Raw genomic sequence first — 40,618 nt, forward strand, 5'->3', positions numbered from 1 at the left:
CCGCGAGGGCGGCGGCCGTGCAGCGGAGCAGGGCCGCCGCGGCCACCGGAAGCTCGCCGTCCGCCTCGGCGGTCAGGGTCAGCCGGCCGCCGCCCCGACGCAGCGTCAGGCACAGGCCGACGGGCTCCAGCAGCTTGCCGCCCGCGTCCTCGCACACCACGCCGAGCCGGCCGAGGGCCGGGCCCACGGGCACGCCGGCGAGCCCCAGACGGCAGGCGACGGCCTCCCGGTCGGGCCAGGCGAGGGGCAGAGCGGATTCGAACTCGGTGTGCAGGGCCGTCAGGAAGGCCGAGGCCGGCGCCTCGCGGTCGAGGGGGGCGCAGAGCGCGAGCTCGCGCGGCACCGCGTCCGCGACGGCCCCGGCGCCCGCTCCGGGCGACCCGGCGGGCACGGGCACCAGGACCACATGCCGCGGTTCACCGTCGAACGCGGCCAGCGCGATCCGGGTGGCCGCGACCGTCAGCAGCAGCAGACCGGCCGGGTCGCCTCCCGTCAGGGCGTCCAGCCGCTCGGTGACCGCGGGTTCCAGGACGCATTCCGGCGTGTCTCCACCCGGGGACACGACATCCAGGAACGGAACTCCGCGGCCGGCCGCCAGGCGGGCGAGCCAGGATTCACTCAGGGCATTGTCACTCAGCATTTTGTACGCTCACCCAATACCTTCGATGGTTCTGAAGAACTTGACGGCACCTTAAGATCCTGCGCAAGGGAAATGAGTCTTGTCAATCGCGAATCCGATGCCTACAGTCGGTCATTGCCCTCACTTCCTTCGGTCGTTATGATTTCCGACCATCGACGTCCGGCACCACGACACCCCCAGCAACCGACGGGATCCCACATGCTCAAATCGCAAAGGCTCGCGACGCTTCCCATCGATTCCTACGACCTTGCCGAAGATCTTTCGGTCATCGACTCAAACGATGCTGGAGGCGAATACGACGCGTTCTCGTTCGGCTTCTGGTCCGCACATGTCCTCGCGAACTCCGGAGGAAGCGGCACGGATACCGCCTTCCGGCCCTACGAGGGTCAGCTCACCCTGACTGACCTGGGCAGGAAGCTCCCCGGGATCATGTCGCTCGTCACCGACAACTTCCCTCTCGAGAGGTTGCAGTGGGTCCGTGTATTCGGCCTCAGTGATGGAATTCTCGCACCGCACGTCGATTTTCTAGAATTCTCCGAGCCGGGTACGAGGCTTCAGATACCGCTGCGCACGGACGAGGACTCCCTGCATTCCGAGAACGACATCGTCTATCACCTCCGGCGCGGCGAGGTATGGAAAATCCACACCACGGTCCCGCACTCGGCCCGCAGCGTTTCTCCGGTCGCCAGGCTTTCTCTCTGCCTTGATTTCGCGGACGCCGAGACCCCCATCGAAATCAAGAACACCATCCCGTCGGAGCTGCCCGTCCGCATCATTTCGCGGCCGCCGGTCTCGGACGCCGACGTGGCGGAGCTCCTGTCCTCGGCGGCCGATATGGACGCCACGAACATGCGGGCCTCCTTCCGGAAATTCGCCGCGCTCCCGTTCGTCCGCCAGGCCGATGCGACGGCGGCGTTCGACTGGTTCGTCGAAGCCGCCGTGCGCACCGGTGACGACGCGCTGGTCCGGAAGGCCGAGGCCTTCCGGACGTACTGCATCGAGAAGCGCGGCTACCGCGAGGACTTCGCCTGGTGAGGCACCAGGGACAGGGGCCGCGCCCCGTCGCCGGGCAGCGCCTTGCGGTCCAGCTTGCCGTTGGGTGAGACGGGCAGGCCGTCCACCAGCCACCAGCGCACCGGCACCATGTAGTCGGGCAGGACCGCGAGCAGCGCCCGGCGCAGTTCCGGGGCCGGCGGCGGATCACCGGTGAGAGCAGCGTGCAGCTCCACCGCCCCGTCGGCCCGCACCACCGGGAACGCCGCGGCGTCCTTGACCCCGGCGAAGTCCGCGAGACGCGCCTCCACCTCCCGGGGTTCCACGGCATTGCCCCGGATCTTGATCAGGTCGTCCATCCGGCCCAGCAGCCCGAGCGTCCGGTCGGCGGCCCGCCACACCCCGCGGTCCCGGGTCCGGTACAGCCGCTCGCCCGGACGGAACGGATCGGGTACGAACGCGGTCCGGCTCAGCTCGGGATCGGTGTATCCCAGGGCCACGCCCACCCCGCCGATGTACACCTCCCCGACCTCGCCGTCGGGCACCGGCACCCCCTGCTCGTCCAGCAGGTAGACGTAGGTGTTCCACACCAGCGACCCGACCGGCGGCCTCGGTTCGAGGTTGCCGGCCGCCGCGCTCATCGAGTGGCTGGCCACCATGTGGTTCTCGGCGGGCCCGTAGTGGTTGTGCAGGGTGATGTCCGGCCGGCGCGTCAGCAGGCCCTCCAGGGCCTCCGTGACCCGGACCGTCTCGCCCGCGCTGATGATGTGGCGCAGGTCGGGGGCGTGCTCGAAGCTCGTCGGCAGCGCCATGACCACGTCGATCAGCGACTGCGGGAAGTCCACGACCTCGATGCGCTCGTCGATGACGAAATCGATCAGGTCCCGCGGATCGCGCCGCACATGGGGCTCCGGCACGTACAGGCACCCGCCCGAGGCGAGCGTGTAGAACACCTCCTGGACCGACACGTCGAAGGTCAGCGGCGCCACCTGGAGCACCCGCCGTCCGCGCCCGAGCCCGGAGCCGTCCACCTGCCAGGAGATGAAGTTGGCCAGGCAGCGGTGGGTCTGGACGATGCCCTTGGGCCGGCCCGTCGACCCGGAGGAGAAGATGACGTACGCGGCATCCTCCGGGGCAGGGGCCGGACCCCGGCCCGCCCCCGCCGCTCCCGCGCCGCCCGCCGGATCCGGCGCCACCAGGGCCGCCAGGCCGGTCGCCCGGGTCCCCGAGGCGCTGGTGTCCAGCGCCTCGGGATCGGCCAGGACCAGCAGCTGCGCGCTGCTCGCCCGCAGGATCTGCTCGATGCGCTCCGGCGGGTACGTCGTGTCCACCGGCAGGTAGGCGGCGCCGGCCCGCAGCGTGCCCAGGACCGCCGCCGTGAAGTCGGCCCCCGCCCGCGCGGCGATGAGCACCGTGTCGCCGCGCCCGATGCCGAAGTCGCTCCCGAGCCGGCCCGCGACGGTGTCCGCGAGCCGGTCGAGTTCCGCGTAGCTGACCTCCCGGCCCGGCTCGCGCACCGCGGGTGCCCCCGGGTGCGCGGCGACCTCGCGGTCGATCAGCTCCAGGACCGAGGACACCCCGGTGTCCACCACCGGACCCGCGTGCCCCGGGGGAGGGGTCGGCGCGGTCATCGCCGTGCCCCCGGCTGCCCCTCCCAGGACCGGGTGACCGGCTCCGGCAGGAACGAGTACGGGTCCTGCGGGTCGTCGGCGGTCGCCTCGACGGCGATGCGGTGGCCGACACCGAGGTCGCGCGCGAGCTCCTCGAACACCTCGACCATGACGAGGTCCTGGAGCGCCAGGCCCGTCGAGTCGTACACGGTGGTGACCGGGGACAGCTTCCGGTGGGCCTCCGGGTCGAGGAGGATCTCGGCGAGCGAGGGCCCGATCTCCTCGGGAGCGAGCTGCTGGCAGTCGCCCTCGGCGCGCGCCTGCGCCAGGTGGTCGGGGACGACGACGGCCTTGCGCAGCAGCTCCAGCGGCAGCTCGGTCTTCCCCGGCATGTCGGAGCCGATGGTGTTGACGTGCACCCACGGCTTGAGGTTGGTCCCGCGGATGACCGGCCCCGCGTACGGCGCGACCGAGGTGGCGGTGCACAGCACGTCGGCCCGCTCCTCCACCTCCGCCAGCGGGGCGATCCGTACGGCCCCGGCAGGCAGCCGGGACCGGGCCGCGAAGGAGTTCTCCGCCCGCACGTCCTCGTCGCACACCAGGATCTCGGAGAAGGAGAACACCCGCGACAGGGCGTGCAGTTGGGTCACGGCCTGCGCGCCGCAGCCCACGAGACCGAGGACCGCGGAGTCCGGACGCGCCAGCACGCGGCTGGCCAGCGCGGACGCCGCACCCGTACGGACGGCGGTGGCGAAGGTCCCGTCGATGACCGTCCGCAGGTGGCCGCTGTCCGCGTCGAAGGCGCACAGCGTGGACAGGATGGTGGGCAGTTGGTTCTTGGCCGGATTGTGCGGGTTGTAGCCGACCATCTTCATGGACACCGTGGCGCCGTGCCGGAGCGCGGGCATCCACTCCAGCAGACCCAGATGGGGTGTCTCGATGAGGAATCCGTCCCGCTGCTTCATCTCCACCGGCGCGTCGCTGCCGGTGGCGAGAACGGTTTCCAGACGGGCGATCGTCAGATCGTAGAGTTGCCCCAGCCCCACCTTCGAAACGATGGTGGCGATGGCTTCGGCGTCGACTATGAGCGTGCGCTCGGCTTGCAAGGGTCTCTCCTGGCGCTCAGTGTGCGGGCTGGTCCGAAGAAGGCGAAGGAACGGAGGATTTCGGCGAGGCCGGGCCGCGCCCGTGCCAGGACTCCCACAGTCCGGCGTACGCGCCGCCCGCCGAGACGAGCTCGTCGTGAGCTCCCTGCTCGGTGATGCGGCCGGCCTCCATCACGACCACACGGTCCGCGTCGTGGGCGGTGTGCAGCCGGTGGGCGATGGCGATGACGGTGCGCCCGCGCAGCACCCCGGCGAGCGAACGCTCGAGGTCGCGCGCGGCCCGCGGGTCCAGCAGCGAGGTGGCCTCGTCGAGTACGAGGGTGTGCGGGTCGGCCAGCACGAGCCGGGCCAGGGCCAGTTGCTGTGCCTGGCCGGGCGACACCGGGTTCTCGTCGGTGCCCAGCTCGGTGTCGAGGCCGTTCGGCAGGGCCCGGACCCAGTCCTCGGCGGCCACGGCCGCCAGCGCCGCCGTCACCTGCTCGTCCGTGGCGTCCGGCGAAGCCAGTGCGACGTTCTCGCGCACGGTCCCGAGGAACACGTGGTGCTCCTGCGTGACCAGGGCGACGTGCCGGCGCAGCTCTTCCAACGGCAGTTCGTGGACCGGCACTCCGCCCAGCGTGACCGATCCCGTACGCGGCTCGTGGATGCCCGCGAGGATGCGCCCGAGGGTCGACTTCCCGGCTCCCGAAGGGCCGACGATGGCGATGCGCTCACCGGCGCCGACGCTGAGGCTGACGTCCTCGATCACGTCGTGCCCGGTCCGGTAGGCGTACGCGACGCCCTCCGCGGCCAGCCGGTCGCCCTCGGGACGCCGCCCGGAGTCGCTCTCGGGGCCGGCTCCGGCCTCGACACCGATCAGTCGGGCCAGCGAGGCATCGCCGACCTGCAACTCGTCGAGCCAGCCGAGCAGTTCGTCCAGCGGGTCGATGACGGCCCGGGTGTAGAGGGTCGCGGCGGTCACCTCGGCGAGGCTCACCCAGCCCTCGATGTAGAAGAGGCCGCCGAACAGCAGCGTGGCCGCGACCGGCAGCACGTAGCCGAAGTCCATCAGCGGGAACCAGACGCTGCGCAGGAACAGCGTGCGCCGCTCCGCGCCGTTCGCCCGCACCACGTCCTCGTCGGTGCGGCGGATGCGCGGGCCGGACCGGTGCAGCGACTCCACGGTGCGGGCGCCGGTCACCGTCTCGGACAGGCCCTGGGAGAGGTCGGAGTAGCTCGCCGCCTCGGCCAGGTAGGCCTCCCGGGCCCGTGCGAGGTACCAGCGGGTCGACCAGACGATGAGCGGGACGGCGACGAGGCACGGCAGGACCATGATCGGGCTGGTGACGATCAGCGCCACCAGCGTCAGGCCCACCGAGAGGCTCGCGACCAGGATCGACGGGGCGCCCATGCGCACGGCGTTGGACAGCGAGTCCACGTCGCGGGTGCTGCGGGTCAGCAGATCGCCGGCCCCGGCCTTCTCCACCGTGTGCAGGGGCAGGGTCAGGACCCGTCGTACGAACCCCTCGCGGATGTCGGCCAGGACCAGCTCGCCGAGCCGGGCCCCCTGGAGGCGCGCGGTCCGGGTGAACACGCCCTGGAGCAGGAGGAGTCCGGCGATCGTCGCCACGGTGATGTCCACCTGGTCGGCGGTGATGCCCTTCTCCACCTCCCCGACCAGACGGCCCAGCAGGGCGGGCACCACCAGACCGCAGACCGTGGCGAGGACGAACCAGAGCACGGTGCGGGTCAGCAGGCCGGTATGGCTGCGCACCAGGCCCCGTACGTGACGGCGGACCGTCTTCGCGTCGGCTACCGGAAGACTCACTGGGCACTCCTCTGAGAGCGGCTGTCGGAAGGACGGGGGAGGGTGACGGTCACGGTCACGACTCCTCCCGCATGACGACGGCGGCGTACGGGGACGCACCGGTGGCGAGCTCACGGTGCGTGCCGGTCACGACGACCTTGCCGTCCTCCACGTAGGCGACCTCGTCGGCCTGGTCGAGCAGGAGCGGGCTGTTGCTCACGACGACCGTCGTGAGCTCCGCCCTGGACTTGTGCAGCCGTTCGGCGATCACCGACTCGGTGTGCGCGTCCACGGCGCTGGTCGGATCCACCAGGACCAGGACCTTGGGCCGCGCGGCCAGCGCGCGCGCCAGCCGCAGCCGCTGCTGCTGGCCGCCCGAGAAGGCGGAGCCGCCCTCGGTGACGACGGTGTCCAGACCGTCCGGCAGGGCCTCGACGATGTCCTCGGCGTTGGCGTCGTGCAGGGCCTGGGCCCGCACCTGGTCCGAACGTCCGCCCAGGTCGTCGGCGAGGACGCCGGAGAAGAGGGTGTCGTCGTTGCGGGCCACCAGGACGAGGTCGCGCACCTGCTCCAGCGGCAGCGAGTCCAGCGGTACGCCGCCCACGGTCACCTGACCCGGCGCGTAGCGGCCGAGCCGTTCGGCGATCTCGGCGCCCTCCTCCGGAGTGGAGGCGGCGATGGCGGTCATCAGGCCGGGCCGGACCCGCAGGCCCGAGTCCGCGTCGTACAGGTCGGGCGCCTCGGAGACGGCGGCCCGTGCGGAGTCGGCGTCGGAGCCGGAGGCGGCGCCGGCGTCGGATCCCGTTTCGGGCTGAAGGGAGAGGACCCGTACGACGCGCTGCGCCGCCACGTCGGCGCCGACGAACGACTGCACCGCGGACGTCGCGGTGCGCATCGGCAGCATGAGGAACGCCGCGTACCCGTAGGCCGCGACGAGTTCACCGGCGGTCAGACCGCCGCCGACGGCGAGGCGGGCACCGATCCAGACGACCGCCACGACGAAGATGCCGGGGAGCAGCACCTCGGCGGCGGGCAGCACGGACTCGACCTTCGCCACGTGGACGCCGGCCTCCCGCAGCCGCTGCGAGTCCTTGCGGTAGCGCTCGCCGAAGGCGGCCTCGCCGCCGATGCCGCGCAGCACGCGCAGACCGGACACGATGTCGCCGGCCCGGTTCGTCAGGTCGCCCTGGAGGTCGCGGTAGCTGCCGATGCGCTTGTGCAGCGGGCTGAGCAGCGGGCCGGTGCCCGCGAGCAGGACCGGGACGCCGATGAGGACGAGCAGGCCCAGGGTGACGGAGGTGGAGAGCAGCACGATGGCGACGAGCACGACGGTGACGGCGCTGCCGATGCCGCGCGCGACGGCCCCGGGCAGGGCGCCGATGCGGGTGATGTCCGCCGTGCCGATGGCCACGACCTCGCCCGCGGAGATCCGCTTGGGCAGGGTCGCGCCCAGGCGCACCGCCTGCGCGGCGACGAGGCGGAACGTCAGGTAGTTGGCCTTGAGCCGGCCGATCGTGTCACAGCGGTGGCGCAGGACGCTGCCCGCGGTGGTGACCAGGGCGAGCCCGACGATGACGCCGGTCCAGACCAGCAGCCCGTCGGTGTCCTTCTCCGAGATGGCGTCGATGGCCCGGCCGATGGCGAAGGGGGTCAGGCCCATGCTGGCCATCCACAGGCAGCCCCACAACACCCCGAGGAACAGTGTGCTCGACTGCCTGCCGATCAGCCATCGAAGATAGCCGCGGGGGGATCGGAGGTCCGGATCTCCCAGCTCGGGCAGCGGATCGTTGCTTGGCAATGCGAATTCCTTCGAGTGGTCCCGTCCCGGACGGCCGGGGCGGGCGGGGGGCTGAGGGGTTCTGAGCGGTTCGGCCGGCGGGGGGACGCCCGGGAGCGCCCCCGGTCAGCCGTGCGGTGGCAGCAGACCGAGGACGAAGGCCCTCAGTTCGGCGGTCACGTCGCGTGGGTCGGCGTGGTGGTAGAAGTGGTCTCCGGGGAAGGTCCGCACGGTGTCGGCGCCGGTGGACCAGGCGCGCCACCTGCGGATGTGCTCGTCCGTCACACCCGCGTCGTCCCGCCCCCGCCATGCGCCGACCGGACAGGGCAGCAGCCTGTCCTCGCCGGGTGGGGCGTACGAGTCGCAGATGGCGCTGTCGCCGCGCAGGGGTCGCGCGACCGCCGAGGCCAGACGGCTGTTGGCGGCCAGGGCGGCGGGCACGGCGCCTTCCGCGACCAGTTCGTCGACGAGCTGCTGGTCGGTCAGCAGGGAGGTGCGGGAGGGCTCGCCCTGGTCGTCCGGGGCCCGGCAGGCCGAGGCGACGAAGCCGCGCGGCCACCGGCCGTGCTCCCGGCCCAGGGCGCGCGCGAGCTCGTAGCCCACCAGTGCTCCCATGCTGTGGCCGAACACGAAGTAGGGCAGGCCGATCCGGGCGGCGAGCGCCGGCGCCAGCTCGTCGAGCACCTCCGCCATGCCGGTCAGGGGCTCCTCGCGCCACCGGCTCTCGCGGCCCGGCAGCTGTACGGCCAGCAGCGCGATGTCAGGTCCGAGCAGTTCCTGCCAGGGGCGGAACTGGAAGGCGCCGGAGCCCGCGTGGGGCAGGCACACCAGGAGCGCCTTCGCGGTGGCCGGCGGGTTCCACTCCACGAGGGCCGCGGACGTCACGGCCGCCTCCGCGCGGCGTCGGCGGGCGCGCGGAGCGCCTCGGGGAGGCCGCTAAGACGGACACGCGAATACGAGGCTTCTGAATGGAGGCACACTGTTTCCCTTGTCAGTCGAAGGTGGCGTTCAGCGGTCGCGCGCGGTCCGTACCCGGCGGCCGGAAATGACTTCAACGGTGGACGCGGTATGAGGAGTCGGGGGGCGATGGTCGTACACTGCCCCTCGAGTGAAAATCGATTCGAGATACACAGCCCCCAGCGTTGTCGCCAACATTCCTATCACGGAATGGACTTGGAATGTCAACAAATGAATAGCGGCCCTCCTTGCAGGCGATTTCAGGCCGTACAAGCGGGCGCGTTCGTCCGGTGGTTACGCAGGGCCGAGTCTCGCGATCGTGCGACGTCGGGTGTCGCAGTCGCACGTCGCAGCCGCTCCGCGGGCGTCTCCACCCAATGATTTGTATGCAAGCCCGGTCGAGTCTGCCTCGAGCTCTGCTTCCGCTCCACTGGAAGCGAATTGGAAGAACCCCCTCCAGGCCTTGAGTTCACGCTGTTGTGCCGTACGTCACACGACCCTGCCTCTTCCGGCCGTGATTCACTGGCGAGGAATTTACGGAATAAGAGGTCAGTAGACCTGGAGCCTTGCCGGCGAGGGTGTTTCGACGTAACGAGGCGTACTTCTGGCCGATCGGCGCGCAAAGGAGATCCCAATGCCGCCGAAGCAGGTGTCCAGAACCCCGCCCCTGACGGGGGCGTGGGGTGAACGCGCGAAGGTTTCGTGGCGATACAGCGCGACGGGGCCGAGGGGGTGTGCATGGCGCAGGAAAAGCGCGGCGTGGCCGTGGTCTCGGGTGCATCATCGGGATTCGGCAGGAGAATCGCACAGGTGCTGTGCGGGCGCGGCTACTCCGTGGTCGCTCTGGCCCGCAGAGAGGACCGCCTGAAGGTCTTGGCGGACGAGGACTCCGCGGGAGCGATCCTGCCGGTGGTCGCCGACGTCCGCGACCGGGAGGGCCTGGCCCGGGCCCTCGACGAGCTGCCCCCGGACTTCCGCGACATCTCGGTGCTCGTCAACAACGCCGGGCTGTCCCGCGGGTTCGGCCCCCTCCAGTCGGGCAGCCACGACTCCTGGCAGGAGATGGTCGACACGAACATCTCGGGCCTGCTGAACCTCAGCGGCCTGGTGCTTCCCCGGCTCGTCGCCCGCGGGTCCGGACACGTGGTGAACATCGGCTCCATCGCGGCGAGTTACCCGTACATGGGCGGCAACGTCTACGCCGCCACCAAGGCGTTCGTCCACCAGCTGTCGCTGAACATGCGCGTCGACCTCCAGGGGACCGGCGTCAGGGTCAGCTGCGTGGCACCGGGCATGGCCAAGACCGAGTTCGCCAAGGTCCGCTACGACGGAGACGAGGCGAGCGCCGAGGCCCTGTACCGGGGAATCGAGCCGCTCACCGACGACGACGTGGCCGAGGCGGTGGCCTGGTGCCTCGCGCAGCCCGCCCGCGTCAACGTCAACATGATCGAACTGATGCCGGTCGACCAGCCCTTCGGGCTCGGCTTCGCCGGCAGCCCGCCCGCCTCGCCGGGCGGTGCCGAGGGTGCGTGAGTCCTTGCAGACCGCCCCGCGCCGTGCGCCGGACCTGCTCGTCGCCCGACGCGCGCGCCCCGAGGACGCGGAGCAGATCGCCCTGCTCTCCGCCCCGTTCGTCGAGCAGGGCCAGCTGGTCGCCCGCTCCCTGGCCGAACTCGCAGCGATGTCACAGGACTTCGTGGTCGCCTGCGAAGGGGACCGGCTGGTCGGCTGCGCCGGTCTGGCGCCGTGCGGGGACAGCCTGGTGATCTACAACCTGTGCATCGCGGCCGACCGGCAGGGCCGTGGGATCGGCCGGGACCTGGTCGGCATCGCCGAGACCATTGCCGGCGAACTGGGCCGCGGCTCCCTGCTGGCCCTGACCCGGCACGGCGGGGAGTGGTTCGGGAAGCTCGGCTTCCACGAGGTCCCGGCGAGCGGCATCCGCGAGGAATGGCGCCCCCTCTTCCGTCCGGGCCGGAGATCGAGCCTCTACCGGCTGACACTCACCTCCGAGTAGTCCGGAGACCGAAGCACACCCACGTGCCGACTCAAGCAGACCAAGGAGCAACACAGTTGATTATCTGCGGGTTGAAACTCACGCATGACGGTGCCGTCGCCCTGCTCGACGACGACCGTCTCGTCTTCAGTGTGGAGATGGAGAAGCTGGGGAACGGTCTGCGCTACAGCACCGTCGCCGACTTCAGCCTGATCCCCGGAGTCCTCGCCGACTTCGGCTACAAGCCGGACGACGTCGACCAGTGGGTCGTCGACGGCTGGGACGGAGACGTATCCGGAACGGTCGCCCTCCTCGACCGGGGGGTGCCCGCGGAGATCGTGGTCGGCCCCTACCGCGAGTCGGCGGCATGCCCGAAGCTCGACGCGCCCAGCGTCTCGGGCACGTTCCCGATGGACGGCGGCGCCTACCCGTACACCAGCTTCCCGCACGCGGCGGGACACGTGGCGAGCGCCTACGTCTCCAGCCCCTTCGCCCAGCGCGGCGAAGGCTCCTTCGTGCTCGTCTGGGACGGCGGCCTCTTCCCCCGCCTCTACTGGGCGGACCCGCGCGACGGCGTGCAGAACCTCGGCGAGCTGTTCCCGCTCATCGGCCACGCGTACGCCATCGCGGGACACCACTTCGGCCCCTTCCGCAAGACCGTCCAGTCGCCCACGGTCGACGACCTCTCGGTCGCCGGCAAGCTCATGGCGTACATCGCGCTGGGCCGCGAGGACGAGAACGTCATCACCGTTCTGCGCGAGGAGTTCCACCGGGTCTTCGAGAGCGACGAGCCGGCCTCCGTGGAGTACCGCGCGACCGTCGGCGGGTACGGCAGCCTCTTCGAGCGCTCCGTGCCCCCCATCCACGAGTTCTTCTCCGCCGTCCGCGCCCGCGTGTCGGAGAACGGCACCAGCGACGAGGACGTCCTGGCGAGCGTGCACGCCTTCTTCGAGCGGCTCCTCGTCGAACGGATCACCGCCAAGGTCCGCGCCGCCAAGGGCGACGGCCCGTGGAACCTGTGCTTCGCCGGCGGCTGCGCGCTCAACATCAAGTGGAACAGCGCGCTGCGCGAGGCGCCGGAGTTCCGTGACGTGTGGGTCCCGCCGTTCCCCAACGACTCGGGCTCCGCCATCGGAGCGGCCGCTCTGGGCCGCGCCCAGCGCGACGGCCTCGCGCCGCTCGCGTGGAACCCCCGGCTGGGCCCGGCGCTCACCCCGTCGCCCGAACTGCCCGCCGGCTGGTCGGCGTCCGCGTGCACCCCGGAGGAACTCGCCGCGATCCTGCACGAGTCCGGGGAGCCCGTGGTGGTCCTGCACGGCCGCGCCGAACTCGGCCCGCGCGCGCTCGGCGGCCGCAGCATCCTGGCGGCCCCCGTCAGCGCGTCGATGAAGGACGAGCTGAACCGGGTGAAGGACCGCGAACCCTACCGGCCCGTCGCCCCCATCTGCCTCGAGGCCGAAGCCCCGGCAATCTTCGCGCCCGGCACGCCGGACCCCCACATGCTCTTCGACCACGAGGTACGGGCGGACTGGGTGGACCGGATCCCCGCGGTCATCCACCTCGACGGCACCGCGCGGCTCCAGACGGTCGGCCCGGCGGACGACGACCTGCTCTACGCCGTGCTCTCCGCCTACCACCGGCTCAGCGGCGTCCCCGTGCTGTGCAACACCAGCGCCAACCTCAACGGGCACGGCTTCTTCCCCGACGTGGCCTCGGCCGCCGAGTGGGGCCGGGTCGCCCGGATCTGGAGCGACGGGACGCTGTACCAGCGGACCGACGGCTGAGCCGAGGCATGACACCGGAGGAACATCCCGGCCCGGCCGCCCGGGACGTGGCCGGCACCCTCGTCGCCGCCCTGCCCCGGATCAGGGAACTGCACGGCCGGACCGTGGTCGTGGTGGCCGGGCACCACGTGCTCGCCGACGAGGGACTGCGGCACGCGTTCTGCGGTGACATCGGGTTCCTGCGGTACAGCGGGGTGAGGGCCGTCCTGGTGCACGACGGCGGCCCCCACCTCCCGGCCTGGCTGGACGGCGACCCGGCCGCGCTGCGCACCCACGTCGCGGGACACGTGCAGCGCGGACTCGTGGGGAGCCTCAACGAGCACACCACGCTGGCGGTCGGCCTCACGGGTGAGGACGGCCGCACGCTGGAGGTGGGCGGGGGAGGGGACGTACGGGTCGACCCGGGGGTGCTGCGCGTGTTCCTCGACAGCGGCCGGATTCCGGTGGTGTCGAGCATCGCGTACGGCCAGGACGGCGGCATCCGCCACCTCGCCGCGGCACCGGCCGCCGCCGCTCTCGCCGAGGCGCTCGACGCCGCCCTGGTGCTCCCGGCCGAAGACGCGCAGGCGGGTCCGCCGTCCGCGGCCTTCGTCGACATGGCCGTACCGCACGCCGTGCTGAGGCATCTGCACCGCCTCCGATGACGACGCCACCGCGACGCGCGGCCGGGCCCGGGGCCGGCGGGGCCTACGGCCGGTTCGCGCGGCGCAGGAGCAGGGTGACGAAGCCGAGCGTGCCCCGGTAGCCGTGGAGCCATGCCGCGCGGTGTCCGGCAGCGGCTTCGAGGGCTTGGCCGCGGTCCGGGTGCTCGGGATGGTCCAGGGCCCAGCGGGTCAGCGAACCGGTCCAGGACCACTCGTAGTCGTCCCACTCCCGGAGGGTGCTGACGTGCGCGTGGAGCGGCGCCCAGCCGGCGGCCGTGACGCGGTCGACCGTCGTGGCGAGGCTGTCGTAGTCGTCGGCGGCGAAACCGGCGTCGAGGGTCTTGCGGTCGGGTTCGCGTTCCCAGAAGCACTCGCCGACGAGAACGCTCCCGCCCGGGGCGAGGTGGCTGTCGGCGGCCTTCAGCGTGGGGAGCAGGCCGCCGAAGGCGTGCGCGGCGCCGATGCTGAGGATCAGGCCGTACCGGTGCGGGGAGCCGAACTCGGCGGCGTCCTGGGCGTGAAAGGCGATCCGGTCACCGAGCCCCGCCTCGTCGGCGGCGCGGCCGGCGGCGGCGATGGCCCGGGCGTCGCTGTCCACCCCGTCGGCCCGGAGGTCCGGGCGCGCCCCCAGTGCGCGCAGCAGCCACGTACCCGACCCGCACCCGAGGTCGAGCAGCCGGGCCCCGGCCTCCGGCAGGGCCCCGGCCTCCGGCAGGGCGCGGTCGAGGAGATCACGTACGGAGTCGTCGCCCAGCGGCGCGGCGACGGGGTGGTCGGTGTGGGCGATGTAGCTGATCTGTCGGCGGTCCATGGCACCACCCTGCCGCCCCGCCCATCCCGCCGCAGGCGAAACGCCCCGATGCGTCCGACCGGACGAACCGATCGCGCGGCCCGCGCTCCACGCCCGGCCCGGGCCAGTCCGCCCGCCAGGAAAACCGCGGGCTCCCCGCCCCACCGGCCGTTACGATCGCCCCTCACCTCGAATTCTCGATCACGGCGGTCCCACGGAGGCACCGATGGCACAGGCCCCCGAGCGGACCCCCGCCCACCCCGAACGGCTCGAGCGGGGACATCCGTTCCGCCAGTGGAAGACCTGGCGCATACCCGGCACCGAGCTGACCCTCACCGGGTACTCGCGCGCCGATGACAAGACGTTCTTCCACATACCCGAACTGCGCTGCGCGCTCGACGCAGGCCTCGCGGAGGGCCGCCGTCCGGAGACCGTCTTCCTCACCCACACCCACCACGACCACGCCAAGGACCTCGACTACCTCGCGGCCCGGCCCGACGGCGTCGACATCCACCTGCCCGCCCCCGCCGTCCCCGACGTGGAGCGACACCTGCGCGCCTCCGCCGAACTCAACCACGGCACGGCCTACGACCCCGTCCTCGCCGCGAACTGCCGGCTGCACGGGGTGCGCGGCGGCGACGAGTTCACCTTCGGCCGCCGCGGACACCACGTACGGGTGGTGGAGTGCGCGCACAAGGTGCCGTGCGTGGGCTACGCCTTCTCCGAGCGCCGCAGGGAACTGCTCCCCGAGTACGAGGAGCTGCGGAGCTCCCTCACCGCGGAGGGCCGGGGCGGCGCCGAGTTCGGGCGGATCCTCGCGCAGCGCCGCAAGGAGGGCGCCGCGGTGGAACACGAGGTGCTGAAGCCGCTGTTCGCCTTCCTCGGCGACACCCACGTGAGCGTCTTCGAGGACAACCCGTGGCTCTTCGCCTACCCGGTGGTCATCACCGAGTGCACCTACCTCGACGACGCCGAGCTCGACCGGGCCGACCGGGTCGGACACACCGTGTGGAGTCGGCTGCGGCCCTTCGTCGAGGCCCACCCGGAGACCCTCTTCGTCCTCACCCACTTCAGCCTGCGCCACTCGGACCAGGACGTCCTCGACTTCTTCGGGGACGCGCGCCCCGGCAACGTGCTGCTGTGGGCGCACCCCGACAGCCGGCTGCCCGAACAGCACCAGCACGGCGGAGGCCGGCATGACGGCTGACAGTGACTGGTCGCCGTACCCCAAGATCCCCTCCCGCACCCGGCTGGGCGAGGGGCGGGCGGCCCGCGAGTGGGTCGCGCTGGAGAAGGTCCACGGTGCGAACTTCGCCGTCGTGTGCGACCGGGCCGGAGTCCGCCCGGCCAAGCGCCGCGAACTGCTCGGCGAGAGCGGACTCGACGAGTTCTTCGGCGTCGGACGGATCTGGCCGGCCCTGGCCGTCGCCGCGGACCGCTGCGCCGCCGCCCTGCGCCGCACGTACGGCACCGGACCCGAGGCGCCGGTCACCGTCTACGGAGAACTGGCCGGCGGGCGCTATCCGCACCCGGACGTGCCGCCCGCGCCGGGCACGGAGCCGGTGCAGACCGGCGTCTGGTACGCGCCGGGGCTGCTCTGGATGCCGTTCGACGCCACGGTCGGAACGGCCGGCGGCGGCACCCGCTGGGCCGGCGACCGGGCGCTGCGGGAGGCCGCCGACGCGGCGGGCCTGCACTGCGTCCCGCTGATCGCGCGCGGGACGCTCGCCCAGGTGCAGGAGCCGGCGCCGGTGTTCCACACTCGCGTGCCGGCTCTGCTGGGCCTGCCCGAACTGCCCGGCAACCTCGCGGAGGGGCTCGTCGTCAAACCCGCCGGGGAGTGGCCGGGCGAGGGCGGCACAGACACAGGCGCAGGCGCGGGCGCAGGCACCGGCACCGGCGGCGCAGGCGCGGGCGCAGGCACCGGCACCGGCGGCACAGGCACCGGCCCGGCCGCCCGCCCGGTGGCCAAGTTCAAGCACCCCGCCTTCGCCGAGGACGGGCGCTTCGACGGCTCGCGCCCCTACCGGGCGCCCGCCGAAGGCGCGGCGGGCGTGCCCGGCTGGCTCCTCTCCCAGGCCGCGGCGCTGCTCACCCCGGCCCGGGCGGCCGCGGCCGTCGGCAAGCTGGGCCCGCGCACCCCGCCCGAGGAGGTCGCCGCCGAGATCGCCCGGGACGCGGTCGAGGAGGCCGCAGAGGCCCTCGGAGGCCTCGACGAAGGCCTCGCCCCGGCCCTGGAGCGGGCGTTGCGGACCGGCGCGCTCGCACTGGCCCGCTTCGACGCGGCCGACCGCCGGGCCCCGTGATTCAGCGCCCCGCCAGCGCGTCGCGCAGCCGGCGGGCCTCCTTCAGCAGACGGGACGACCCCGGCCGCCCGGCCAGGGCGGTCACCTCGGGCAGCCCGCCGCGCGCGCCCGACCGTTCCGCGGAGTCCGCCGCGACGGCCAGCAGCGCCCCGTGCGCCTGCGGCCGGGTGCAGGCCAGGAGCCCCGGGAGCCCGGCGGCCAGGACCGCCCACACCGGGCCGGCGCCCTGCGGGGCGTCCGCCGCGGCCCGCAGCGACGCGGTCACCAGGGCGACCTTCAGCGTGCCCAGCCCGACGAGTTCGGCGAGCTCCCGCCCCAGCAGCTCCCCGTCCAGCCTGCCCCGCGCGGCCAGCAGGAGCAGCGCCCGTACGGCGGCTTCCCGGTCCTCCCGGGGAGCCGAGGCGAGCCCGTAGGCGACGGCGAGGTGCACGGCCGGTCCGGCAGGGCCGTCGGCCGCGGCCAGCGCCTCCAGGAAGCCGGGCGCGCCGCGGCCGCCGTCCTTGTCGGCCGCCGACGCGACCCCGGTCAGCAGCCGGGCCGCGGCGATCTCCGGATGCCAGGGCAGGGTCGCGACCGTGTGCGCGTCCCGGACGTCCGGCAGGGACCAGTGCGCGCAGGCGATGTCCGGCTCGAACTTCCTGAACAGCGACCAGAACCGCCGCGGGAACGCCCCGCGGCCCTCGATCGCCTCGTGCCCCACCAGGATCCGGCGGCCGACGCGCGCTCCCCGGCGCCTGCTGGGACGCTCGGGCGCACCGGACTCGCGCTCCCGCCACCCCGCCGGCTGCGGAAGGCCGCCCTGCCGAAGCCAGTCGGCCACCCGGGGCCCCTCCGCCAGCTCCAACCCCTCGGCGGCGCGCACGGCTTCGGAATCGACCGGGCCCCCGCAGCGCAGCAGCGCCTGCCCCAGGTCCGCCGGGCCCGGCCGGACACCGAGGCGCCCGTACTCCGCGAGCCGCTCGACCAGATGCCGCGGCTCCACCGCACCCGTCGGCCCGCTCGGCACGGACAGCGGGAACGGCACGGGATCGCCGGCCCGCAGCCGTGCGTGGAGCTCGCCCGTGCGCGCCCCCGCGATGTAATCCAAGGCCACGTGCTGGCACAGTTCGAGCCAGCCCGTCCCGGCCTTCTCCCAGGGCTCCCCGGCCCGTACGGGCTCCACCGCGGCCCCGACCATCCCCGCGAGGCACACCACCTTCGGGTCCGGCCGCACCGCGAACCGGCGCGGGACGGCCCCCAGCGCCGCGGCCAGCGCCTCCCGGTCCCGGTAGGCGTGCACCACCACGGCGCCGAGCAGCCGTTCGAACGTCTCCACGCCAGGGTCGCGGCGGTCGGCCAGCACGGCCGCCACCTCGTCGGCGAGCGCACCGAGTGCCGGTGCGGCGTATTCCCCCTCGATCATGGAACGCAGACTAGACGGCCCCACCGACAGCGCCGCCGTACGCCGGGTTCACCGGGCGCTGCTCCACCCGGCCGTGCCGGAGTACGAGTCGACCAGGTCCACCACGAACACCAGGGTCGAGCCCGCCGGGATCAACGGCGAGGGCGACTGGTTGCCGTAGCCGAGGCGCGGGGGAACGACGATCTCGCGCCGGCCGCCGACCCGCATCCCCCTCACCCCCCGGTCCCAGCCCTTGATGACCTTGCCGCTGCCCAGGGCGAACTTGAACGGCAGCCCCCGGTCCCAGGAGGCGTCGAACTCCTTCCCGGACGCGAAGGTCACCCCCACGTAGTGGACCTTGACCACCATGCCCGCCTTCACCTCGGGCCCGTCCCCGACGACCAGGTCCCGGATCGTCAGCTCGGCCGGAGCCTCACCCTCCGGGACCTCGACCTCGGGCTTCGTCAGTTCGCTCATTGCAGCCTCCTCGGCCGGTCACGCTACCTAGAAGAAGCCCAGCTTCTTCGGGGAGTAGCTGACCAGCATGTTCTTCGTCTCCTGGTGGTACAGCAACGGCACCCATGCTGACCAGCGGAAACGATAGCCGGTGCGGCTCCCTGGCGGGGGATGGTCCGGAACTGGTCCGGATCTTGGTGAGAACCTCCCGGAAGGGCAGGAACCGCATGAGACCGCCGGCCGAGCACAGGCCGGAGAGCACCGTGGAAGGACGCCTCCGCGAGCAGGTACTGCGGGGAACCGGCCGCCATGCAGGTGACACAGCCGTGCGGCAGCCCGCGCGGGGTGGACGCCTGCGGTAGACCGGGCCTACCGCCCCGAGAGCCCGGCCACCCGCGACGGAGCCTGCCATGACAGCCGACCTGCTGCGACGCAAATGCGAGCACCGGAACGGGCCGCAGCCGTGATCTCCGATCCCGACCTTTCCAGGGATGCCGCCGAACGGTTCGCCCGTCACGGCTACCTGGCCCTGCCCGGTCTCATCTCCCGCCCCGGACTGGACCGGCTCCTCGCGGAGCTGGAGCTCCTCGAAGGCGAAGCCGTACGTCGTGACTTCGCCATGGAATGCATGGGCGGCTCACCCCGCCACATGACCACCATCGGAGGGAAGGCCCTCGCCGCACGCTCGCCGCTCATCGCAGACCTGTACGAGCGACCCGAACTGCTCGGGCTGCTGTCCGCGCTGACCGGCGAACGCGTGCAGGGAGTCGGCGAGCTCACGGAGCGGCATGTGCTGAACATCCTCCACCAGCCCGGCGACACCCACGGCGAGCACACCGACGACTACCCCTACGCCCTCGTCTTCTTCCTCCAGGCCCCCGAGGATGCCGGCGACGGCGGTCTCCTCGAATACGCCCCGCACACCACGGAGCTGCCCCTGCCGGACGGCACCCCCGTCGAACGCCGCCACCACCGGGCCGGCGACGCCTACCTGCTGCGTGCCGACACCACCGCCCACCGGGTCAGCCCCCTGACCCGGCCCGGCGTCCGACGCACCGTCTTGAACTTCGCCTACACCACCCCAGGACGGGAGGAAGCCCGCACTCCCTCCGCCCGGCTCCTGTACGGAGACGACCACGGGTAGGCGCTGCCGCGTGGTCCCTGGGGACCCTGGGTGTGCCCGGGCACTCACCGAGGAGGCCTGCACGCCGCCCGCGTGTGCAGCCGGCGCAGGTAGTCGTCGGCCCGACCGTAGCCCTGGTCCTGGGCACCGTGGCGGTGGAGTTGGAGTTTTCCGTCGGGGGTCACTCGGACGGTGGTGGTTGCCCGTCGCGCTTGCCGGCCGTTCTGCGGGCGCCGGTGTTCGGGATCGGTCAGGTGCAGGACGGGCACGGTGGGCGGGAACATCGCGAGGGCCTCGCCGGTGTCGGCGGCGGGTGGGTGGCCGGTGAGGTTGGCGCTGCTGACGTACAGCACTGGATGGTCGTCCAGCAGGGGGTGCAGGGGTTGCCAGCGAGCGCCGAAGAGCAGCATCCATCCGTCCTTGACCGCCGGCCCCAGCCAGGAGGGGAGCGTGGCGTGGGCGCGCACCGGTAGCAGGGCGGTGAGGAGTTCCTCGGCGAGCAGGCGCCGCGTCATCTCGCAGGCCTGGGGGGAGAGGTCCCACAGGCCGGTGAGGGTTTCGAGGGTGTCGGGATGGTGGGCCCACAGGGCGACGGGCTGGTCGGTGGGACGGCGTTTGGCCTGGTTGACGGCGGTCGCGGTGGTCGCGGCGACGACGTGGGTGAGGGGTGCGGGGTTGGGGAGGACGACCGCGCTGCCTTGTCGCAGGGCGTGGCGGCCCTGCGCCAGGGTGGCAGGCGCGTGGGTCGGGGTGCGGTCGGCGGCGTTCACGGGGCGCTCGTGGTGCGGGTGAGGCCTTCGAGGTAGGCGGCGAACGTGGTGTCGTCGGTGACGGATTGACCGGTCCGGTAGGCGCGGGTCTTGGCCCAGTCCATGGCGGCGCGGGCCTGCTCCGGGTCGAGGGTGTGGCCGAGGCGGGCGGCGACGGCGGTGACGACGCGTGCGCTGGCGAGCTGGGTGAGGACCACGTGCGGTTCGACGCCCAGCACCTCGTGGGGATCGTAGGGCTGGAACAGCTCGGGGTGGACGAAGGGGGTGCCGGTGGAGATGGTGCCGACGCCGGTGCCGACGATCGGGGTGGTGACGCCCAGGGGCGCGCCCGTCTCGTGCGCCACCATGCGTGCGATGCCGGGCAGACGGGTCAGATCGGGAGCCGTCCACCAAGGTTCCGCACCCGATCCGAGCAGTTCCTCACCGTGCCGGGCCAGGAGGAAGAGCAGTTGCTCGGTGGCGACCATACCGGCCCGCTCGGCGATGCCGAGCCAGGAGCTGGAGACCACCCGCACCCCGGCCGCCAGTGCTTGCAGGGTGTTGGCCAGGCCGAGCCCGAGGTCGTTGTGGAGGTGGGACGCGAGCACCACCTCCGGGCCGCATGCCGCCCGGGCCTTGGCGAACATGTCGTGGCAGCCGTGTGGGAGTTGGGATCCGACGGTGTCGGCCAGGACGACCAGGCCCGCACCCGTTGCGGTGAGGGCCTGGGCGTGATGGGCCATGAGCGAGGTGTCGGCGCGGGAAGCGTCCGCCAGGCAGATGTCCACCGCGATGCGGTCGTCCTGGTCGCGGGCCCGCTTGACCAGGTCCACGGCCGCTTCGAGGGCCTGGGCGGCAGTGCGGTGGACCATCACCCGCGCCATCGCGTCCGAAGCAGGGACCACCACCATCACCCGCGCGTTGCCGCTGCCGCGCACCGAGGCGACGGCCTGCTCCACATCGCGGTCCACGCCCCGGCACACCGCGGCCACGCTCACCGCACCTTCTGCCTCCACCGCGACCTGCCGTACGGCCTCGAACTCCTCCGCGCACACCGCCGGGAAGCCTGCGGCGAAGACGACGTGCCGGGGGCCGTCGGCACCGAATACGCTGCCCGTCTCCCGGGCCAGCCGTACCCGGAACCCCGCCGCCATGAGGGTCTTGGCCTGTGCCCCGTCCCGGGCGGACTCCTCCCACAGGACGACCCGTCCGGCCAGGGCCGACTCCCGCACCGCGTCCACGCCGCACCACATCCTCTCCGTCAAGGCGAATGTCCGACTGTCCGAATGTCCGACGAGGAAACGATCGCCCTGACCCCGGCCCGCGCCCGCCTCCGCGCTCCGGGATCACCCGATCGAGTGATCGACCCGCTGCCTCCGGGAGGGAACGCCCCGGCACCTCGGCCGCCGGCTTCCCTCCAGAGGGCCCGCCCCGGGCACCCCCGGGACCGGGGACGGTTCACAGGCTCCAGTCCGGAGCGCGCTTCTCGCAGAAGGCGCGGGCGCCTTCCGTGGCCGTGCTCGTCCGGAAGACGGGAGCCGTGAGGGGGTCCTGGACGGCGAATGCCGCGTCGTCGGCGAGGCCGCGGGTGGCTTCGACGACCTGGCGGGTGATCCTCACGGCTCGGGGTGAGTTGGCGCGGATCCGCTCCGCGAGGGCAAGGGCTGCGTCGAGGGCCTTCCCCTCGGCGGTGAGGCGGCTGACGAGCCCGTGTCGGGCGGCGTCCGCTGCCGGTAGGGGGGAACCTGTCAGGAGCATCTCCATGGCCAGGTGGTGGGGGATCCGGGCGGGAAGGCGGATGGCTCCGCCTTCGGAGGCGACGAGACCGCGGGCGGTTTCGGGGAGGGCGAAGAAGGCGGTGTCGGCGGCGGTGACGAGGTCGCAGGCCAGGACGAGTTCGAAGCCGCCGGCGACGGCGGCGCCTTCGACGGCGGCGATGACGGGCTTCGTCCGGTGAGCGCGGGTCAGCCCGGCCAGCCCCCGGTCGGCGACGCGGGGTACGCCTTCGGCGGGGAAGGCCTTGAGGTCCATTCCGGAGCAGAAGTGGCCCTGTGAGCCGGTCATGATCCCGACCTCGAGTTCCGGGTCGTCTTCCAGGAGCAGGAGCGCGGCGTCGAGGGCCCGGGCGAGGGCCTGGTCGATGGCGTTGCGGACGTGGGGCCTGTTCAGGGAGATGACCAGGACGCCGTCCTGCCGCTCGGTCAGAACCACTGGCTGGGCGGTCCGGGCGGTCTCGGTGCTCATGATGTCCATTCCGTAGGGGAGTGCGGCGCAGGCGTCATCGCCGGACGAGGGGGAGGGAGGCGAGACCGCGCATGACGCGGGCCGGCCGCCACGCCAGCTCGTCGGCCGGCTTTGCCAGTTGAACCGGGCCGAGACGTTCGAGCAGAAGGGGGAAGGCGACCTGGCCTTCGAGCCGGGCGAGCGCAGCGCCGATGCAGAAGTGCGGTCCGTACCCGAACGCGAGGTGTTCGTTCGGCGTGCGGCCCAGATCGAGGCGGTCCGGCTCCGGGAAGCGTTCGCCGTCCCGGTTGGCGGACCCGATCAGCAGACTGACGATCTCCCCCTCCCGGATGGTCCGCCCGTGCAGCTCGATCGGCGCGGCCGCGCACCGGAACGTGGCGTCCCGCACGGGAGAGTCGTAGCGCAACAATTCCTCCACGGCGCCGGCCACCGTGCCCGGACCGGGCTGCGGCGAGGTCAGGCGCGCCGCCTGCCCGGGATGTTCCAGCAGGGCGAGCATTCCGTTCCCGACCAGGTTCATCGTGGTGTCGTGGCCGACGAGCAGCAGGAGGTACGCGGTCGAGCGCAGCTCCTCCTCGCTAATGGCTCCGCTCTCGTCGCCCGCCCGGACCAGCGCCGCCAGCAGGTCCACCCCGTCCGGCGCGTGCTCCCCGGCCCGCTTCCCGGCGATCAGGACGTCCAGGAGGTCGCACAGCTCCCGCTCGGCGCGGGCCGCATGCCCGCCGGCGCCGGGCGTGATGGTGGACATGAGGGTCTCCCGGGTCGCCGCGGTGTCGAGGCGGTCGGGGACTCCGAGGATCGCGCAGATCATCCGGAACGTCAGCGGCGCCGCGAAATCCGAGATCACATCGACATGCGCGCTGTGTTCGACCCGGTCCAGCAGGCGCCCCGCGACCTCGGCGATGAAAGGCTCCAGCATCGCGATCCGCCGGGGCACGAAAGCCGAGTTCACCAGTGCCCTCAGGCGGGTGTGGTCCGGCCCGTCGGCGTGGACCAGGTGCCGGTTGAGCCCGGCCGGCCCCGGCACGTATCCGGGCACCCGGTCCGGGTCCTTGCTCAGACGGGTGTCGGTCAGCAGCGCCCGCACGTCCTCGTAGCGGGAGATCTGCCACACGGCGGTCCGCCCCGGCCGCCGCTCCACGTGGGCCGGCGCGTGCCGGCGCAGCCAGGCGAAATACGGGTAGGGATCACGCGATCGGGCCGCCACCAGTGCGGCGGGCGGATCGGCGGGAACATTAGAGGGCAAAGGTTTCTCCGGCTCGGCGGTGATCGGCAAACACCACACCAACGAACGCCCCGGCCCCCGGATGCGGCAGGATCCCGCCCCTCCTGGCGCATTCCTTCCTCAGCAGGGGAACTCGGATGCGCTGGGCGCCTACGTTGCTCTGCGCCGACACCCGCTCCCGGGCGACGCACGGTTGAGGCGTGCCCGGGGATCAGTGCGCGGGCGTTGTCGCTCGGGACAGTTCCGCGGGTGGGGCGGGGAGGGGCTTCGCGGGGCCTGTCGCCGGGAGATCCGCGGTGGCCCACTGGACCTCGCTGGCAACCCTCGCCTGGAAGCGGAGCAGCCGGCCTTCGCCGTCGATCCAGTAGCGGGTGCTGCTGGGCCGCCCTTGTCCCGCGGGCGCGCCGGGGGCCCCGGGCCCTGTGGCGACGAGGACGGGGACGGCGCCGATCCGGTCGTCGCGGAGCCGGCGGGCGTCGCTGCGGGCCAGGAGCTGGGCGTTGTCCGGGCGGTCGGCACCGAGGTGGAGGAGGAGCAGGAGTACGGAGTCCAGCGCGCTCCCGTGCGGAAGGAGCCGGTGGACCTCCCAGCCCGAGGCGGGCGGCCGGTCCGGGAGCCCGCCGGTCCACCTGGGGAGGGCGGCGACGCCGCCGGGGGTCCAGTGCACGAGCTCGCGGGCCGGGGGCCGGGCGTCGTCGCGGATCTCCGCGTACCCCTGGTGACGGCGCCAGTCGATGCGCCCGGTGAGCGTGATGGTCCTCCCGCCGGACGGGACGGTGGCGGTGACCTCGCCCGTGCCGCGGCGGTAGGCCGTGAACCGGGCCAGGGCCATGCGGTCGGCTTCCTCGGCGGTGAGCGGCCGGGGCGCGGACGCCTTGGGATCGTCGCCGGAGGCGGAGCAGGCCGCCACTGCCGGAAGGGACAGCAGGGACAGCAGGACGGTAGGCAGTACGGTGCGGCGGTTCATCGGCGGTCCCGGCTGTGCTCGGCGAGCAGGGTGGGCGCGGGCAGCGGAACGTCTGCCGGATCAATGGGGGTGGGCCCGTTGGTGAAGGGCGTGGCCGGAGCCGTCGCGGCATCGGGCAGCTGGGGCTGGGCGGGAGGCAGGGGCACGTCGAGGAACGGCAGTCCGGGAGGCGTCGGCGGAGTGTCCGGCAGCGTGCCGGGGCCGGGAGCCGGTGTGGTGGTCGCCGGGCAGGCCATGACCGCCGCGAGGTCCGCGGGCAGGGTGTGCCCGAGGGGACCGGTGAAGCAGTTGCCGCTCCCGAGGGCGTGCGCCGGGGCGAGGTAGGCGGCGTCGAGCGCGTTGGCGGCGAAGGTGTTGGCCGTCACGCGGTTGCCGATGGGGGGCAGGTCCTCGCTGGAGGTGAGGACCAGGCCGGCCCGGGGGTGGCCGGTGATGCGGTTGCGCGTGACGGTGTTGTCGCGGCCTCCGGCGATGCCGAGACCGATCCCGTAGCCGCCATCGGCCTGTTCAGGGGTGTCGGCGGCGGCGTTGTCGGCGATGAGATTGCCGGCGACGGTGGCTCCGCCTTGGGGGGTGAGCGCTTCGAGGTAGTCGGAGCCGATGGTCATGCCGACCCGGTTGCCGGTGAAGCGGTTCCCGACGATCCACAGGGGGCCACTGGCGTTGGTGTTCTCGTAGCCCACCGCGTTGCGTTCGGCGGTGTTGCCGCGCACGAGGATCCCGCACGGTTTGCACTGCCCCACGTAGATGCCCGAATCGGCGCTTCCGGAGGCGTAGTTGTCCTCGATGGTGCCGTGGCGGGCGTTGAAGGCGTAGATGCCGTAGAGGCCGTTGTTCGCGGCGGTGACGTAGCGGACGCGGAAGCCGTCGAGCGGGGGGTTGGCGGTCGGATCGAGGCGGTGGTAGCCGTCGCTGCCGCGCCCGATGCCCTCGTCGCCGTTCTTGAGCCCGGTCACCAGGACGCCGTTCTGCAGGTGGCTGCGGACGGTGAGGTTCTCGACCGTCACACCGGGCGCGGTGACCACGATGCCGTTGCCGCGCCGGCCCTCGCCGTCGATGACCACCCGATTGCGGTCGGTGCCGCGCAGGGTGACCTGGCGCGTGCGGAGCCGGACGGTCTCCCGGTATCGGCCCGGTGAGAGCAGTACCAGATCGTGGGGGCGGGCCCGTTCGAGGGCGGCTGCGATGGTCGGAGCCTCGGCCGGCACCCGGATGGTGACCGGACCGCGCGGGGCGTCATCGACGGGGCCGGTGGTTCCGGTGGCGCAGGCGTTCGCCGCCACGCAGGCGAACAGCACGGCGGCGAGGCGGGGTCGGAGTGGCGAGCGGGAAGCGGGCACGGTGAGACGTCCTCGTCCGGGAGCGTGCGGTGCGGGCCGAGCTGGTCGGCCGACGATCGTTGCTGCGTAGAGTACTCACATGACCACGCAGCGTGACAACCCTTCGAGGGTTCGCCGGTCCCTGCTCGCCGTGCTGCCCATGGCGGCGGCTCTGGGGGCCTGTCGGCCCGACGCCCCGACGGTCACCCTTCCGGCGCCGCGTGGCGCGGGGGGCGAACCTCCCGTGCAGGGTGAGGCCGGACCGGGCGGCCTGCGCCAGGCGGGGGTCGACCGTCCTGCGCAGCCGCAGACCCACGCGGTGGTGTCGGTGTACGACCTGCCCTCACATGCCGGCCCTGCGGGGGTGGTCGCCCGGCTGGGCGAGGCCGTCCTGGAGCTGACCGCGAAACCCGGGAAGGCGCTGACCGTGACGGTGGGGCTGGGGCCGCGCCTGGTCGGGCCCGCCGTACTGGGTGTGGCCAGCGGCCTGGAACTGCCTGCCTTCGCCCGTGAGGAGCGGACGGCCCGCACATGGGGCGGTGACCTGCTCGTGCAGGTGTGCGCGAGCGACCCGGTCGCCGTCGGCCTCGCCGACAAGCGTCTCGCGCAGGCCCTCACCGCCGAGGGCGCGTCGGGCCGGTGGTCGCAGACGGGCTTCCGGCCGCCGGGCAACGGCCCGGTCCGCAACCTGCTGGGTTTCCCGGACGGGATCGAGAACCCCCGCACGCGCCCCGAAATGGACCGCGAGGTGTGGCTGGACGGCCCCGGGCCGTTGGCCGACGGGACGATCGCCGTCGTACGGCGGCTGCGCATCGACGCCACCGGCTTCCTCGCCCAGTCCGCCGCTCGCCAGGAGGAGGCGATCGGCCGCCGCAAGTCGGACGGCGCGCCGCTCAGCGGAGGGGAGGCGCTGGACCGGCTCGACCTGTCGGCGAAGACGCCGCGCGGCCGCTACCTGGTCCCGGCCATGGCGCACGCCCGGCGGGCCAACCCGAACGCCACGGGCAGCGGCAGGATGCTCCGCCGGGGGTACAGCTACCACAACGGCCCCACGGACCAGGGGCTGCTGTTCGTCAGCTTCCAGCGGCGGCTGCGGACCTTCACCGCCACCCAGCGGCGTCTGGACGACGGCGACGACCTGATGCGGTTCGTCACCGCCACCGCCTCCGGAGCGTTCTTCGTACCGCGCGCCTTCACCCCCGAACGGCCCCTTGGCGGTGGCGTCCTGGGGGAGCAGGGGTGAATCCGTTCTGCACGACCCACGCCGACGTGGGACGGGTCACTCAATAGTGCGAACCGCCCGCCGTGACCTTCCCGTAAAGATCGACAACCCGGAAGGATGGTCACTCAGCGTGTTCATCGCTACTTTGTGTGACATGGAGGAGTCTTGAGATCCCTGAGGAAGGCCATGGTGGCACTAGCCGCCGGCCTCGCCCTGACCACCGGCGTGCTCCAGCAGCCCGCCCTCGGCGCCGATCCCGCTGACGGGACCGTCCGCATCAAAGTCATCCGCGACTCCAACACCAACGGCCGCTACGACAGCGCGACCGAACCCCCGGCGGCCGGCATCACCGTCGAGCTGACCGACGTCGACGGCAACGTGGTCACCGGAGTCACCGGCCCCGACGGAGTGGCGACCTTCCCGCCCAACACGGTCCTGACCGGCGGCAAGTACTACGTCCGGATGAAGATGCCCAACGGCTCCTTCCTCCAGCCCACCTTCGGTGCCGCAGGGGGTCTCGCGTCGAACGCCAGCATCATCGACGTGATCGACGGGGACGCCGAGATGACCATGGGCGTGCGCAACCCGGCCGACTGGTGCGAGGACGACGCCCGACTGAGCACGGTCTGCCAGGTCGCCGCCACCAAGTCCGGCGGCGTCCGCACCACCGTCACCTTCCCGTTCCGCGAGCGCGGCGACAGCAACAGCGCCAACACCACCACGCTCGCCACCCGCACCGACACCGGCAACACCTACGGCGTGGCCTACCACAAGCAGCAGCGCCGCATCTTCACCGGCGCCCACGCCAAACGGCACACCGTGTACGGCCCCTCTGGGCAGGGCGCCATCTACGTCACGCCCCGCAACGGCGGCGCCACCACCCTCTTCACCACCGTCCCGAACGCCGACACCACCGCCCACCAGGACTCCGTCCGCTTCGACGGCCCCTTCGTCGGCGTGGTCGGCAAGGAGTCCCTCGGCGACATCGACATCTCCGAGAACAACCGCCAGCTGTTCGCCGTCAACCTCAACGACCGCAGGCTGTACACCTACAACGCCACCCAGCCCACCGCCACCGCACCGGTGACGTCCGTCGCCATCCCCAACCCGGGCTGCCGGGCAGCCGGCGACTGGCGCCCCTTCGGCCTGGGCGTGCGGGACGGGGTCGTCTACGTCGGTGGGGTCTGCTCCGCGGAGTCCTCGCAGGCCGCCGCCGACCTCAAGGCGGTCGTCTGGACGTACAACCCCGTCACCGCGGCCTTCGGACAGGCGCCGATCCTCCAGCAGCCGCTGACCTTCCCACGCGGCGAGGTCAACGTCAACGTCCCAGGCTTCAACCGCTGGTTCCCCTGGACGGCCGGAGCCTCCACCTTCCCCCAGCAGCTCGTCGCCCACCCCGAGCCCCTGCTCAGTGACATCGCGATCGAGAGCAACGGCGACATGGTCCTCGGCTTCCGCGACCGGTTCGCGGACATGACCGGCCACGAGATGCCCAACCCCAACCCCTCCTACAGCAACAGCAGCGTCACCGACTCCGGCGGCGACCTCAACCGTGCCTGTCGCAAGGCCGACGGCACCTTCGAGTGGGAGGGCACGGGCGCCTGCCCGAACAACGCCCCCACCCGCCCCAACGGCGGCCAGCCCGCCAACGTCGTCGAGTTCTACCCCGGCGACTTCGTGCCCAACGCCCACCTGGAAACCGCCCAGGGCGCCATCGGCCTCCACCTGCGCGAGCAGCGGATCGCCTCCACCGCCATGGACCCGGCCAGCCAGTTCTTCACCGGCGGCACCGCCTACTTCGACCGCCAGAACGGCGGCCGCGGCGCCAACCCCGGCGAGAACGGCTTCACCCTCCAGAAGCTCAACGACCCCCTCGACGGCGGCTTCGGCAAGGCCAACGGTCTCGGCGACCTCGAAGTCCTCTGCGACGAACCGGCCGTCCAGATCGGCAGCCGCGTCTGGTACGACCGCAACAAGGGCGGCGCCCAGAGCGTCGACGACTCAGAACCCGGCATCCCCGGCGTCACCGTCCAGCTCCTCGCCGAAGACGGCACCGTGATGGCCACCATCCGCACCGGCGCCGACGGCGCCTACTACTTCGGCCCCGAACACGGCGTCCGCCCCAACACCAAGTACAAGGTCCGCTTCGACAAGTCCACCGCCGACACCAGCGTGATCAACTCCCGTCGGCCTCCCGCCGCCGGCGGGCTGATTTGGTCGCCCGTACGCGCTAACGGCGCACCCGCGGACCTCGACTCCGACGCCACCCCCGACGGCGCGGACAACAAGAGCCAGTACGCCACGGCCGAGGTGACCACGGGCGCACCCGGCACCGTCGACCACACCATCGACGCCGGCCTCTTCCTCGACCGCCTCTGACCCCGTCCTGAGACGCCCATCCGCCCTGTCGCAGCGCGCTTGCTACCCGCGCTGCGACACCGGCACGCCCGGAAATGGTCGGGATCTCGGCGCGCGTGGCACCCGGCACCGGCAGGCTTCGGGCGCGGTGGGGCGGTGTGGGCGCGATCGGGAGTCGGGGCGGAGACGGCGGTCTGGCCCTACGGATTACGGGTGTTGCAGCAGGCGTCGGCTTGTGACGCCGCCCGTCCAGTCTGGCCCGAATGAGGACGACTGTGGTTTCAGCGCTTGGCCTTGGCTGTCCTGGGGGAGACGGCGCGGATGCCGGACCAGTCATCGGCGACGCTGATGGCGGAGGTCTGCGACAGGCCGACGGTGGAAACGGCTTCGGCGATGTCGGAGGGCTCGACGTACCCGTCGCGGCCGGTCTTGGGGGTGAACACCCAGATCACCCCGTTCTGCGAGAGCGGGCCGAGCGCACCGGTGAGCGCGTCCGTCAGGTCACCGTCGTCCTCCCGCCACCACAGCAGGACCACGTCGACGGCTGTGTCGGTCTCCTCGTCGAGGAGCTCCGAGCCGGCGCGCTCCTCCACCGCTTCCCGGACCGCATCGTCGCAGTCCTCGCCCCACCCCAGCTCCTGCACCACCGCGCCCGGTGCGATACCGAGCCTGTCCGCGATGAAGTTCACCGTGCTTGTCATCTGGCATTCCCTTGCTTGTCGTGGGCGGCCGTGCGGCCGCCAGGTCATAGCCGATCCGGCCCGCTGCGTGCTGTCATCAACTCGCCGGCGACAGCACGAATCCGAGCCAGTCGGATGCCGATGGCTTGCCCCAGGGTGCGTGCGGCCACCGCGACCGGTCCTGCACCTGCCCCACGGGCGCCATCCCGGTCATGTTCGCGCCCCGATCAGCCCCGGCACAGCAGAACGATGACGGCAAGGACAAGATCACCCAGATGCGGTAGGGGTACGTCGGCGGTGGACGCTCCGGTCGGACCATCCGCCGCCGACGCCCGTTCGAGTGCATGGTCCGTGCGCCCGAGCTTCCGGAGCAATGCAGCAGCCTTTCGGCGGGCAGCCGAGAAGGCCGAGCCGCCCGCTGCCCCCTGGTACAGAACAGCGCTTGGGCAATGCGGCCTGACTCGGCTCTCGATCCGGGCGGAATCTGGTCCGTGACTGGTCCGGGAGGCGCGACTGAGCGGCCCCGTTCCGTACTTAACGTAACGGTTCGGTGTCGTTGGGTGATGTGTCGGAACTGGCTTCGGGAGGGTGATTTCCCTTCCAGGGGCTCGACTTGGGACTCTAGAAGAACCCAACTGCCTTCGGGGAATAGCTGCAATAAACGTTCTTGGTCTGCTGGTGGTACAGCAGATGAACCCATGCTGACCTGGGAAAACGGTGCTTCGTAAGGCTCTCGGGCGGGGGCTGGTCCGGAAATGGTCCGGATCTTGGTACCCGCTGGCCTGGGCGGTAGGGGTCGGTCAGGAGCGGGAAGTCGTGGGAGCGATCGGGAGCAGGGAGGGCCCTCTGCGGGTGTCCCGTCCTGTCGGCTACGGCCGGTGGTCGTCGCAGAGCCATCCTGCGGGATAGAACCGCGCGGGCGCCCCGCATGGCTGTACCCCAGCCCCGCACTTGCCCCGGTAGGCGATCGGCCGTGACCCTGTCACCGCAGGCCTTGTGCTAGGGACGGACTCCGGCGAGCGGGGTGCCGGGATGTAGGGGAGCGGCGCGGTCTCGTGGTCCGGCGCTGCCGGCGGCCGAACGCGGCACGTCGGGTCGCCGTCCTCCATAGGACGCCGTACCTGACGTTGCCTCGGCATGACGGCAGGCGGTTCGCCCGATGTCGCGTCGAGGTACGCAGTGTGATCGGCAGCGGGGGTCCAGAACTCGAACGCCGTCCGCTTCACCTTGACGATCGCTCGTACGTAAAGCCCGGAGGCGGCATCTCGGATGAATTCGTCGAAGGGGCGTTCCGCAGGTCGCGTGGTCGGATGCCAGCCTCCGCATTTCCCTGTCCGCTTCTTCGGACACGGCCCTGGGAACCGCTCGTCGCACTTGGCGAGTTCGATGCGTCGGATACCGCCGCGGAACGGGATGGGGGAGTCCCGCTTCATGATCAGTTCCAAGGGGACGCGGTCGGTACGCAACCATGGAACCGTCGTGTCCCGCGCCATGTCCTGGCTGTTCGTCTGCCATGCGTCCAGCACGCCCGCCCGTCGGGCCGCCACGTCCCGTGCTTGAATCTCACGCGGGTTGCGCGGGGACAGTTGTGACTCGAACCCGAGGAGTACACCGTCCGTACCGCGGATCAGGACGTCGCTGCGGACTGCGCGGTCCTTGCTCGATCGTTCCTGGACGGCAGCGTGCCCGCCTTCCTCTGCGGCACGAACCGCCCGGTCTTTGTACGCCTTGTGTTCGTCAGACTCTCCACCGCCGTGGTGCCGGTCCTCGGCGTCGCTTCGCATGTGGGCAGCGACGACCTTGCCCAGTCGCCGGTACACCGACATTGGCTCGATGAAGCCCCGCTTCTCACATACCTCCGCGCACGTGAGGCCGCGGCGTTGTACGGGCAACCGGCGGTCATTGAGCAGCTGTTCGAGCAGCGCAGCGCCGCCGGCCACTCCGAGGTCCGGTTTCGTCAGATCCAGTCGCTGGTCGAATCCTGCCAGTCGCACGTACCTGTTGGGCATGCTGGCCTCCGCTCGCCACACGACCGCGATGGGCCGCCGCATCGATCGTGACAGGGGCCACTGACAACCGCACGCGCTCACTGGCCGCTGCGTCTGCCGCCAGCGGACATCGCGCATTGGCGAGGGCCGAACGCGGTCCGAGCCGCGCGGATTTCCCTATACGCTATCGAGTTCGTATGGGTCAAAAACCGACTCGCTGCTGCTTCCTTTTTCGGTCGCGGGCGTACCGGATGAAGCTGATGTACAGGAGTTTGATGCCGAAAGAGGGGATCACGATTCCAGCAATGATCCATGTAGTTCCCCACCAGCCTTGATCGCCATCGGGGTCCATGATCGGAAGCCATAGAAAATTGCTGGCAATGAGGATCAGCCAGTTGCCGGTCTCTTTGGGTTTCCGTCCCGCCCTCAACTCAAAGAAGATCGTGAGGGACATAAGGAACATGAAAGAATAGAGGCCCAGAACCCACGGGACGGGGTTCATGTCCGTGGACCCCTCAACGAAGCGGATCTGCCGGGGCCACTCCCATGCCATGATCAAGACCAGGGCTTGGATTGGGATGGACCGCCGTAGGTCTCGCGCGATCACCTGAAGTCGTTCCTCATGGCGAAGGGCGAAGTCGGCCATTCCTTCGAAGAGAGGGTTGGGTGCGGTTTCGGGGTCCAGCCCTTGTCGCGCGCGAACAGCCTCGGTAAAAGCCTCTTCCTCGTTCGCTGCGCGAATGCGCATCCGCGTATCGCCCGCGTACGATGAGATTTCTGAATGGAATCCATCCACGGTGTCCCCGTTGAGTTGGGCCGCGTTAGCTACTTGCACCCAGCCCGGGCTTTCTTTGGTGGATCGTAACCGTTCGGTGAGATTAACCCAGAACAGCTCTTTCTTCTTCATGTCGTACACGACGCCAACGATAGGGATCCGGCTCTGCCGCCAGTCGTCGAAGTGGTCTTCTACGGGGATTGCATACCCATTGGCTCGCTTGTACTTTTTTCCACTCTTTACTTGGATGGCGATCCAGCAGCCCGTTCGCTTCCCGCCCCGAGTGAAGTTCACGATCATGTCCTCGCCGTGATCGTTTCCACCGTCGATTTCCTGAACGATGTGATCGTGCTCTTCGAGGAGTGCACGCAGGGCGTTAACGCCGGCCCGCTCAATTCTCCGGCTAGAACGTACGGTTGACACCGTTCCCCCCTTGAAAGCAGTCGGCGTCAGGATACCGGCATGCGCTGACAGCACGCCCTCACCGAAGCGAGCGCCGCGACCGCTGCAGTGATCCCTCTTGCCTGCAGTGAGGTGACACGGGTCCGTGAGGCCCCGGTAGTGAGCCCCGCTGCGGCTTGGGGATCGGCTCGCGAGGAGAGCAGCGCCAAGGGCCTGGGGTTCAGGCCTTCACGAGACTCGGTGGATAGGTGAAGGGGCGTCAAGTGACTCCGCTCTAAGACGGGACGCGCGATGATCGGGGGGAGCGTTGCGGGCGACGCGTAGCCATCGGCAGGCTGCCGTGGGCGCCATCAGCCCTCATCCCGGACGGGGAGAGCCGCCGCCTCGAACACGGACAGGTGCTGCGTGAGGCAGGGGAGCAGGTCCGGATCTTGATAGCAGCCAGCAGCGGATGCCGCCTGGTAGATGTCGGCCAGGTAGAACTCGCCGAGCGACACGACGCCCCGGAGGCCTTTGAAGAACCTGGCGGTTTCCTCCACCGTCGGCTCGACCATGGTTGACGCTGTGTAGGCGACGCGCCAGAGTTCGGCAGCCTTCGACTGCCAACTACTGACCCCTGTCACCTCGAGCTCGGAGTCGGACAGTCCGTGGTATATCCGAGCCGACTTGTGCGACCCCGCGTGACTGGCCGCGCGCACGAGGCGGTGCACGTTGACCTCGGCGTCGAGGAGCTTCTCGATCTGCTCCCTGACCCACTTGCGCTGTATGTCCGTGGGGCCACCGACGATCTTGCCGCCCCACTCTTCATTACCCGGGACCCACGTAGTTGGCCATGCTGAGTTCCATGCGCGGGCGACCGCGTCGTGGTCCATGTCCCGGCGTGCTTCGGCAAAATTGCTCATCCCGAAGTAGGTGGCGTACTGAGCGGCCTGGACGATCACCTCGGGATCCGCCAGATCGGCCTCGGTGAGGCCTGCGAGGCTTTCGCGGAACTCGTCGACCTGTTTGGGGGTCGGGGCGTCCTCGCCGTCACTCAAACCGCAGTGCCACACCGCAAAGGCTGCCTCGAGCACCGCTTGCCGCATGTCGAGATGAGCGGGCGGCCGCGTGGCACCGACGATCCGCCGAGCCCCTTCCTGCAGGACGCCGACTTTGTTCCATGCAATGCCGCAGCAGTACTTGAACTTGTTGGGGTCGAGGACCTTGTCGTAGCCCATGGCGGTGTCGATGATCTCGCCCCAGACCCAGGCGGGCAGTCCCGCGACTCGAAAGCGTTCGACGCTGGGCTTCCAGTCGCCAGGCAGCTCGATGGCTTTGCGGTCGTCGCCTTCGCCGTAGCCCCAGCGGTTCCACTCCTTCAGGAATGCGGCGCGGTATTCGAGCTTGGGCCTCTCCTGTTCGAGAAGGTTGTCGGCGGCCTGCTGCATAGCGGCGGCCCAACGGAGGGCGTCGTCGGCGACGTTCTCGACCAGGGCGCTGTCGACGGTGCCGGAACTCTTCCCGCTGTTGCACGGCTCGCAGCTCGTGACGAGGTTGTTGGGGGTGTCCGTGCCGCCAAGCGCAACGGGGGTGACATGGTCGACGCGCAGTGGGACGTCGGGCGCGGAGGCGCCGCAGTATCGGCAGGTGTGGTTGTCCCGGCGGAGGACTTCGTATCGGAGGCGCTTGGAGACGGCCATGGAGCATTCTCTCTGGATGTTGAGGGTGTGGTCTAGACGGAGGTTCGGCATGCTGCGAGAGCACGAGACAGGAAGTTTTGCTCGCGGTCGCTGACGCGCGGGGGAGTTTTGCCGGGCCGGCTGCTCGTCGTGGCAGTCTGGGCACCTCGGTCTCCGTCAGTTCGGCCCTGCTCGTCCGCTGCCGTCTGCTTCCTGTGCCGACCACGACCCTTGAGCGGTTCAGGTCGACCCCACTGGGCAGCAGCCTCGGACTTGCTCGATGCGTAGAGCTGACCGGCTGGGCAAGGGCAAATGGCTGCAGCTCTTGATGTCCGGCGGCGGCGGGGCCGGACCGGCCCCGCTGGCCTAGCGGGCCGGTGGCTACCGGCTGCGGCGGGTGGTGACGAGTTGCCCGTTGTGGAGGCGGTGGTCGAGGTCGAGGCCACTCTCGAGCATCGCGAGGACGTCGAGGTGCCGTTCGGCTGGCACGGTTGCCACCCGGTGCCGGTCGCGGCCGATGCGGATGGTCGGGTGGCGTTCGCTGGGTCGTGCGACGTCGACCGGCCCGTCGGGCGTTCCCGGTACCAGCCGGGTCAGCGGAGTGGTGGTGGCGCGGTCGTCGAGAAGCCGGTTGATCGGGTCGGAAGGAGTGCGGACGTAGTCGAGGAGGTCCTGGACTTCGTAGTCGCTCGCCCCGTACTGCTGCGCCCAGCCGTCGATGTGGTGTTGGGCGGTCCACCGTCGGAGGTCGGCCGACCGGTGCCCGAGACGGGCGGCGTCGCGGCCGAGGAGGTGCGCGATGCGCCGGGAGGTGACGCCGGAGGTAAGTAGGGTCAGAGCCTGTTCGGTGTCGACGCCGTGCCGGATGTGCCAGGCCGTGTGCTGGTTCAGCCTGGGCGCGTCGGGGGAGAGCTCGGGGCTGGTGTTGACCAGGTTGATCAAGGCGCCGACGGTCCAGCTCAGGGCATGCCCGAAGGCGGTGCTGATATTGCGTACCGCCTGCTCGAGCGCCCACGCAGCCGGAATATCAGGCTGCCAGGAGCGGGCGAGGTCGGGGATCGCGGCGCCGGAGATCCACTCGCGGAGCGCAGGGGCGACCGGGACGCTCATCTGCGTGCCCCGGGTTTCCCTGTCCTTGAAGCTCCAGGTCTTGGTGACCTCCGGGAGATGCTCGAGCAAGCGGTCGAAGACCTGGAGCTCGGTGAGGAAGTCGAGGGTGCGCTGCAGCGGCCACTCCGCCGGTTCAGCGTGCCAGTCGCCGCCGGTGGTTCGGGTGGCGTTGTCCACAGCGTCCCGGTTGAGCAGCACGGCAAGGTGCTTTGCGAGCCAGTCGAGGTAGCGGGCCGACCCCAGGCTGGTGCCGGTTCCAGCCCACCTGCCGGCCGGGGCGGGGTCGGTGGTCTCGAACACTGCCGCGACCTGGTCCGCGAGGGAGAGCCACCGGCTGGTGGTCCGCCCGTTACCGGTTTGGGACAGGGCGAACAGCGAGTCCAGGGTGTCGAGGGGACCGCCCTGCGGCGCCGGCGAGGCAGCGTGGAGATGCAGGACGAGCCAGACGAAGGAGGCGAAGTCCGCGGCGACGCCGTCGGCCAGCGCGAAGACGCCGTCGGCGTCCTGCCGCAGGGCGTCCTCGGCGGCGGCGAGATCGGCCAGGGCATCGCTGGTTAGCAGTGTGGAGACGACGCGCAGCTGCTCCGGGTCGGGGTTGAGGATGTCAAATTCGGTGGGGTGGGGCGGGTAGGGCCGGGTCAGGAAGATCCAGCCCTCGCTTTCCCGGCCAGCCCGCCCGGCGCGGCCGATGGCGTTGAGGAGTTCGGCAGGGGATAGGGCGCGCTGGCCGTCGTAGGTGAGCGGGTCGCCGTCGACCTTGTGGTGGACGATGACGGTGCGCACGGGCAGGTTGACGCCGTCGGTGAGGGTGCTGGTGCTGGCGATCGCCAGGAGATCATCGCGGCGCAGCGCGCCCTCGATGGCGTGCAGGACGTCCTCGGGCAGGGCGCCGTGGTGGTAGGCGACGCCGTGCCGGGTGCAGCGCACCAACGGGTGCTCCTCGCCGAGGGTGTCGGCGAGATAGTCGGTCAGGGCCGTGGCCTCGGATCGCTCGGGCAGGCGGTCGGCGATGGCGAGCGCCGCGTCACGGGCCTCGCGCCTGGTGCCGACGACCATTAGGACGCTGCCGGAGGCGGTGAGCTCCGCGGCCCCGGCGGCGAAGGCCTTATAGTCGGCGATCCCGCCCGGAAGACGAGTCCGGGCAGTCCACCGCCCTGCGGCACCGGCGAAGCGCCGCGTGCCCACCTCGCCGGTGGTCAGCCGGGCGATGGTGGAGGAGGCGGTCGGCCGGACGGCGAGAAGGGTCTCGACCGGTACGGTGGCGAGCACCGGCGAGGCATGCTTCGCCGTCGGCAGCCGCTCCGCCAGCTCGGCCTGCTCAGCCATCAGGTTCGGGTACATGAGGCCGTGCATCCGGCGCGGGCCTCGCCAAGTATCGGTGAAGTAGACCTCCCGCTCCGGGCGCTGCGGGTCAAGCCACGAGGCGATGTCGCCCTTGTTGCCGACGGCCGCGGACAGCAGCACCAGCCGGACGTCGATGCGGGCCTGCAGCAGCGCGAGCAGGCTCTCCAGCACGAAGCCGCGCCTGCCCTGGCCCAGGTGGTGGGCCTCGTCGACGACGACTAGCCCGACATCGGCCAGCGCCTCGCCGGGGTTGTTGCGGATCATGTGCATGAGCCGCTCGGGGGTGACGATCTCCACGTCCGCACCGTCCGACTCGGCTGACGAGGCCCACGCGCCCAGTGGGAACTTCGGCTGCTCCGCGGCCAGGCGCCGCCCGAGCACCCGCAGTCGGCCTCGCAGCGCCGAGCGCATCTCCCGCCCAAGACTGCGCATCGGCGACACGTACACCACGCGCCCGGGGCGCTGCGCCAGGTGCGAGCAGATCACCAGCTGAGCCATCAGTGTCTTGCCCGCACTGGTCGGCACGCTGATCAGGCTGCGTGACGTCGCCGGATCGAGCGGGTTGCCGCGCTCCAGCTTCAGGAGCTCGCGCTGCGGCGGCCAGAGCGTCATCACCGGCGGCCTCGACAACGCGAAGCTCCGCGCCACTGCCGGGGGAGTCCCCGGGGGAAGCAGCTGGTACAGGCTGCTGGCCGACATCTCCCCGCTCAGCTGGAACAGGTGCGCGGCAACCCACCGCGCCAGCCGGTCACCACGGCCAGCCGTCTCCGTCATCACGTCCATGAGCAGCCGCTGCGCGGTCAGAAGATTTTGCTCCTCGCCGAACCCCAGGAACTGGTACAGATGGAAGACTGCCTCAACGACGGCCTCCGCGGGTCCATACATGGTCCCCGTAAGGGACTCGCGACGCATCACTGCCCGCACCCCGCGCAGTTGCCGCCGCCACGCCCGTAGCGCCCGACCCAGCTCCGGCCGATCGAAGCTGAGAAAGACCACGCCAGCCTCCACCGCGAGGGTGCCGATGTGCAGGCGGAGTTCACCGGTGAAGTCGATCAGAGGGCTGATCTGTCGGTAGACGGCGGTGGCGTTCGGGTCCTGCTCGCTGCGCCGGTATCCGGCCTGCGCGGCGAAGGCGATCTGGAGCCGTTCGACCGCCGGACGCCGGTCGTCACCGAGGGCGAGGTCCATCAGGTGCGCGCTGGTGGCGAAGGCCTGTCGCACACGTACCGCGTCGTAGCCGGGAGTATCCGGGTCCAGTGCGGCGAGGCCGTGCAGAAACCACGCGGTGGCGAGCGTCTCGTCCTCAATCTCCCGCTCACCGCGGAACGCCGCGACCTCCAACTCGGTCATCGCCGCCAGCAGGTCCGCAGCGCTGGGCAGCACCCCGCCCACCCGGTACTCGCCGAGCGCAGATGCGAGCACCTCCGGGTCTAGAGTGCGCTCCACACGTACCTCCTTACGGTCTTGGCGAAGTCCTCAAGATCCTCGATTGCCACCACCAAGCCTTGCAGTGCGCCCGCGTGGGTATGGGTGGTGAAGTGCGAGTGGGAACGTTCGAAGGCTGTATCCGGGGTGTCCGCGGCATTCATGGCCACGCTGACCCCGCCGCTGCCCGACTCCTTCGCATCCACCCACTGCCGCGCCATCGAAGCGACAAACCCGCGGGTGTCGGGGGCGAGCTCCCGTCCTCCCCACGAGATCTGACCCAGGTACCGTGCGCCCCAGGTGTTCAGCTGCTGCCATGCCTTGCGGATCGTGTCGCTCGGCTTCGTCTTCTCCGCGGTGAACTTCTTCATCTCCCACAACCGAAAGACGAACCCCAGCTCGCTGCCGGGCACGCGGTGAATCAGCAGCCCGTCGGGCCCGCTGTCGGTCACCGTTGACGACGGCGGGTCCAGGATTTCCACGCTGCGTCCGGGTTCAGGGGGGAGGTCACGGGTGGTGAGGTACCAGAGCCACTCGCCTACGTAGCCGGTAACACCAGTGTCGTCGTTGGCCTCGAACACAGGACCCGCGTACAGAAGGACGTGCGCGTGGTCGGGGCCAGCCAGAGTGGTGCCGGCCAGGACGTGGTCGCGCCAGAGTTGGTAGGCATGATCGTCTAGGTCGGTGCGGGCCTGCATCACCTCGTCCGCGATGATCCAGGCGGCCGCGGCGCGGTCCTTGGGCTCCTGGCCGATGGTCACCACCAGCTCCCATGGGCACACCTGCCCATGGCCGCGGCTTTCCCTCCGGGTGAGATCGACCAGGCGACCGCCGACGTCCAGGGCGTGCTCCATCGCCTGCTGCGCAGGTATCAACACCCGCCCCACCTCCCGCTTTTACCCTGCGCCGGGACCTGGGGTGCCGACACGGGCCACCCTATCGAGCCCGAAGATCGCCGCGCAGCCTCCTGCGGCGAAATCGTGGAGTGGCTCACCGAATGCACGGCCTGCCCGATTTACTCGCGGTCTCTGGTGCTCGTGCCCGCGCTGGCTCGTCGACGACGGTCACGCTGTGCCAGCCCAGCCCAGCCCAGCCCAGCCCAGCCCAGCCCAGCCCCCGCGCACTCAGCGGACGAGGGGGCCGCGGTTGGGAGGGCCTCATCGCGTGGGTCGCACCAGGTGGTGCACTGCTGGGCCGGCCCGTGCGGCCGGTCGCCGGAGCGCTGGGGGTCTGGCCGGTCGCGGGAACAGCGTCGGGGTTCCAGACTGGCCCCCACCCTGGGGTGGGGGCCAGTCGGTCAGGCGTTGACCTGCGCCATGCCGATGTCGGTGCTGCTGTCGCTCAGGGCGGCGAGGTAGCGCTCGGCGTCGAGGGCCGCTGCGCAGCCGGAGCCGGCTGCGGTGATGGCCTGGCGGTAGGTGTGGTCGACGACGTCGCCGGCTGCGAAGACGCCAGGGATGTTCGTGCGGGTCGAGGGTGAGGCGACCTTGATGTAGCCCTCGTCGTCGAGGTCGACCTGTCCGGTGAACAGCTCGGTGCGGGGGTCGTGTCCGATGGCGATGAACAGGCCGGTGACGTCGAGGTCGCGGAGCTTTCCGGTGAAGGTGTCGCGCAGGACGACGCCGGAGAGCATGCCGTTGGTGTCCTTGATCTCGGCGATTTCGCTGTCGAAGGCGAAGGAGATCTTGTCGTCGGTGAAGGCCCGGTTCTGCATGACCTTGGAGGCGCGCAGGGTGGAGCGGCGGTGGACGATGGTGACCGAGCGGGCGAAGCGGGTGAGGAAGGTGGCCTCTTCCATGGCGG

General features: G+C 71.3%; 32 protein-coding genes (1 of these 32 running past the window's edge). 10 read left to right on the plus strand and 22 right to left on the minus strand.

All coding sequences use genetic code 11. The features are described from left to right. On the minus strand, nt 1-640 hold the start of the coding sequence (locus tag ACFWP3_RS12480; protein ID WP_384219391.1) for an amino acid adenylation domain-containing protein. 6,449 nt of this gene lie to the left of the window's left edge; the window shows 640 of its 7,089 coding nt (coding positions 1-640); its start codon is at nt 638-640; its stop codon lies off the left edge, out of view. A gap of 198 nt (nt 641-838) precedes the next feature. Between ACFWP3_RS12480 and ACFWP3_RS12485 the strand changes: the two genes are divergently transcribed. Beyond that, a complete protein-coding gene (locus tag ACFWP3_RS12485) occupies nt 839-1,675 on the plus strand; it encodes a putative nonproteinogenic amino acid hydroxylase (RefSeq protein WP_384219394.1) in 837 nt (278 codons plus the stop codon). On the opposite strand, the gene ACFWP3_RS12490 is transcribed toward ACFWP3_RS12485, so the two are convergent. The 5 genes from ACFWP3_RS12490 to ACFWP3_RS12510 all read right to left on the minus strand — a co-directional run bounded on the left by ACFWP3_RS12490 (nt 1,651) and on the right by ACFWP3_RS12510 (nt 8,797). Continuing rightward, the gene (locus tag ACFWP3_RS12490; protein ID WP_384219396.1) at nt 1,651-3,264 is read right to left on the minus strand and encodes an amino acid adenylation domain-containing protein; all 1,614 of its coding nucleotides are present in this window, start codon (nt 3,262-3,264) and stop codon (nt 1,651-1,653) included. The genes ACFWP3_RS12485 and ACFWP3_RS12490 overlap by 25 nt on opposite strands. Next, the gene (locus tag ACFWP3_RS12495; protein WP_384219399.1) at nt 3,261-4,349 is read right to left on the minus strand and encodes an ornithine cyclodeaminase family protein; all 1,089 of its coding nucleotides are present in this window, start codon (nt 4,347-4,349) and stop codon (nt 3,261-3,263) included. The genes ACFWP3_RS12490 and ACFWP3_RS12495 overlap by 4 nt, the downstream gene beginning before the upstream one ends. 16 nt (nt 4,350-4,365) lie before the next feature. Further along, nucleotides 4,366-6,156: an ABC transporter ATP-binding protein gene (locus tag ACFWP3_RS12500; protein ID WP_384219402.1), complete on the minus strand. Its 1,791-nt coding sequence runs from the start codon at nt 6,154-6,156 to the stop codon at nt 4,366-4,368. Between the two features lie 55 nt (nt 6,157-6,211). Further along, the gene (locus tag ACFWP3_RS12505; RefSeq protein ID WP_384219405.1) at nt 6,212-7,933 is read right to left on the minus strand and encodes an ABC transporter transmembrane domain-containing protein; all 1,722 of its coding nucleotides are present in this window, start codon (nt 7,931-7,933) and stop codon (nt 6,212-6,214) included. A 105-nt stretch (nt 7,934-8,038) separates the two neighbouring features. Next, nucleotides 8,039-8,797, minus strand: a complete 759-nt coding sequence (locus ACFWP3_RS12510; RefSeq protein ID WP_384219407.1) for a thioesterase II family protein — start codon at nt 8,795-8,797, stop codon at nt 8,039-8,041. An 810-nt stretch (nt 8,798-9,607) separates the two neighbouring features. Here ACFWP3_RS12510 and ACFWP3_RS12515 point away from each other — a divergent pair. From ACFWP3_RS12515 to ACFWP3_RS12530, 4 genes are all read left to right on the plus strand, one after another. Next, the gene (locus ACFWP3_RS12515) at nt 9,608-10,402 is read left to right on the plus strand and encodes an SDR family NAD(P)-dependent oxidoreductase (protein WP_384219409.1); all 795 of its coding nucleotides are present in this window, start codon (nt 9,608-9,610) and stop codon (nt 10,400-10,402) included. Then, the gene (locus ACFWP3_RS12520; RefSeq protein WP_384219411.1) at nt 10,395-10,886 is read left to right on the plus strand and encodes a GNAT family N-acetyltransferase; all 492 of its coding nucleotides are present in this window, start codon (nt 10,395-10,397) and stop codon (nt 10,884-10,886) included. Before ACFWP3_RS12515 ends, ACFWP3_RS12520 begins: the two co-directional genes overlap by 8 nt. Nucleotides 10,887-10,957: 71 nt before the next feature. Continuing rightward, a complete protein-coding gene (locus ACFWP3_RS12525; protein ID WP_384219413.1) occupies nt 10,958-12,649 on the plus strand; it encodes a carbamoyltransferase N-terminal domain-containing protein in 1,692 nt (563 codons plus the stop codon). Nucleotides 12,650-12,657: 8 nt separating this feature from the next. Further along, complete coding sequence (locus ACFWP3_RS12530; protein WP_384219416.1) at nt 12,658-13,293, plus strand: hypothetical protein; 636 nt, start codon at nt 12,658-12,660, stop codon at nt 13,291-13,293. 43 nt (nt 13,294-13,336) lie between these two features. Here ACFWP3_RS12530 and ACFWP3_RS12535 read toward each other — a convergent pair whose 3' ends face one another. Then, nucleotides 13,337-14,104, minus strand: a complete 768-nt coding sequence (locus ACFWP3_RS12535) for an SAM-dependent methyltransferase (RefSeq protein ID WP_384219418.1) — start codon at nt 14,102-14,104, stop codon at nt 13,337-13,339. A gap of 205 nt (nt 14,105-14,309) precedes the next feature. Here ACFWP3_RS12535 and ACFWP3_RS12540 point away from each other — a divergent pair, with 205 nt between their 5' ends. Together ACFWP3_RS12540 and ACFWP3_RS12545 are read left to right on the plus strand one after the other, a co-directional pair. Next, nucleotides 14,310-15,290, plus strand: a complete 981-nt coding sequence (locus ACFWP3_RS12540; RefSeq protein ID WP_384219420.1) for an MBL fold metallo-hydrolase — start codon at nt 14,310-14,312, stop codon at nt 15,288-15,290. Continuing rightward, nucleotides 15,280-16,389, plus strand: coding sequence for an RNA ligase family protein (locus ACFWP3_RS12545; protein ID WP_384219422.1), 1,110 nt, complete (start codon nt 15,280-15,282; stop codon nt 16,387-16,389). Before ACFWP3_RS12540 ends, ACFWP3_RS12545 begins: the two co-directional genes overlap by 11 nt. A gap of 1 nt (nt 16,390) precedes the next feature. On the opposite strand, the gene ACFWP3_RS12550 is transcribed toward ACFWP3_RS12545, so the two are convergent. Together ACFWP3_RS12550 and ACFWP3_RS12555 are read right to left on the minus strand one after the other, a co-directional pair. Further along, nucleotides 16,391-17,791, minus strand: a complete 1,401-nt coding sequence (locus ACFWP3_RS12550; protein ID WP_384219424.1) for a hypothetical protein — start codon at nt 17,789-17,791, stop codon at nt 16,391-16,393. Between the two features lie 48 nt (nt 17,792-17,839). Then, entirely contained in the window at nt 17,840-18,247 is a 408-nt protein-coding gene (locus ACFWP3_RS12555) for an FKBP-type peptidyl-prolyl cis-trans isomerase (RefSeq protein ID WP_384219427.1), read from the minus strand. Between the two features lie 442 nt (nt 18,248-18,689). Here ACFWP3_RS12555 and ACFWP3_RS12560 point away from each other — a divergent pair, with 442 nt between their 5' ends. Further along, nucleotides 18,690-19,370 carry a hypothetical protein gene (locus tag ACFWP3_RS12560; protein ID WP_384219429.1) on the plus strand — a complete coding sequence of 227 codons (681 nt, stop codon included), beginning with the start codon at nt 18,690-18,692 and terminating at the stop codon, nt 19,368-19,370. 44 nt (nt 19,371-19,414) lie between these two features. On the opposite strand, the gene ACFWP3_RS12565 is transcribed toward ACFWP3_RS12560, so the two are convergent. The 6 genes from ACFWP3_RS12565 to ACFWP3_RS12590 all read right to left on the minus strand — a co-directional run bounded on the left by ACFWP3_RS12565 (nt 19,415) and on the right by ACFWP3_RS12590 (nt 25,874). Further along, nucleotides 19,415-20,119 (minus strand): Sua5/YciO/YrdC/YwlC family protein, encoded by a 705-nt coding sequence (locus ACFWP3_RS12565; RefSeq protein WP_384219431.1) that lies wholly within the window; start codon nt 20,117-20,119, stop codon nt 19,415-19,417. Then, nucleotides 20,116-21,363, minus strand: a complete 1,248-nt coding sequence (locus ACFWP3_RS12570) for a 2-isopropylmalate synthase (protein WP_384219434.1) — start codon at nt 21,361-21,363, stop codon at nt 20,116-20,118. The genes ACFWP3_RS12565 and ACFWP3_RS12570 overlap by 4 nt, the downstream gene beginning before the upstream one ends. A gap of 193 nt (nt 21,364-21,556) precedes the next feature. Continuing rightward, complete coding sequence (locus ACFWP3_RS12575) at nt 21,557-22,342, minus strand: crotonase/enoyl-CoA hydratase family protein (protein ID WP_384219436.1); 786 nt, start codon at nt 22,340-22,342, stop codon at nt 21,557-21,559. 34 nt (nt 22,343-22,376) lie between these two features. Beyond that, entirely contained in the window at nt 22,377-23,618 is a 1,242-nt protein-coding gene (locus tag ACFWP3_RS12580) for a cytochrome P450 (RefSeq protein WP_384219439.1), read from the minus strand. 160 nt (nt 23,619-23,778) lie between these two features. After that, nucleotides 23,779-24,534 carry a hypothetical protein gene (locus ACFWP3_RS12585; RefSeq protein WP_384219441.1) on the minus strand — a complete coding sequence of 252 codons (756 nt, stop codon included), beginning with the start codon at nt 24,532-24,534 and terminating at the stop codon, nt 23,779-23,781. Continuing rightward, nucleotides 24,531-25,874 (minus strand): nitrous oxide reductase family maturation protein NosD, encoded by a 1,344-nt coding sequence (locus ACFWP3_RS12590; RefSeq protein ID WP_384219444.1) that lies wholly within the window; start codon nt 25,872-25,874, stop codon nt 24,531-24,533. Before ACFWP3_RS12590 ends, ACFWP3_RS12585 begins: the two co-directional genes overlap by 4 nt. A 79-nt stretch (nt 25,875-25,953) precedes the next feature. On the opposite strand from ACFWP3_RS12590, the gene ACFWP3_RS12595 reads away from it, so the two are divergent. Both ACFWP3_RS12595 and ACFWP3_RS12600 read left to right on the plus strand, forming a co-directional pair. Beyond that, entirely contained in the window at nt 25,954-27,096 is a 1,143-nt protein-coding gene (locus ACFWP3_RS12595; RefSeq protein ID WP_384219446.1) for a Dyp-type peroxidase, read from the plus strand. A 144-nt stretch (nt 27,097-27,240) separates the two neighbouring features. Further along, nucleotides 27,241-29,454 carry an SdrD B-like domain-containing protein gene (locus ACFWP3_RS12600; RefSeq protein ID WP_384219448.1) on the plus strand — a complete coding sequence of 738 codons (2,214 nt, stop codon included), beginning with the start codon at nt 27,241-27,243 and terminating at the stop codon, nt 29,452-29,454. 260 nt (nt 29,455-29,714) lie between these two features. Here ACFWP3_RS12600 and ACFWP3_RS12605 read toward each other — a convergent pair whose 3' ends face one another. The 7 genes from ACFWP3_RS12605 to ACFWP3_RS12635 form a co-directional block, all read right to left on the minus strand. Next, nucleotides 29,715-30,134, minus strand: a complete 420-nt coding sequence (locus ACFWP3_RS12605; protein WP_384219451.1) for a DUF3052 domain-containing protein — start codon at nt 30,132-30,134, stop codon at nt 29,715-29,717. Between the two features lie 848 nt (nt 30,135-30,982). Beyond that, nucleotides 30,983-32,122, minus strand: a complete 1,140-nt coding sequence (locus ACFWP3_RS12610; protein ID WP_384219453.1) for a hypothetical protein — start codon at nt 32,120-32,122, stop codon at nt 30,983-30,985. 181 nt (nt 32,123-32,303) lie between these two features. Beyond that, nucleotides 32,304-33,299, minus strand: a complete 996-nt coding sequence (locus tag ACFWP3_RS12615; protein ID WP_384219455.1) for a DUF4365 domain-containing protein — start codon at nt 33,297-33,299, stop codon at nt 32,304-32,306. 329 nt (nt 33,300-33,628) lie between these two features. Beyond that, entirely contained in the window at nt 33,629-34,957 is a 1,329-nt protein-coding gene (locus ACFWP3_RS12620) for an HNH endonuclease (protein WP_384219457.1), read from the minus strand. Nucleotides 34,958-35,317: 360 nt separating this feature from the next. Next, on the minus strand, nt 35,318-38,836 hold the full coding sequence (locus tag ACFWP3_RS12625) for a DEAD/DEAH box helicase (RefSeq protein WP_384219459.1): 3,519 nt from the start codon (nt 38,834-38,836) through the stop codon (nt 35,318-35,320). After that, nucleotides 38,821-39,693 (minus strand): hypothetical protein, encoded by an 873-nt coding sequence (locus tag ACFWP3_RS12630; protein WP_384219462.1) that lies wholly within the window; start codon nt 39,691-39,693, stop codon nt 38,821-38,823. The genes ACFWP3_RS12625 and ACFWP3_RS12630 overlap by 16 nt, the downstream gene beginning before the upstream one ends. Nucleotides 39,694-40,112: 419 nt before the next feature. Beyond that, nucleotides 40,113-40,618, minus strand: a 506-nt coding sequence (locus ACFWP3_RS12635; RefSeq protein WP_384219465.1) for an NAD(P)/FAD-dependent oxidoreductase, incomplete at its 5' end; no start/stop codon positions are given.

This window comes from Streptomyces sp. NPDC058525 (assembly GCF_042719495.1).
In the GTDB taxonomy this organism is placed as follows: Bacteria; Actinomycetota; Actinomycetes; order Streptomycetales; family Streptomycetaceae; genus Streptomyces.

Excerpts from the sequence above, each read along its gene's own strand:
- ACFWP3_RS12485 (WP_384219394.1), top strand. The coding sequence starts at position 839 with ATGCTCAAATCGCAAAGGCTCGCGACGCTTCCCATCGATTCCTACGAC.
- ACFWP3_RS12490 (WP_384219396.1), bottom strand. The coding sequence starts at position 3,264 with ATGACCGCGCCGACCCCTCCCCCGGGGCACGCGGGTCCGGTGGTGGAC.
- ACFWP3_RS12515 (WP_384219409.1), top strand. The coding sequence starts at position 9,608 with ATGGCGCAGGAAAAGCGCGGCGTGGCCGTGGTCTCGGGTGCATCATCG.
- ACFWP3_RS12530 (WP_384219416.1), top strand. The coding sequence starts at position 12,658 with ATGACACCGGAGGAACATCCCGGCCCGGCCGCCCGGGACGTGGCCGGC.
- ACFWP3_RS12535 (WP_384219418.1), bottom strand. The coding sequence starts at position 14,104 with ATGGACCGCCGACAGATCAGCTACATCGCCCACACCGACCACCCCGTC.
- ACFWP3_RS12540 (WP_384219420.1), top strand. The coding sequence starts at position 14,310 with ATGGCACAGGCCCCCGAGCGGACCCCCGCCCACCCCGAACGGCTCGAG.
- ACFWP3_RS12545 (WP_384219422.1), top strand. The coding sequence starts at position 15,280 with ATGACGGCTGACAGTGACTGGTCGCCGTACCCCAAGATCCCCTCCCGC.
- ACFWP3_RS12550 (WP_384219424.1), bottom strand. The coding sequence starts at position 17,791 with ATGATCGAGGGGGAATACGCCGCACCGGCACTCGGTGCGCTCGCCGAC.
- ACFWP3_RS12555 (WP_384219427.1), bottom strand. The coding sequence starts at position 18,247 with ATGAGCGAACTGACGAAGCCCGAGGTCGAGGTCCCGGAGGGTGAGGCT.
- ACFWP3_RS12575 (WP_384219436.1), bottom strand. The coding sequence starts at position 22,342 with ATGAGCACCGAGACCGCCCGGACCGCCCAGCCAGTGGTTCTGACCGAG.
- ACFWP3_RS12585 (WP_384219441.1), bottom strand. The coding sequence starts at position 24,534 with ATGAACCGCCGCACCGTACTGCCTACCGTCCTGCTGTCCCTGCTGTCC.
- ACFWP3_RS12595 (WP_384219446.1), top strand. The coding sequence starts at position 25,954 with ATGACCACGCAGCGTGACAACCCTTCGAGGGTTCGCCGGTCCCTGCTC.
- ACFWP3_RS12605 (WP_384219451.1), bottom strand. The coding sequence starts at position 30,134 with ATGACAAGCACGGTGAACTTCATCGCGGACAGGCTCGGTATCGCACCG.
- ACFWP3_RS12610 (WP_384219453.1), bottom strand. The coding sequence starts at position 32,122 with ATGCCCAACAGGTACGTGCGACTGGCAGGATTCGACCAGCGACTGGAT.
- ACFWP3_RS12620 (WP_384219457.1), bottom strand. The coding sequence starts at position 34,957 with ATGGCCGTCTCCAAGCGCCTCCGATACGAAGTCCTCCGCCGGGACAAC.